61 protein-coding genes (2 of these 61 cut by a window edge) are annotated in these 57,671 nt (G+C 32.2%); 21 read left to right on the top strand and 40 right to left on the bottom strand.

The features are described from left to right. From alsE to LQ677_RS08745, 10 genes are all read right to left on the bottom strand, one after another. Positions 1-340 carry the 5' end (the start) of a D-allulose 6-phosphate 3-epimerase gene (alsE, locus tag LQ677_RS08700; RefSeq protein ID WP_159316148.1) on the bottom strand. It extends 344 nt beyond the left edge of the window, so only the first 340 of its 684 coding nucleotides appear in the window; the start codon lies at positions 338-340; its stop codon lies off the left edge, out of view. Between the two features lie 14 nt (positions 341-354). Next, the gene (locus LQ677_RS08705) at positions 355-1,455 is read right to left on the bottom strand and encodes a PTS fructose transporter subunit IIC (RefSeq protein WP_037590081.1); all 1,101 of its coding nucleotides are present in this window, start codon (positions 1,453-1,455) and stop codon (positions 355-357) included. Between the two features lie 16 nt (positions 1,456-1,471). Next, a complete protein-coding gene (locus LQ677_RS08710) occupies positions 1,472-1,924 on the bottom strand; it encodes a PTS sugar transporter subunit IIA (RefSeq protein ID WP_037590080.1) in 453 nt (150 codons plus the stop codon). Between the two features lie 12 nt (positions 1,925-1,936). Further along, positions 1,937-2,248: a PTS fructose transporter subunit IIB gene (locus LQ677_RS08715; protein ID WP_037590079.1), complete on the bottom strand. Its 312-nt coding sequence runs from the start codon at positions 2,246-2,248 to the stop codon at positions 1,937-1,939. 15 nt (positions 2,249-2,263) lie between these two features. After that, the gene (locus tag LQ677_RS08720) at positions 2,264-2,647 is read right to left on the bottom strand and encodes a PTS sugar transporter subunit IIA (RefSeq protein WP_191836130.1); all 384 of its coding nucleotides are present in this window, start codon (positions 2,645-2,647) and stop codon (positions 2,264-2,266) included. Then, positions 2,640-4,124 carry a BglG family transcription antiterminator gene (locus LQ677_RS08725; protein WP_204171097.1) on the bottom strand — a complete coding sequence of 495 codons (1,485 nt, stop codon included), beginning with the start codon at positions 4,122-4,124 and terminating at the stop codon, positions 2,640-2,642. Before LQ677_RS08725 ends, LQ677_RS08720 begins: the two co-directional genes overlap by 8 nt. A 242-nt stretch (positions 4,125-4,366) precedes the next feature. Beyond that, complete coding sequence (locus tag LQ677_RS08730; protein WP_037590076.1) at positions 4,367-5,200, bottom strand: SDR family oxidoreductase; 834 nt, start codon at positions 5,198-5,200, stop codon at positions 4,367-4,369. Next, a complete protein-coding gene (gene uxuA, locus LQ677_RS08735; RefSeq protein ID WP_107572855.1) occupies positions 5,193-6,275 on the bottom strand; it encodes a mannonate dehydratase in 1,083 nt (360 codons plus the stop codon). Before uxuA ends, LQ677_RS08730 begins: the two co-directional genes overlap by 8 nt. Positions 6,276-6,298: 23 nt before the next feature. Then, complete coding sequence (locus tag LQ677_RS08740; RefSeq protein WP_191836133.1) at positions 6,299-7,243, bottom strand: sugar kinase; 945 nt, start codon at positions 7,241-7,243, stop codon at positions 6,299-6,301. A 15-nt stretch (positions 7,244-7,258) separates the two neighbouring features. Then, positions 7,259-7,891 carry a bifunctional 2-keto-4-hydroxyglutarate aldolase/2-keto-3-deoxy-6-phosphogluconate aldolase gene (locus tag LQ677_RS08745; protein ID WP_107572852.1) on the bottom strand — a complete coding sequence of 211 codons (633 nt, stop codon included), beginning with the start codon at positions 7,889-7,891 and terminating at the stop codon, positions 7,259-7,261. A 157-nt stretch (positions 7,892-8,048) separates the two neighbouring features. Here LQ677_RS08745 and LQ677_RS08750 point away from each other — a divergent pair, with 157 nt between their 5' ends. Together LQ677_RS08750 and LQ677_RS08755 are read left to right on the top strand one after the other, a co-directional pair. Next, entirely contained in the window at positions 8,049-8,801 is a 753-nt protein-coding gene (locus tag LQ677_RS08750; protein WP_191836134.1) for an IclR family transcriptional regulator, read from the top strand. A 343-nt stretch (positions 8,802-9,144) separates the two neighbouring features. Next, positions 9,145-9,753: an FMN-binding negative transcriptional regulator gene (locus LQ677_RS08755; protein WP_191836135.1), complete on the top strand. Its 609-nt coding sequence runs from the start codon at positions 9,145-9,147 to the stop codon at positions 9,751-9,753. 55 nt (positions 9,754-9,808) lie between these two features. Here the strand turns inward: LQ677_RS08755 and LQ677_RS08760 are convergent, their stop codons facing one another. After that, the gene (locus tag LQ677_RS08760; protein WP_126476426.1) at positions 9,809-10,651 is read right to left on the bottom strand and encodes a LysR family transcriptional regulator; all 843 of its coding nucleotides are present in this window, start codon (positions 10,649-10,651) and stop codon (positions 9,809-9,811) included. 97 nt (positions 10,652-10,748) lie between these two features. Here LQ677_RS08760 and LQ677_RS08765 point away from each other — a divergent pair, with 97 nt between their 5' ends. The 3 genes from LQ677_RS08765 to LQ677_RS08775 all read left to right on the top strand — a co-directional run bounded on the left by LQ677_RS08765 (position 10,749) and on the right by LQ677_RS08775 (position 13,603). Further along, positions 10,749-11,735: a YeiH family protein gene (locus LQ677_RS08765; RefSeq protein WP_239748308.1), complete on the top strand. Its 987-nt coding sequence runs from the start codon at positions 10,749-10,751 to the stop codon at positions 11,733-11,735. A 99-nt stretch (positions 11,736-11,834) separates the two neighbouring features. Further along, positions 11,835-12,617, top strand: coding sequence for a trypsin-like serine peptidase (locus LQ677_RS08770; RefSeq protein ID WP_239748309.1), 783 nt, complete (start codon positions 11,835-11,837; stop codon positions 12,615-12,617). Between the two features lie 761 nt (positions 12,618-13,378). Beyond that, positions 13,379-13,603: a TetR-like C-terminal domain-containing protein gene (locus tag LQ677_RS08775; RefSeq protein WP_239748313.1), complete on the top strand. Its 225-nt coding sequence runs from the start codon at positions 13,379-13,381 to the stop codon at positions 13,601-13,603. A gap of 33 nt (positions 13,604-13,636) precedes the next feature. Here LQ677_RS08775 and LQ677_RS08780 read toward each other — a convergent pair whose 3' ends face one another. Continuing rightward, positions 13,637-14,416 (bottom strand): GH25 family lysozyme, encoded by a 780-nt coding sequence (locus tag LQ677_RS08780; protein ID WP_374199837.1) that lies wholly within the window; start codon positions 14,414-14,416, stop codon positions 13,637-13,639. Between the two features lie 33 nt (positions 14,417-14,449). Beyond that, on the bottom strand, positions 14,450-14,653 hold the full coding sequence (locus tag LQ677_RS08785; protein ID WP_048541500.1) for a DUF6440 family protein: 204 nt from the start codon (positions 14,651-14,653) through the stop codon (positions 14,450-14,452). 71 nt (positions 14,654-14,724) lie between these two features. On the opposite strand from LQ677_RS08785, the gene LQ677_RS08790 reads away from it, so the two are divergent. Continuing rightward, entirely contained in the window at positions 14,725-15,039 is a 315-nt protein-coding gene (locus LQ677_RS08790; protein WP_239748323.1) for a thioredoxin family protein, read from the top strand. A gap of 2 nt (positions 15,040-15,041) precedes the next feature. On the opposite strand, the gene isaB is transcribed toward LQ677_RS08790, so the two are convergent. Then, the gene (isaB, locus tag LQ677_RS08795; RefSeq protein ID WP_049319496.1) at positions 15,042-15,593 is read right to left on the bottom strand and encodes an immunodominant staphylococcal antigen IsaB family protein; all 552 of its coding nucleotides are present in this window, start codon (positions 15,591-15,593) and stop codon (positions 15,042-15,044) included. 227 nt (positions 15,594-15,820) lie between these two features. After that, positions 15,821-17,041 (bottom strand): MFS transporter, encoded by a 1,221-nt coding sequence (locus tag LQ677_RS08800; RefSeq protein ID WP_239748331.1) that lies wholly within the window; start codon positions 17,039-17,041, stop codon positions 15,821-15,823. A gap of 173 nt (positions 17,042-17,214) precedes the next feature. Between LQ677_RS08800 and LQ677_RS08805 the strand changes: the two genes are divergently transcribed. The 7 genes from LQ677_RS08805 to sarA all read left to right on the top strand — a co-directional run bounded on the left by LQ677_RS08805 (position 17,215) and on the right by sarA (position 25,272). Further along, a complete protein-coding gene (locus tag LQ677_RS08805; protein ID WP_239748342.1) occupies positions 17,215-18,204 on the top strand; it encodes a siderophore ABC transporter substrate-binding protein in 990 nt (329 codons plus the stop codon). Between the two features lie 75 nt (positions 18,205-18,279). Further along, the gene (locus LQ677_RS08810) at positions 18,280-18,855 is read left to right on the top strand and encodes a GNAT family N-acetyltransferase (RefSeq protein ID WP_239748358.1); all 576 of its coding nucleotides are present in this window, start codon (positions 18,280-18,282) and stop codon (positions 18,853-18,855) included. 528 nt (positions 18,856-19,383) lie between these two features. Beyond that, complete coding sequence (locus LQ677_RS08815) at positions 19,384-20,895, top strand: PTS mannitol transporter subunit IIBC (RefSeq protein WP_037590058.1); 1,512 nt, start codon at positions 19,384-19,386, stop codon at positions 20,893-20,895. Between the two features lie 25 nt (positions 20,896-20,920). Next, the gene (locus LQ677_RS08820; protein ID WP_239748368.1) at positions 20,921-22,963 is read left to right on the top strand and encodes a BglG family transcription antiterminator; all 2,043 of its coding nucleotides are present in this window, start codon (positions 20,921-20,923) and stop codon (positions 22,961-22,963) included. 6 nt (positions 22,964-22,969) lie between these two features. Continuing rightward, entirely contained in the window at positions 22,970-23,404 is a 435-nt protein-coding gene (locus LQ677_RS08825) for a PTS mannitol transporter subunit IIA (RefSeq protein WP_025905499.1), read from the top strand. Beyond that, positions 23,404-24,522, top strand: a complete 1,119-nt coding sequence (locus LQ677_RS08830; protein ID WP_239748382.1) for a mannitol-1-phosphate 5-dehydrogenase — start codon at positions 23,404-23,406, stop codon at positions 24,520-24,522. The genes LQ677_RS08825 and LQ677_RS08830 overlap by 1 nt, the downstream gene beginning before the upstream one ends. Positions 24,523-24,903: 381 nt before the next feature. Continuing rightward, positions 24,904-25,272, top strand: coding sequence for a global transcriptional regulator SarA (gene sarA / locus LQ677_RS08835; RefSeq protein WP_025905497.1), 369 nt, complete (start codon positions 24,904-24,906; stop codon positions 25,270-25,272). Between the two features lie 877 nt (positions 25,273-26,149). On the opposite strand, the gene LQ677_RS08840 is transcribed toward sarA, so the two are convergent. The 13 genes from LQ677_RS08840 to LQ677_RS08900 all read right to left on the bottom strand — a co-directional run bounded on the left by LQ677_RS08840 (position 26,150) and on the right by LQ677_RS08900 (position 37,545). Next, entirely contained in the window at positions 26,150-26,932 is a 783-nt protein-coding gene (locus LQ677_RS08840; RefSeq protein WP_191836145.1) for an alpha/beta fold hydrolase, read from the bottom strand. Positions 26,933-27,064: 132 nt separating this feature from the next. Next, positions 27,065-27,781 carry a hypothetical protein gene (locus LQ677_RS08845; RefSeq protein WP_025904922.1) on the bottom strand — a complete coding sequence of 239 codons (717 nt, stop codon included), beginning with the start codon at positions 27,779-27,781 and terminating at the stop codon, positions 27,065-27,067. Positions 27,782-27,875: 94 nt separating this feature from the next. Continuing rightward, positions 27,876-28,403, bottom strand: coding sequence for an SA0570 family protein (locus LQ677_RS08850; protein ID WP_037590564.1), 528 nt, complete (start codon positions 28,401-28,403; stop codon positions 27,876-27,878). Between the two features lie 124 nt (positions 28,404-28,527). Continuing rightward, positions 28,528-29,307: an alpha/beta fold hydrolase gene (locus LQ677_RS08855; protein ID WP_051575479.1), complete on the bottom strand. Its 780-nt coding sequence runs from the start codon at positions 29,305-29,307 to the stop codon at positions 28,528-28,530. Then, a complete protein-coding gene (locus tag LQ677_RS08860; protein WP_227531999.1) occupies positions 29,304-30,068 on the bottom strand; it encodes an HAD family hydrolase in 765 nt (254 codons plus the stop codon). Before LQ677_RS08860 ends, LQ677_RS08855 begins: the two co-directional genes overlap by 4 nt. Positions 30,069-30,154: 86 nt before the next feature. Then, the gene (locus LQ677_RS08865; RefSeq protein WP_239748392.1) at positions 30,155-31,135 is read right to left on the bottom strand and encodes a FecCD family ABC transporter permease; all 981 of its coding nucleotides are present in this window, start codon (positions 31,133-31,135) and stop codon (positions 30,155-30,157) included. After that, a complete protein-coding gene (locus LQ677_RS08870; protein ID WP_239748410.1) occupies positions 31,128-32,018 on the bottom strand; it encodes an ABC transporter substrate-binding protein in 891 nt (296 codons plus the stop codon). The genes LQ677_RS08865 and LQ677_RS08870 overlap by 8 nt, the downstream gene beginning before the upstream one ends. A gap of 95 nt (positions 32,019-32,113) precedes the next feature. Further along, positions 32,114-33,772, bottom strand: a complete 1,659-nt coding sequence (argS, locus tag LQ677_RS08875) for an arginine--tRNA ligase (RefSeq protein WP_049319477.1) — start codon at positions 33,770-33,772, stop codon at positions 32,114-32,116. Continuing rightward, positions 33,769-34,185, bottom strand: a complete 417-nt coding sequence (locus LQ677_RS08880) for a YwiB family protein (RefSeq protein WP_025904915.1) — start codon at positions 34,183-34,185, stop codon at positions 33,769-33,771. The genes argS and LQ677_RS08880 overlap by 4 nt, the downstream gene beginning before the upstream one ends. Before the next feature lie 205 nt (positions 34,186-34,390). After that, the gene (locus LQ677_RS08885) at positions 34,391-34,903 is read right to left on the bottom strand and encodes a YwhD family protein (RefSeq protein WP_037590570.1); all 513 of its coding nucleotides are present in this window, start codon (positions 34,901-34,903) and stop codon (positions 34,391-34,393) included. Between the two features lie 68 nt (positions 34,904-34,971). Next, a complete protein-coding gene (locus tag LQ677_RS08890) occupies positions 34,972-36,270 on the bottom strand; it encodes an HD domain-containing protein (RefSeq protein WP_048541443.1) in 1,299 nt (432 codons plus the stop codon). A gap of 23 nt (positions 36,271-36,293) precedes the next feature. After that, positions 36,294-37,055, bottom strand: a complete 762-nt coding sequence (locus tag LQ677_RS08895; protein ID WP_025904912.1) for a 2-keto-4-pentenoate hydratase — start codon at positions 37,053-37,055, stop codon at positions 36,294-36,296. A gap of 13 nt (positions 37,056-37,068) precedes the next feature. Beyond that, positions 37,069-37,545, bottom strand: a complete 477-nt coding sequence (locus LQ677_RS08900; protein ID WP_025904911.1) for a GNAT family N-acetyltransferase — start codon at positions 37,543-37,545, stop codon at positions 37,069-37,071. Positions 37,546-38,145: 600 nt separating this feature from the next. Here LQ677_RS08900 and LQ677_RS08905 point away from each other — a divergent pair. Next, complete coding sequence (locus LQ677_RS08905) at positions 38,146-39,351, top strand: MFS transporter (RefSeq protein WP_191836149.1); 1,206 nt, start codon at positions 38,146-38,148, stop codon at positions 39,349-39,351. 111 nt (positions 39,352-39,462) lie between these two features. Here LQ677_RS08905 and LQ677_RS08910 read toward each other — a convergent pair whose 3' ends face one another. After that, positions 39,463-40,314 (bottom strand): NAD-dependent epimerase/dehydratase family protein, encoded by an 852-nt coding sequence (locus LQ677_RS08910; protein ID WP_191836150.1) that lies wholly within the window; start codon positions 40,312-40,314, stop codon positions 39,463-39,465. 206 nt (positions 40,315-40,520) lie between these two features. Here LQ677_RS08910 and deoC point away from each other — a divergent pair, with 206 nt between their 5' ends. The 3 genes from deoC to LQ677_RS08925 all read left to right on the top strand — a co-directional run bounded on the left by deoC (position 40,521) and on the right by LQ677_RS08925 (position 42,412). Further along, positions 40,521-41,234 (top strand): deoxyribose-phosphate aldolase, encoded by a 714-nt coding sequence (deoC, locus tag LQ677_RS08915; protein ID WP_204171104.1) that lies wholly within the window; start codon positions 40,521-40,523, stop codon positions 41,232-41,234. A gap of 6 nt (positions 41,235-41,240) precedes the next feature. Further along, on the top strand, positions 41,241-41,954 hold the full coding sequence (locus tag LQ677_RS08920) for a GntR family transcriptional regulator (protein ID WP_191836151.1): 714 nt from the start codon (positions 41,241-41,243) through the stop codon (positions 41,952-41,954). 77 nt (positions 41,955-42,031) lie between these two features. Beyond that, a complete protein-coding gene (locus tag LQ677_RS08925) occupies positions 42,032-42,412 on the top strand; it encodes an SDR family NAD(P)-dependent oxidoreductase (RefSeq protein ID WP_191836152.1) in 381 nt (126 codons plus the stop codon). A gap of 754 nt (positions 42,413-43,166) precedes the next feature. Here the strand turns inward: LQ677_RS08925 and rihB are convergent. Beyond that, positions 43,167-44,096 carry a ribosylpyrimidine nucleosidase gene (rihB, locus tag LQ677_RS08930; protein WP_159316122.1) on the bottom strand — a complete coding sequence of 310 codons (930 nt, stop codon included), beginning with the start codon at positions 44,094-44,096 and terminating at the stop codon, positions 43,167-43,169. A 102-nt stretch (positions 44,097-44,198) separates the two neighbouring features. Between rihB and yeiL the strand changes: the two genes are divergently transcribed. Next, positions 44,199-44,861 carry a transcriptional regulator YeiL gene (gene yeiL / locus LQ677_RS08935; protein WP_191836153.1) on the top strand — a complete coding sequence of 221 codons (663 nt, stop codon included), beginning with the start codon at positions 44,199-44,201 and terminating at the stop codon, positions 44,859-44,861. Between the two features lie 928 nt (positions 44,862-45,789). Here the strand turns inward: yeiL and LQ677_RS08940 are convergent. The 5 genes from LQ677_RS08940 to LQ677_RS08960 form a co-directional block, all read right to left on the bottom strand. Beyond that, positions 45,790-46,125, bottom strand: a complete 336-nt coding sequence (locus LQ677_RS08940; protein ID WP_025904905.1) for a YuzB family protein — start codon at positions 46,123-46,125, stop codon at positions 45,790-45,792. A gap of 78 nt (positions 46,126-46,203) precedes the next feature. Continuing rightward, positions 46,204-47,043, bottom strand: a complete 840-nt coding sequence (locus LQ677_RS08945) for a lipoate--protein ligase family protein (RefSeq protein WP_107577436.1) — start codon at positions 47,041-47,043, stop codon at positions 46,204-46,206. Positions 47,044-47,045: 2 nt separating this feature from the next. Further along, positions 47,046-48,032, bottom strand: a complete 987-nt coding sequence (gene pta, locus LQ677_RS08950) for a phosphate acetyltransferase (protein ID WP_239748418.1) — start codon at positions 48,030-48,032, stop codon at positions 47,046-47,048. A gap of 113 nt (positions 48,033-48,145) precedes the next feature. Beyond that, positions 48,146-48,826: a hypothetical protein gene (locus LQ677_RS08955; RefSeq protein ID WP_239748420.1), complete on the bottom strand. Its 681-nt coding sequence runs from the start codon at positions 48,824-48,826 to the stop codon at positions 48,146-48,148. Positions 48,827-48,897: 71 nt separating this feature from the next. Then, positions 48,898-50,697, bottom strand: a complete 1,800-nt coding sequence (locus LQ677_RS08960; protein ID WP_239748428.1) for a purple acid phosphatase family protein — start codon at positions 50,695-50,697, stop codon at positions 48,898-48,900. A 269-nt stretch (positions 50,698-50,966) separates the two neighbouring features. On the opposite strand from LQ677_RS08960, the gene LQ677_RS08965 reads away from it, so the two are divergent. Both LQ677_RS08965 and LQ677_RS08970 read left to right on the top strand, forming a co-directional pair. Continuing rightward, entirely contained in the window at positions 50,967-51,758 is a 792-nt protein-coding gene (locus tag LQ677_RS08965) for a Cof-type HAD-IIB family hydrolase (protein ID WP_239748437.1), read from the top strand. A gap of 29 nt (positions 51,759-51,787) precedes the next feature. Next, complete coding sequence (locus LQ677_RS08970) at positions 51,788-52,168, top strand: VOC family protein (protein WP_107576876.1); 381 nt, start codon at positions 51,788-51,790, stop codon at positions 52,166-52,168. A gap of 61 nt (positions 52,169-52,229) precedes the next feature. Here the strand turns inward: LQ677_RS08970 and LQ677_RS08975 are convergent, their stop codons facing one another. The 4 genes from LQ677_RS08975 to LQ677_RS08990 are packed head-to-tail and all read right to left on the bottom strand — an operon-like array spanning position 52,230 to position 55,364. Next, positions 52,230-53,138, bottom strand: coding sequence for an ABC transporter substrate-binding protein (locus tag LQ677_RS08975; RefSeq protein WP_206166500.1), 909 nt, complete (start codon positions 53,136-53,138; stop codon positions 52,230-52,232). A gap of 21 nt (positions 53,139-53,159) precedes the next feature. Beyond that, on the bottom strand, positions 53,160-53,966 hold the full coding sequence (locus LQ677_RS08980) for a MetQ/NlpA family ABC transporter substrate-binding protein (protein ID WP_037589949.1): 807 nt from the start codon (positions 53,964-53,966) through the stop codon (positions 53,160-53,162). Positions 53,967-53,973: 7 nt separating this feature from the next. Then, a complete protein-coding gene (gene emtB / locus LQ677_RS08985) occupies positions 53,974-54,645 on the bottom strand; it encodes a metal ABC transporter permease EmtB (RefSeq protein WP_037589948.1) in 672 nt (223 codons plus the stop codon). Next, positions 54,642-55,364, bottom strand: coding sequence for an ATP-binding cassette domain-containing protein (locus tag LQ677_RS08990; protein WP_239748455.1), 723 nt, complete (start codon positions 55,362-55,364; stop codon positions 54,642-54,644). Before LQ677_RS08990 ends, emtB begins: the two co-directional genes overlap by 4 nt. 196 nt (positions 55,365-55,560) lie before the next feature. On the opposite strand from LQ677_RS08990, the gene hemQ reads away from it, so the two are divergent. Beyond that, positions 55,561-56,313 carry a hydrogen peroxide-dependent heme synthase gene (gene hemQ / locus LQ677_RS08995; protein WP_037589946.1) on the top strand — a complete coding sequence of 251 codons (753 nt, stop codon included), beginning with the start codon at positions 55,561-55,563 and terminating at the stop codon, positions 56,311-56,313. Between the two features lie 228 nt (positions 56,314-56,541). Here the strand turns inward: hemQ and LQ677_RS09000 are convergent, their stop codons facing one another. Then, positions 56,542-57,671, bottom strand: partial view of an IS256 family transposase gene (locus LQ677_RS09000; protein WP_239748464.1) — the 3' portion only. Its footprint extends 37 nt past the window's final position; the window shows 1,130 of its 1,167 coding nt (coding positions 38-1,167); its start codon lies beyond the right edge, outside the window; the stop codon is at positions 56,542-56,544.

The following is a 57,671-nucleotide window of genomic DNA, read 5'->3' on the forward strand; positions in this document are numbered from 1 at the left end:
TGCCTACTTTTTTACCATGATCATGGATTTTATGAATCAATCGGTAAGCAACACCATTGACGACTTCTGCATGTATGCATATATAATCTGTATCTACTTTTAATAATTCATCCACCCAAAATGATGGTTCAGTGACCATTAAATGTGCAGAAATGGGTACGTCAGAAATTTTCTTCACTTGTTCAATAAACCAAGGTGACAGTGTAATATTCGGGACATAATGACCGTCCATAATATCTATATGATAAGATTCTACGTGCTCATTCAAAAATGTAATCTGCTCGCTAAATTTATCTAAGTCCATCGTCATTAATGATGGTGAAAACTTTACATTCTCCATGTATTAAACCTCCATTAGTATACTTTAATATCGCCTAATTCTATGTCATCTTCTTCGATTTCATCGATCATTTCTTCTGATTCATTTACAGGTTTCTTAAGTAGTACAAGTACTAGAGCTGTAACAATAACATTTGCTACGATAGCGATGACGAAACCTAATGGCTGAGACATTGTTGGAATTGCTAACATGCCACCAAACGGCACTTTCGAGTCAGCGTTCATCACCATTGAAATCGCGCCACCTACTGCACCACCGATTCCTGTTGCAATAACACATCTAATAATGTCGTTTAAGACAATCGGTAAGACACCTTCAACAATTTCAATAATACCCATTGGGAATGCTGTTTTTAATGTTTCTACTTCTACTTTTTTATAAATATTTTTACGCATTAATCTTCCAATCCAATATGCAAATGCGAATCCAATTGGCGTAGCTGTGTTAACGACTATCAACGCTGTTATAGGTTCATGAATACCTTGTGCTTGTAGTGTTAATACAAATGCAAATACTGTCTTATTAATTGGACCACCATAATCGACACTTGCTAATACTCCGATGATAATGCCATAAATTAATTTAGAAGTACCACTTAGAGATTGTAAATACTCAGTTAAAATATGCGTAAATTGTGTAATTGGTGCTCCGATTACATAGACCATAATGAGTCCACCTACAAGCGAAGCAATAAATGGAATTACAAGCATCGGCATTAAGCCTTTAGCCCAATTTGGCATTTTGATATATTTAATAATTAATACAACAAGATAACCTGCCAAGAAGCCACCTATTAAACCTCCGATAAAACCTGATCCAACTGCATTAGCTGTTAAACCAATAACGAGGCCAGGTGCTATACCCGGTTTATCAGCAATTGAATAAGCGATACCTGTTGCAATGACAACTGGTAACATGCCCAGTCCAGCACCGCCAAGTGTTGCAAGTACATCCCAGAATGAATAGCCAGTCTTCGTTAAATCTGTTGATGAATCTCCACCTAACGCCATCCCAATTGCGATCATGAATCCCGCTCCACATACAACTGGAATTAAATAAGATATTGCCGTAAGTAAATGACCTTTTAAATTCAACTGATTAAAAAATGTTTTCACGTTATCTCCCCCTTTGTTAGTTAGATAAAATTGCTACAACTTCTGTTTTATTTTTAGAATTTAATAATTGTTCAATCACTTCATCATTACTCAACTTTCTTGCGATTAATGATAAGAGTTTCAAATGTTCTTTAGAATTGTCGCTATCTTCGCCAACTGCAAGTAATATAACGACTTTCGCACCTGTATCATCTAAAGATGGCCACTCTACTTCATCTTTTAAAACACCAATTGCAATACCAACTTTGTTAACGCTACTACTTTTCCCGTGTGGAATCGCCACAAAGTTACCAATACCTGTTACGCCTTCTGACTCTCTTTTATAAACAGCTTCTAAAAATGCTTCTGAATTGTCTATATATTGTTCTTTATCAAATAAATGAACGAGTGTTTCTAAAGTTTCTTCTCTATTATTTGTCTCAAGTTCTGTTAAGATTGTGTTCTCATCTAATACATCTATTAAATTCATATGGCATCTCCTTTATTGTTGTGAAATTTGTTCGATTTTTTCTATTAATTTATTTGGAGATTTTATTGCGACATCTGTCGGTATTTCGATGACTTTTTTACCTTCAAATCTTTCTTTAGCGCTTACCTTTACATCTACAGCAAGTAACACGATATCAGCTTGTTTAATATCTTCAGGTGACAATTCATTTTCTACACCTATTGTCCCTTGTGTTTCAATTTTGATATTATGACCTTTCTTTTCAGCTGCTTTTTCTAACTTTTCAGCTGCGATATATGTGTGTGCAATACCTACTGTACAAGCACAAATACTCACGATATTCATATTTCATTCCTCCAATTATAATAATGACTCTACAAAGTCTTCGTCTGCTAAATTTCTCATAAATGCTTGAATATCTTGCAATACTGCTTGATCTTCTTGTGGTTTAAGATTTAACAAAATAATCAATTTCAATGACTGGTCATGCCAGTTCATAAGATTTGTCTCATTTTTTATTAAAAATATTTTAGTCTTTAAAATATTCTCACTTTGAATATGTGGTAAAATCACTTCTGGAAAAATTTCAATATTCCCATGTTGTTCTCGCTCGTGTACTTCTTCAATAAAAACACTTTCAGACTGAATGTACTGATCTTTCTTTAACTGACTACCTATTTCTTCAATGACATCTTGATATATTATGTTAGCTGTTTTAATTTCATAAAATAACGATTCATTCATTGTTATCACCTAACATTTCTATCATCTTTCGCAATTTAATTTGATCATTCTTATTAAACATTGCGCTGATGACCACGATTGGAATTTGCTTTACTTCAGGTATATGAACAGTTGAAATAATCAAATCGATTTTATGCAAGTCATCTTCTTGTAAATCAAAAGAAGATTTAACATCTACAATCTCAATTTCTGGTACGTTTCTGTCTATTTTTGTTTTCAATAATTCAGAAGTACCTATGCCTGTAGTACAAGTAATCAGTGTTTGTATTTTCTTCGGGTTTCTCTCAAGTTCTTTCGCAAAATACAATGTTAAAAAGCCTATTTCATCGTCATTCATTTTTTTAATATGATATGTTTCAGAAATTAGATCTGAAATCTGTCGAATAACTGTAAAAACATGTGGATATTCAATTTTAATTTGTTCTATTAAAGCATTCCTGACATTTAACCCATGTTCAATTCGATTGAGCATCGGTTTAATATGTTTAAGAAGTTGCTGCTCTAAATCAATATTTTTAAATGAATGATTTAATTCTTGACTCGCACCATCTATCAATGCATTTGTTATATCGATGACTTCTTGTGAATATTGCATGTCTTCTTGATTATGCTGAACATTTTGCGTTTCAAATCTGGAAGAAATAAGATATTCAAACAAATAAATTCGTTCATTTTCAGGTAATTGAGTATGAAGATATTGTTCAACATTGCCAATTACCATGTCACTCATTCTATAAAATGATTGATACTCATTTTTTAACTTTATCAATTCAGGTGTCTTTCTATCTTTGTCTTGTTTGATCACACCTCTTTTTCTAAAGCGCATGATTAAAATATATAAATGAGAGAAAATGTTCACATTATAAGGATAAGGAATAATCATATCTTTATAACTCTCAATCTTATTGATTTGTTCTTGCACAAAATGTGCATCTTTATCCTCATTTTGATCGATAACATTATAAGCAGAGAAATTAGACAGTTGCCCATCTCCAATGAGTTCTAACAATGCATTTCGAATATCACTTTCATCACCATTTATAGATAAATGACGATTCTTTCTTTCTAAATTTAAACTAAAACGTTTTAACATCTCTTCAATTTTTTTCTCATCTGTGTTCAGAACACTCTCAGAAATATAATAACGTTCGATAATATTAAAGATAGATATCGACTTAGGGGAGATTAACAATAAATCTTTTGTCATCATATTTCGTCTTTCAATAGGAGAAAACAAATCATTTTGATGAAGATGCCCCGTTTCATGCTGTTCAATATATTCTTTATCATCAATACGATAGCCCTTACCTTTTTCAGATATAATAAGAGGCTCTTTATAATAATCATTTATACGTTTAACAAGTCGATAAATCGTTTTAGTAGAAACATCTAGATGTTTCGCCAATCGATTCGAATCGACAAACGAATGCGCATTTAATAAGTAATGAATTAACTTCTCTTGATTATCACCTTCCATGACTTTTACAACCTCCCTGTAGCTTCATCATAAAACAAATATATGTAAGCGTTTTACTTTTGTTTGTCCATTACAATAGACATTAAAATATCATTCATTATAAACTATCATGTTACTAAAGTAATGAATTAACCTCTTTTACACTTCTACATTTGTAAAAAGTCTGCATGCCAATTAAAATTGCGCACAAAAAAAACTCACTTTAGCAAAATTGCTAAAATGAGTTTGAATTTAAAGTTCTATTAAACGCCTGAATACGCCATAAACCCGCCATCGACTGGTACAGTAATGCCATTTACAAATGATGAATAATCTTTATCTAATAACCATAAAATCGTACCGATAAGTGCTTCTGGTTTCCCAAATTCTCCAAGAGGTGTTTGACTTAATATTTTTTCTGAACGTGCCGTCAGACTTCCGTCTTCATTTAATAATAAGTCTCTATTTTGTTCTGTTAAGAAAAATCCTGGTGCAATCGCATTAACTCTAATATCTTCCTCTGCAAAATAAACAGCCAACCACTGCGTAAAGTTATTAATAGCAGCTTTTGCAGCACTATATGCTGGCACTTTAGTCAATGGTGCATAACCACTCATGGAAGAGAAATTAATAATGCTTGCATGTTCTGACTTCAGTAATTCTTTGCCGAATACTTTAGCAGCGACAAATGAGCCAATAAAATTATTATTAAATACATGTTCAAATCCACTTTGTTCTAAATCAAAAAAGTTCTTTTTATCTTCAGCATTATATGACTCTGAATCTGTAATAGCGTCAGGATTATTACCACCTGCACCATTAATTAAATAGTCAATTTTTCCAAATGCTTCTAAAATTTCATCTTTAGCTTTCGTAAGCGATTCTTCATTCGTAACATCAACTGAATAGTTACGAGCAATACCACCTTCAGCTTCTATTTCTTTAACAACTTCTACACCTTTATCATAAGTACGATTTAAAATGGCAATTTGCATGCCTTGCTTGCCTAGTTCTTTCGCAATTGTTCTACAAAGCACACCGCTTCCACCTGTAATTACAACAACTTTATCTTTTAAACTTTCATGTTTACTAAACATTTTTACCAGACTCCTTTTCAAGTTGATATGCATCCCATAATCCATTTAAGTACATAATGCCTAATGCTCTATCATATAATCCGTATCCTGGACGACATTCTTCATTCCATAAATGTCTACCGTGATCTGGTCGAATGTATCCTTTATAATCTGCATCTGATAAATGTTTCATAATTTGTGCAATATCAATATTACCGTCTTCTGTAAAATGAGAAGTCTCTACAAAACTGCCATTTTCGGAGATGCGAACATTTCTAATATGCATAAATGGTGCATGCTCATGGTATTTCAAAGCAATTTCTGCCATATCATTATCTTTAGAAGCACCCATAGAGCCCGTACATAACGTAATCGCATTATTTGGACTATTATTAATCTCAAACATTCTTTCGTAGCTATCTGCACCAGTTATAATTCTTGGTAAATTGAAAATAGAATATGGTGGATCATCTGGATGAATTGCCATTTTAATCCCACAACGTTCTGCAGTTGGAATGATTGCGTTTATAAAGTATGCAAAGTTTTCCCATAATTTTTCTTCATCTATATCTTTATATGCTTCAAATAGTTCTGAAATTTGATCTAATTTTTCTGGTTCCCAACCTGGCATTGTTAGATTTTTACTCGCACTTGAAACAGTTTCTATTAATTCTTTCGGATCTAAATTTTTAACTTTTTCATAATCAAAGTATAGTGCTGTAGAACCATCTTCTAATGGATGGAACATATCTGTTCTAGTCCAATCAAATATTGGCATGAAGTTATAACAAATAACTTCCACACCATATTCAGCTAAATTCTCAATTGTTTGTTTGTAGTTTTCAATTAATTCATCACGTTCACTATTACCTAATTTAATAGATTCATGAACATTCACACTTTCAACAACTTTTGCATTAAATCCATGTGATTCAATATATTCAACTTCTTCTTTAATTTCTTCTTTTTCCCAAACAGCACCAACTGGCTTTTCATGAAGTGCCCATACAATCCCAGTTGTATTAGGTATTTGTTTAATATCTTCTAATGTAATTGTGTCATTGTTTCTTCCGTACCAACGAAATGTCATTTCCATTTTATCCATCTCCTAATTGCCGATTATCTTTCTATTATACCTTTACCACTCAAGAAACTTTCTACTTGTTCTAAATATGGCAATCCTTCGTTATCGCCTATTACTTCTGTAACCATTCCGCCTACTGCATTTGCGAATCTTACACGCTCTTTTGCTGTATATCCTTTACTTAAAGCAAACAAGTATCCGCTTGAAAAGCCATCTCCAGCGCCTACTGTATCGATTGGACTTACTGGAAAGACTTCTGTTTCAAATTGTTCTTCATTGCTTACAAATTGTGTAGGTAAATGTCCACCTTTGACAATGATTTCTTGTAAGTCTTGTTCTTTTAATAAATCTTCAATATTTTCAAATGGTGTTGCTATTTTAAGAATTTCTAGTTCTTCATCGCTTGTTAACAGAATATCAGTATAAGGTAATAATGCGCCTAGACTTTCACTTGCTGTTTCTTTAGACCAAGTTTTTAATCTAATATTTGGATCTAAAGTTACAGTTGTATTTGCTTTTTGCGCTTTTTTCATCATTGATTGAATCAGTTCGATTTTATGATGTAATAATGCGACAAACACACCACTGACGTGGAAATAATCAATATCATCAAAGTCAATATGTGCGACATCTTCTTCTGTTAAGTCTTTAATGGGTGCATTGTCTCGATAATAAAATGAAGCACCGCTTCCATCTGCATTGATTTGTTTAAAATAAACGGACGTGTTTTTACCTGGTACTTGTTCGATATGCTCTGTATCAATACCTTCTCCACGTAAATTATTGATAATGTGTTGACCAAATTCATCTTTACCAACTTTTGAATAAAAAGTTGTTTCTAACCCTAATCTACTCGCACCGATTGCTACATTTAATTCCGCGCCTCCAATTGTTCTTTGGAATGTATGATTAAATTTCAAAGGTCCTTTATTACTAGGATTCATGGCTATCATGGAATCACCTATTGTGAAAAGCCTCATTTCTACCACTCACTTTCATCGATTTCTAACAGCTTCTACATACTTTTGAGCTTTTTCTGAAATAACTTCATAATTATTTCCTGTAAATTCTTTCGTTAAGTCGCCACCAATACCTACAGCGAATGAACCTTTTTCAATCCAATCTGATACGTTATCTAAATTCACGCCACCAGAAGGCATTAGTTCTACATTAGGTACTGGACCTTTAATATCTTTAATAAATCCGGCACCTAATTGTCCTCCTGGGAACAGTTTAATTAAATCAGAGCCATAGCGTAACGCTTCTATAATTTCTGTTGCACTACTACAACCTGGTAAGTATGGAATAGAATATACATTACATAATTTAGATATATTGGTGTCTAAATGTGGACTTACAATATATTGTGCCCCTTTATTAATTGCAATTTGTGCAGTAGCAGCATCTAACACTGTTCCTGCACCAAGAACGATATCATCACCGTATTGTTTATGTACTTGATTAATCACTTCTTCAGCATTCGGTACAGTAAACGTAATTTCTATATTTTTAAATCCACCTTTAATGATTTCATCAACTATTTTCTTTGTTTCATCCTCGTCATTCCCTCTAACAACTGCAACGAGGTAATTTTCATGTAACTGGTTTAAAATTTTATACTTTTTCAAAATAGCCCTCCGTTCCACATTGTGATACAATGTATTGTATAGTAATATTTAGTATTATTATAACGTTTGTGAAAACGTTGTCAATTATTTATTTTCATCTATGTTACTTAATTCATAGAATAATTTATGCTATATTTTTATCAAAGAGGTGATGATTATGGCTTCTAACGTTCAATCGATTGACCGTGCATTAAACATTTTAGAAATCATATCTGAAAAAGAACAAATATCATTAAAAGACTTAGTAGATGAAACTCAATTATCTAAAGCAACTGTACATAGACTTGTTAATTCATTGATTAGCAATGGCTACGTTCAACAAAACGCATTGACCAATCAATATGAAATAACTTTTAAAATGTTCCAACTTGGAAACAAACGTGTACAAAATATTGATTTTTTAAATGTAGCTAAAAGTATGATTAGTCAGCTGATGACAACAGTTGGGGAAACATGTCATTTAGTAGTGGAAGACAATAACGAAGTGGTATATATAGATAAATTTATACCAAGTAATAACAATCGATCGATGGCATCAAAAATTGGGAAACGTGCACCTATGTATTGCACAGCAGTAGGTAAATCTATCCTTTCGACGTATGAGAATGAAAGAATCCAAGAAATATGGAATCAATCAAATATTGTTAAACTAACCGAGAATACAATCACAGACTATGATCAATTCATTGATGAAATAGCAGTCATCCGAGAACAAGGTTATTCAGTAGATAATGAAGAAAACGAAAAAGGCATATATTGCGTAAGTACTTATTTCGTAAACTATCGAAACGAAGTCCAAGGCGCTATCAGCCTTTCATTCCCTACAACAGAATTAGATAAGAAAGAGTTCTTTGTAGATGAATTAAAAACATGTGCTAACAAAATTTCTAGATTACTTGGGTATCATTAAGAAATTTAGTAATTTTAGAGCGGGGGTGGCGCACGATATCTCTCAGTCTTCGTGCGTTACACTCTGATTTTATACCCTAGCGCACGATATCTCTCAGTCTTCGTGCGTTACACCCTGTTTTTATACCTTAGCGCACGATATCTCTTAGTCTTCGTGCGTTACACCCTGATTTTGTACCTTATCGCACGATATCTTTCAGTCTTCGTGCGTTACACCCTGATTTTGTACCTTATCGCACGATATCTCTCAGTCTTCGTGCGTTACACCCTGTTTTTATACCCTAGCGCACGATATCTCTCAGTCTTCGTGCATTATGATGAATAATTTATAAGGGGGCGTTTACATGTATGTACCAAAATATTATCAGATGAGTGATTATGAAAAAATCAAAGATTTTATGATGCATAATAATTTTGCAACCATCATTACTTATGACGAATTAAAACCTCTTGCTACACATTTACCTGTTAATATTGAAGAAAAAGATAATACCTTATATGTATCAGGCCATTTTGCAAAGGCTAATAAACAATGGCAAACAATCGAATCAAACGAACATATCCTTATCATATTCCAAGGTCCTCATGCTTACATTTCTTCTACATGGTATGAAAAAGAAGATGTTCCAACTTGGGATTACCAAAGTATACATGCGTATGGTAAAGGGCATTTGTTAAGTGAGTCAGAGTTAGTAGATGATTTGACGATCCTTTTAAATAAATATGAAAACCATCGACAAAATGGTGCTACTTGGAACAATTTATCAGATCAAACGAAAAAACAAGTTAAAGGTATTGTAGGTTTTAAAATGGAAATTGAAGAAATTGATGCTGCTTATAAACTAAGCCAGAATCGTAGTGACATTGATAAAAAGAATATTGTTTCGGAGCTTAATAAAAGTGAAAATCCTGTAGATACAGTATTGGCCAAAGAAATTGAAAATAATAAATAAATGTTGTTACATATAAACCCCCTCACTTTTAATATTAGTGAGGGGATTTTTTTATTTATCTAAACTCATAGTTCTTAATTTCATTTACGATCGTATTATATTTATTTGTCTTGTATCTTGATTTGTTAGACACTACAAAGAAATTTCGATTTAAATCTAAGTCGTTTGTGACGATATAATCTTCATCAAATGATTTTATAGAGAAGTTGGATAATATCGTAAAGCCCATATTTTGTTTAACGAGTTCTAAAATTAATTGGTTATCGTTAATGACGACTTTACGAGATGTTAAATTCAATTGCTGTAATAACATATCTTGATAATATCTTATTCCCGATCCTGTTTCTCTAACGTAACATCTTAATTGATTTAAATTTTGGTTTGTTTGTTTATTTTTCACGAGTAATAATTTATCTCTTGTTAGGACTTCACTATTGATTTTGTCGTCCAGTACTGGCTTTTCGATAATGCCTAGGTCTAGTGAGTAATCTTTCAACTTACTTAATATATCAGCTGAGTTATAGACATAAATATGAATATTGAGTTTCGGATATTTTGTTTGTAGATAGATTGTTAAATCTAATAACATCGATTGGCCAAATGTGTGACTCGTTCCTATGACAAACTTCCCTTTCACATCTTCTTTATGCTGATTAATTTTCGTTTGCAACTGCTCATCTAATATTGCTAATTGGCATGCATAGTTATATAACTCTCTTCCCTCTTCTGTCAAAATTATATGTTTTCTTGTATTTTCAAAAATCTTAATTTGATATTTCTCTTCAAGTGTTTTGATATCTCTACTTATTGATGGCTGTGATTTATATAACTTTTCGGCAGCATTCGTAAAGCCCTCTTCTTCTACAATAACTTTTAAGATTTGTAATTTATCTTCCACTGCAACCACCTCATATCATTTTTGTTATATTATATATTTAAAAATAGCATTTCACAAATATTCATCTTGCGCTTAAACTTACGTTGAGGTGAACATTATGGGGGAGAAATTTAATAAACGTTTTTTACTCGGTATTGGCTTTACTTTTTTAGTTGCTATTGTCAGTATACTTTTATCTTATTTACCGGTATTTAATAAAGTCGGGGCACTCGCAATTGCGATTATTACAGCTATTTTATATAGACATTTCAGAGGATACCCGACGCAAATCGAATCGGGGATTGCATTTTCATCAAAAAAATTATTAAGATTTGCGATTATTCTATACGGACTTAAGTTAAATTTATGGACGATTATTCATCAAGGTAGCACATTATTATTACTAGATGTTGGTGTCGTCGCTTTTGCGATATTGTTTATTTTGTTTTTAAATAAAATCATTAAAGGAGATAACAATTTAGTCTTGTTATTAGGTGTTGGAACTGGCGTTTGTGGTGCAGCTGCAATTGCCGCGATATCACCTATCCTTAAATCTAAAGATAGTGATGTTGGGATTAGTGTAGGTTTAGTGGCCATAATGGGTACAATATTCTCTTTAACTTACACGTTATTATTCGCTATTTTTCCAATGAATGCTCAATTTTATGGTATTTGGTCAGGTTCAAGTTTACATGAAATTGCACACGTTATTTTAGCAGCAGATGCCGGTGGTCAGTCATCACTAGGTATTGGTTTGTTAACTAAGTTAGGTAGAGTATTTCTATTAATACCATTAAGTATTATTTTCTTAATTATCGTTAATAGAAAGAGATCACATAAAGTGTCACAAAAAATAGACTTTCCGTACTTTTTAATTGGATTTTTAATTATGAGTGCTGTGAATACGTTCATTCCTATTCCTGAAGCCATATTAAATGTAATCAGTACATTTACAACACTTATATTAATTATGGCAATGGTCGGTATCGGTTTAAATGTATCTTTCAGTGACTTAAAAACAAAAGCATTCAAACCAATGATAGCAATGCTTATAACGTCAATCGTGTTATCAGTATTATCATTTATTGTCGTTGGATTTTTATAATAGCAATATCAGGGTATAACATAGAGATGATTCAATTTTGAGAAAGATTGTGATTAGATGCTGTTATACCTCAAATTATATTTAATACTCATTATTTCCATGTTCAATTATTTATTTATACAGCCTGATGTCCCTGCAACTTATAAAGATACATTTACTAAAGCAACACATCATGATTATCAAGAAGCTTTTAAATTAGGTTCACAAATTCCAAATGAACAGCTTAAAATCAAACTTTTTTATTCAAACGACAAAACTATCAGTCAAGCAGTTGGTAAAGTTACATCTGATGAAACAGGCAAGTCAGGAAATGGCGCAACAGGGTTTGTCGTCGATGATCATACAGTTATCACAGCTTCACATGTCGCAAGTGATGATGACGGAAACAAGGAAAAGAAACAATTTTATTTCTTTCCTGCTAAATCTAACCAGTATACTCCACTGAAATTCAAGATCAAGCAATTTTATAAATCAAACGAAAGAGATGTCGCAGTACTCATTACTGAAAAATCATTAACACCTAAAATTAAACCTTTAACTATAGCATCCGAACGTGAAATTCAACATTTGAAACCTAAATCAGCATTATTTATAGCAGGTTATCCAAATGAAGAACCATATGACGGTCAATATATGTATCAATCAAAAGGATTCTATCTTAAACCAACTCAAGACTATATCGAATATATCGGACACATGCATCGAACAATAGGATTTTCAGGATCTCCAGTATTTAATCAAGACAATCTTGTCATCGGTATACATGCACATGGCATTCGTCCAACAGAAAAAGTCAAAAACCCATCAACTAGAGACATATACACAGGCGGACCACTCATCACCGGTAAGACAAAAGCATTTATAGAAGAACATAAAAAATAAAGCTGGGATATAAAATCCTAGCTTTATTTTATCTATTTATATAGATATTAAGACATACAAGCATCTAGGACAGAAATGTTCTAGACTTTTTTCATATTTTTAGAAATAAAGGCTGAATATTGCTAGTGGGGTGTGACTAGCAATGTTGGAGGGCCGAATATTGCTAGTGGAGGGTGACTAGCAATGTTGGAGGGCTGAATATTGCAAGTGAGACGCGACAAGCAATGTTGGAGGGCTGAATATTGCTAGTGAGGCACGACAAGCAATGTTGAGGACCCTGTATTTATCAAGACTGACCAAACAAGATAAATAGACGCTTCGTATTTATCAAGACTGGCCAAACAAGATAAATAGGCGCTCTGTATTTATCAAGACTGACCAAACAAGATAAATAGGCGCCTAGTATGTTGCAAGACATACCAAACAAGCAACATAGAACTCCTGTATATTGCAAGACTCCCCAAACAAGCAACATAGAACCTCTGTATATTGCAAGACATACCAAACAAGCAACATAGAGGCTCACGTTTAGATTGATTTTTCCATATAAAAAAGACTGGGACACAATGTAATGTCTCAGTCTCATTTATTATTTCTGTGCAGTATTAATTTTTATATCTGCGCCACAACGCCGATTATTTATTGACATTATTACACCAATTTATGTAAAATTAGACAATATTTATTTAATTATAAAATTCGTAATACTTAACATAATCGTCTGAAGAAAAAGCTCTTTCTTGATTTTTATCTATTATCCATTGATATTTGATCATTTAAGTTCATATAAGAATATCAACAACACTATTGGTGAAATTCCATTACTATATTTCACAAGCTATGTATCAGGTGCAGGTATTTCATTTATTAAACATTGGATACAAGACGAAAATAGAATCGATAAATCTCATTTAATCAATCATTTCACAACCATCGTCAATAATGGTCCCGTCCCATTAATGGAAAAAGAACAGTTCCCAAAATAATTTTAGGAACTGTTCTAAGTATTTTTATGCTCATCAATTTATAAACCAGCTTGTTTGCACATTTGGTCCTAGTACATTGGCATCGACATTTTGATCAAGTTCTGATGAATAGTAACTATCTGTGTATTGCCATAATACATGTTCTCTTTCGGGTTGTGTTTCTTGATATGAGGCTAACCAGTAACCATCATAAGAGCCGACAGCATTCGCTGTATGATTAACCATAAAGTCTTCATAAGAGTATAATAATACTTTCTTATCGCCTGAATACTTCCTCATTTCATTCAACCAAGCGAGTGTACTTGCATTCGTATCTCCTGAAGCAACTGATTCTTCCTCATAATCATTGATATAGAAACTTGCATTAGGTGCTCTATTATATAGCGATTTCGCTTCTGTTCTTGCTTCACTTGCATTTTCATACATACTATATGTATATACACCATACTTCATATTATTGGCAGAAAGTAATTTTGAATTTGTATCAAATGTTGCATCTTTATAGCCTGAACCATACTGTGCTCTTATAATAATAAAATCATAATTAGCTTTAAGCTTTTTAACTTGAGCTGACGTTAATTCACCTTGCCATTCTGATAAATCAAGTATCGAATCATCTTTAGCTACTGTCGAAGATTCCTCTATTTCTTGTTTGTTTCTAAAAGTATTTTGATTTTCATTTTCTATGTATTTCTTATAGCCATGCCCCATCGTACCTTCTTCTTGGGCCGCTTCTACTTCTTCAGATGATACATCGATGATAAACATCATCGTCACGACTGTTATCATCATTTTTAGAAATCTTCTAGACATTTAAATACTCCTTTGTCTTTGATGTATATTTTATTAAACTTTATCTATTACAGGTTTTCCATTCTCATCTAACAATGGTGTTAGACCACTGCCCGTACCTACCCAAGCATTAATATAGTTGACGCCTGTTTCACGATCAACAAGAATCGAAATGCGACCTAATCCTTTAACATTATCTACCGATTTAACAAAAAATCGATTATTATCTTTTGAATCATTATCTTTGTTACCAAACATATTTTTTCCTCCTTTTCTCATATAATGGTATAATACTTGCCATTATAATTAAATGATAGGAGCTAAATTTCATGAAAATCATCACAACTTTTGATGAATTAAATAAACAGATTGATGCACATACATTCACACTAATCTATGTATCTAGCGAGAATTGTTCGATATGTAAAGCGGATCATCCAATCGTTCAAAAAATGGTGGAAGACTATGACATTCCAGCATTCGAAATCGTTGCTAACCAAATGCCAGAAGCAGTCGGACAATTAAATTTATTCACTTCACCTGTCGTATTACTTTATTACAACCAAAAAGAAGTTCACCGACAAGCCCGTATAATAGACTTTGATGAACTTCAATATCGTATAGAACAATTTAACAATCTATAACACTATTCAACAATCGTATAGAAATCAATTCTCGTTACAGTACCTGTTTCGTCAGAAGTGAAGGCAATTTTATATCCATTTAAACTCCAAGAATATTGACCTTCAACACTTCTTGGACTGCCTGATTTACTGAAATCTGTACCGTAAGAATCAACAACATCATCTATCGATAAATTAAATTGATTTGCATTTGTCGGTTGTGCATTAGCATCTAAACCGTAGTTACTATATACATTTAAATTTTGATCATATAAATTTATATTTTTAGCCTCATCTTGATGTTCTTTAGCATAATCTTCATGTGCAGGTGTTTCATATCCATTTAACGTGAAATTACCTGATTCAAATCCCTTTTTGAATGTATCCGTTATGAAAAATCCAGGGTCATAACTCACATATCCATTGTAATAAGAAGTATAAGGTTGAGAAGCTTGGCTATCCATATTACTGTTGCTCGCCGCATCAACGGAATGACCGTTACCCGCCGCGCCTACTGTAAATACTGTCGCTACTGCTAAACCGGTTGAAACAAAAACTTTTGAAAATTTGTTCATTCGATTACTCTCCCTTTATATAGATTATGTATCATAAGATGATACACCTTCATCCTACACTTTTAAATTTCAATTACAAGGAATATTAAATAAAACATTTATTTGTTTTTATTACTTTTGTTTAATAGTAATCATTTTAATAAATTTAAAAACCCAACCCGATATTTTCGAGTTGGGGGTTAATATATACTTTATTCTAATACTTCTTTTGCTTTGTCAATAATGTCTCAAATTACACCGTCATGTTTTTTAATAAATGTGTAAAGATATGCCAAGATAAAGCATAATACTGCTGTAATGCTGAACGAAATAATATAGAATACTGAATTAATGTCAAAAAGTATACCTGCAACTAAAATTCCAAAAGGCATCATTACTTGTGACATTGTTTGTGACAATGCTAAATATTTACCTTTTATTTGTTCTGGCACATTTTTTTGTACATAAATGTTTATCGGTACATTACTCAGTACAACGCCGCTTCCGATAATAAATATACTTATAAAATATATTACAAGTATCGATAATTTATATAAATCTGTTATAAACGGAATACATAATATGAGTATTCCCACAGCTAAAGTAATCATGGCAACTTGCATATTTGCTACAAGTGTTCCTTTATTCTTCAACTTAGGATAAATCAAACCAAACACTATACCTGCTAGCGGAAATCCTGTTTCAATGATTCCTAATTGTTTAGAATTCATATTAAACATAGTGACAAAACTTCCTGGAATGCCTACCGTAACGAAACCAAACATAAAGTTAATGATAGATCCTGATAATAGTATTAAAAATATATCTTTATTTGATTTCAAAAATTTAAATACAACTTTATAACTGTTAAAGAATGTATCCTTAACTTCTTCATAGACTTTATTTGCTAGAACTTTATTAAACGCAATATTAAGCACTATTATTAATGAAATGAGCTCAGTTACAAACATAATAATCATAAAAGTCTTAATATCGAAATAAGCGTATACTATTCCACCTAAAATTGGAGCACCAATTTGTAATACATTCTGAATGACATTTCTATATGAAACTGTTTGATCTATAAAACGTTCACTAACTAAACTTAATAAACCACTGTTAAAAGTGAGTGATACAGCCATATCTGTGACTGTTAAAATGATTACAATTATGTATATGTATAGAAGTTGGTTTAAACTATTTGGTATTAAGTAAATACTTATAATTGATAAAATCGAAATGCACTGCATAGATATGATAAATGCTTTTTTATTAATCTTATCTATATAATATCCGATAGCAGTACTGCCCAATATAAATATGAGCGAATATATAATCATAATATTAGAAAAAGCTTGTACACTTCCTGTTATCTTTAAAACATGAAATGAAAGCGCAAAGGTAAATAATTTACTGCCAATAATGCTAAAAAAGGTAAATAAAATAATAAATATATAGTTTTTCTTCATATTGCATACCACCATATCATGACTTACTTTGATTATATACAAATTATTCTATATGTGGAATAAGTAATTATGCACCCTCTAAAACATTTCCAATTTTTAAGATTAGCACTTGTTATTCTCAAATAATTTTGTATAATTGAGAAATGTTATCAATTAGAAAATGGGAGGCAATCATGAAAAAGTATATTACCGTCATCGTTTGTGTACTTTTATTATTATATGCGTGTAGTAATAGTAAAGATGAAGTCAGTCATAAAGATACTGTCACAATTAAGAAGACTTTTGAATATAAAGAAAAGAATAAAGATCATAATAGAGGCAAGAAAAAAACTGAAACTGTAACAATACCTAAGAATCCTAAAAAAGTTATTGTCATGGATTATGGCGCTCTAGATATTATGAAAGATTTGAAATTACAAAATCATATAACGGCTATTCCTAAAGGTCCAAATGGTGATTTCTTACCAAGTTATTTATCAGAGTTTAAAGATGATAAATATACCAATTTAGGAAACCCTGGCAGACCAAATTTTGAAAAAATCGCTGAAGAAAATCCGGATTTAATTTTAATATCATTTAGGCAAGCTTACACTAAAAACTTAAAAGAATTTAAAAAAGCTGCGCCAAACGCAAAAGTACTTTATGTGAGTCCGGATGATGATCGTTACATAGAATCTATTAAGGAAAATGCACAAAATATCGGAAAAATATTCGACAAAGAAAGTGAAACTGAATCACTCATAAAGAAACTTGATCAAAAAGTTAAATCTGTAAAAAGTAAAGTGAATGATGATACCGTTATGTTTGCGAATATTGACCAAAAAGGCATTAAGACATACGGTAAAACTGGTAGATATGGTGGCTTTTTAAGTGGTGATTTAGGTATCAAACATATTGATCCAGACATGCCAGCAAACTCAAGCGGCCAGTTAGTATCATATGAATATATCGCAGAAAAGAATCCAGACAAAATCTTCTATATAAATAGAACAGATGATGATTCTAAAGGATTACCACAAGAACTTGAAAATCCAGTCATTAAAAATGTTAGTGCCATCAAAAATAAAGATATACTGAAATTTGATTCTAATACATGGTTCTTCGGTTCTGGTGGCATTAGTTCAACTATTAAACAATTAGATGATATAGAGAAAGCTTATTAATTCAATATTTTATACAACCCTTTTGTAATGATATAATGTAATAAATTACACATATTTTTACAAAGGGGATTTTTAATGTATACAGATAAAGAATTAACTTTCCGTACGAATAGGTTGACGATTCGACCTTTAAATTATGATGACCACAAAGGTTGGGTTGAAGGTTTTGAAAATCGCTACCCTTCGCAATATAAACATGACAAAGGGAAAATCAATATGGAAGAATGCGACGAAACTTGGTTTAAAGAACTCGTTGATAAACAACAAGCACTCATTAAACAAGATGATACGTTTATATTTGGTATATTTTTAGAAAATGGGCAACATGTAGGCATGCTGGATATTAAAGTATTAAGCAGATCAGACTTCCAATGGGGAGAATGTGGCTATTTCTTGCACAACCAATTTTGGAATCAAGGTTATGCATTTGAAGCTATGAAAGAAGTCATCAGCCAATGTTATAAAACATTAAAACTACATCGAATAGAAGCACATATTAATGTAGATAACGAACCTTCTAAAAAACTCATTAAAAAATTAGGATTTGAATTTGAAGTATTAAGAAAGAACTTTATTTATGAATTTGATGAATGGACAGATAACGAAGTATATTATATTAACTTACATAATGAAAAATTGATTGAATCTTAAAGATTGAGCGACCCGAAAACATAGTTTTCGGGTCTATATTTTTATTTATCGGCCTGCAAATCTCGTTTTCGGGTCGATAATTTATTTTATCGGCCTGATAATTCCGTTTTCGGGTCGGTAATTTATTTTATCGACCTGCAAATCCTTTTTTCGGGTCGATATTTATTTTTATCGGCCTGCAAATCCCATTTTCGGGTCGATAATTATTTTTATCGGTCCATATTTCCCATTTCTGGACCGATAATTCCCACGCATCGGTCCAGAAACCTCTTCTTTTTCCTCACTCTTCTTCTATTTCAACTTTATTTCCTATTTTATATTCCATAACAGTATGAAGCGTCCCTTCAAAAGTGTATAATTACATTACAAGTGTGTATAAGCTATTTGAATCCCCCAAAATAAATGTTTATGACACGCATGTCAAAATGGATGTGACAAAGTTGCATTTACTAATCATTGTATATGTACATACATCTCCGTATGATTAAGTTACAAAATACTTTTTATATAAGGGAAGGTGTGTTCAATATGGCAGAACAAGCTGAAAAGAAAAAAGGCATTGGTCCTAAGGTTCAAGCTTTTGGTTCATTTTTAAGTAGTATGATTATGCCAAACATTGGTGCTTTTATTGCTTGGGGGCTAATTACAGCACTGTTTATCAAAGATGGTTGGCTACCTAATGAAGAACTTTCTTCAATGGTTGATCCAATGATTAAATATTTAATTCCATTACTTATTGCATTTAGTGGTGGTCGTTTAGTTCACGGTTTACGTGGTGGTGTCGTTGGTGCGACAGCTACTATGGGTGTTATCGCGGCATTCCCAGATACGCCGATGTTAATCGGTGCAATGATTATGGGTCCATTACTTGGTTGGTTAATGAAAAAAGTTGACCAATTCTTAGTTCCTAGAACACCTCAAGGCTTTGAAATGTTATTCAATAACTTCTCAGCTGGTATTCTAGCTTTCATCATGGCGATTGTTGGTTTCAAAGGATTAGCGCCATTAGTTGAAGGACTTATGAAAGTCTTAGGTATGGGTGTTGACTTCTTAGTTTCTCATCACTTATTACCATTAGTAAGTATTATTATTGAACCAGCTAAAACAGTATTCTTGAACAATGCAATTAACCACGGTGTCTTAACACCTCTTGCATCTGAACAAGTAGCTCACGCTGGTAAATCTATTCTTTATACTTTAGAATCAAATCCTGGACCAGGTTTTGGTATTCTATTAGCTTATATGGTATTCGGTAAAGGTACTGCAAAAGCAACTTCATATGGTGCTGGTATCATCCACTTCTTAGGTGGTATTCATGAAATTTACTTCCCATATGTTTTAATGCGTCCTTTATTATTAGTTGCCGTTATTTTAGGTGGTATGACTGGTGTTGCAACATTTAGTATGTTCGACTTCGGTACTACTGGACCAGCATCTCCAGGTTCAATCTTAGCTTATATCGCTATTACACCTAAAGGAAGTTACTTAATTATGTTACTTGGTATCTTCTTAGCAACATTAGTTTCATTTGTAGTTGCATCTATCATCTTAAAATTCACTAAAGACCCTGAAGGCGACATTGAATCAGCTACTGCTGATATGGAAGCTCGTAAAGGTAAAAAATCTTCTGTTAGCGGTGCTTTAACTGGTTCTAAAGAACAAGAAAAAGGTGAAGCTTCTGAAGAAACAGAAGAAAAAGATGAATCTGAAGAACTATTAGATCAATATGACACAGAAAATATTGATGCACATGATTTCTCTAATGTTAAAAAAGTTATCTTTGCTTGTGATGCTGGTATGGGCTCAAGTGCTATGGGTGCTGGTATGTTAAGAAATAAATTTAAAAAAGCTGAGTTAACTGATATTGAAGTTACAAACACAGCTATTAACCAATTACCAGACGATGCTGATGTTGTCATTACGCAAAAAACATTAACAGATAGAGCAATTAAGAAAAATCCTAAAGCCATTCATATTTCAGTAGATAATTTCTTAAATTCACCAAGATATGAAGAATTAATTAACGAACTGAAAAAATAATTTTTATACAAAGGAGTGAAGAACGATGATGATCAGTAACCGGGAAAAGAGTATTCTCAAATTACTATCTGAGCGTCTTCACTCTTTTTTAACAATTCATGATATTGCACAAGCACTTGGTATTTCCTCTCGAACTGTTCATAGAGAGATGAAAAGCGTTGAAGATACACTGAATAAATATCACTTATCTCTGACAAGAGTTCCTAAATTAGGATTACGTATTGAAGGAGAACCAGAAGACATTGACAATTTTGTACAATCATTGACTGAACAAAATACTATTGATTTATCTGATGAAGAAAGAAAAGTTATTATTCTATACAACCTTATTCAATCTAAAGATCCAGTAAAATTATATAGTCTTGCGAATGAAATTGGTTCATCTACACATACACTTAACAAAATCATTGAGCAATTGGAACCTGAATTACACACATTTGAACTTTCATTAGAACGAAGACGAGGCGAAGGTTTGATTCTGAATGGTGAAGAAGTCAACAAAAGACAGTTACTTGCTAGAATCATGTTAGAAAAATTAGATGGTGACAGCGTGTACTCTGTAGTAGAAGATCATTTCGTATATCATACGTTAAACGAAACACATCTTCGAGGTATTGTTGATATAGATAGATTGTTTAATGTAGAACGCTTGTTAATGGATGAACTCGGTACATTACCTTATACATTAACTGAAGCAAGTTACCTCACATTAACAATTCATATCGTTTTAGCAATTGAACGTATTAAGCAAGATGGACATGTAGAAATTGAGGATGATATTTTAAATGAATTGATTTCGACGGATGAATTTAAAGTATCAGAAAGACTTACCAATGTATTAAGCGATATATATGATGTGACATTTAATCATTCTGAAATTGCTTTTATTACAATGCATTTAAGAGGCGCAAGACGTCGCCACGAAACAACTTATGAAAACAATGACATTCATAAGCAGCGCGTAACCGAACTTATAGAATTTGTAAAAGATCAAGGATTTTCATTCAAAGATGAAGATGCCCTATTCAAAGGATTAAATTTACATTTAGAACCTGCGATTAATAGACTTGAGGCAAACATTGAAACCTACAATCCGCTTACCGAAATGATAGAAACCTATGATCAAGAGTTATTTGAAGCTGTTTCATCAGGTTTAAAGATTGTATTCATGAATTATCATTTTCCAAAAAGCGAAGTTGCTTATATCGCACTTCACTTTGGTGGCATGTTACAAGCAAAACAAAGACGTTCATTACATGTTCTCGTTGTATGTAGCAGTGGAATTGGTACAAGCCGTATTCTATCCAATCGTTTGAAACAGCATTTTTCTGAAATCACGCAAACTACCGAAGTTTCTGTCAGTAGTTTGAAGTCGATTGATTTTTCAAAGTATGATGGCATGATTTCAACTGTAGCTGTAGACACAAAGTACCCACACATTACAGTGAATCCTTTATTACCAAAGCAAGATGCTGAAAATGTGAAATACTTTTTGAAATTACAGCAATCTGTTGTCCATGATCCTCAAAATACACAGAATCAAGAACAACCACTATCATATGAAGATTATAATCGCACTGTAACTTTTATAGAAGAAAGTTTGGCACTGATTCAAAATATGATCGTTGAAAAGAAAAAAGTAACACAGTTAGAACGATATCTCATTCAAACATTGTCAAAGCATCGTGTGATTGACAATACACATATGTTCAGTGAAAAGCTTAACAGCCGGATGAATTTACAAGGCTTTGCATTAACCGGTTATCCAGTTGCTATTCCTCATCTTTCTGATGAATCAATCAAAAAGCCACAATTGATTATTACGGAATTAACAAAACCATTAATGCTAAAAACGATTGAAAATGAACAACAAGAAGTAAATTGGCTTGTATGTATGTTTATTCCGAGAAATTCGGAACAAGGACAACTTATGAGCGAAGTGTCATCCTTAATTACAGAACATTTGGATGATATTGATCAGTTGTTAAATGATAGAGTAAAGATAGAGAACACACTCAAATCATTTTTCTTAAATAAATTAAAACAAAAACTAACGAAAACGGAGTGAATTAACATGACAAAATTATTTAATCCAGAAAACATTTTTATGAATCTTTCAGTAAATTCTCAAGAGGAAGCTATCGAAAAAGCTGGCCAAGCATTAGTTGAAGAAGGTGCTGTAACTGACAAATATATAACTGCAATGAAAGAACGTGAACAAATCGTTACAACATATATGGGTAACTTCTTAGCTATCCCACATGGTACAGATGAAGCTAAAACTGAAGTATTAAAATCAGGTCTAGTATTACTTCACATTCCAGATGGCGTAGATTGGGACGGCAATGAAGCTAAAGTAGTCGTTGGTATCGCTGGTAAAGATGGCGAGCATTTAGATATCCTTTCTCAAATCGCTATTGTATTTAGTGAAGAAGAAAATGTTGAACGTGTTATCAATGCACAATCTAAGGATGAAATTCTTGCAATCTTTGAGGAGGTTGAACTTTAATGAAAGCCATTCACTTTGGTGCTGGTAACATCGGACGTGGCTTCATAGGTAAAGTATTAAATGATAATGGCTATGAAGTGACATTCGTCGATGTTAACGAAACAATTATTAATCAAATTAATGAAGAAAAAGCTTATCAAGTTGTTATCGCAAATGAAGAAAATACTAAAGAACCTGTTTCAGGCGTTAAAGGTATCAATAGCATTACTGAAACAGACAAATTAAAGGAAGCGATTTTAGAAGCAGACGTCATTACGACAGCTGTAGGTGTAAACATCTTACCTATTATCGCTAAATCATTTGCATCATTCTTAAAAGAACGTGAAGCTGGTAAACCATTAAATATCGTTGCTTGTGAAAATGCTATTATGGCAACAGATCAACTGAAAAAAGCCATTTTAGATATTACAGGTCCTTTATCAGATGACATTAGCTTCCCTAACTCAGCAGTTGACCGTATCGTACCTCAAGGTCAAAAAGAAGGATCATTAGACGTATTAGTTGAACCTTTCTTTGAATGGGTTGTAGAAGCTTCAAAATGGCAAGGTACACAATTACAAGATGTACACTATGTTGATGATTTAACACCTTATATCGAAAGAAAATTATTAACAGTTAATACAGGTCATGCTTATTTAGCATACTTTGGTCAATACAAAGGTTACAACACAATTCTTGAAGCGATTCAAGATGAAGAAATTAATGCAGGTTTACGTGAAGTATTAAAAGAAACAAGTGAATATCTTGTTTCTAACTTCGCTGAGTTTACAAAAGAAGATCAATCTTACTATGTTGATAAAATAATTGGTCGTTTCCAAAACCCATATTTATCTGATGATGTAACAAGAGTTGGTCGTGGCGTATTACGTAAAGTTGGACCAAACGATCGTATCGTTAAACCGCTAGTAGCTTTATCTAAAACGAATAAAAAACATTCTGAACTCGTTAAAGCACTTTGCTATTTATTAGAATATCAAGATGAAAACGATAAAGAAACAGTAGAGAAAAACGACTATATCAAGGAACATAGCGTTGCGGAATTCTTAAGTAAATATGCAGAATTAGAATCTGACATTATCGAAGAAGTAATCATTCAATATACTTCAATCAATAAATAATTTTTAAGAAGTCGTATGTTAAATACGACTTCTTTATATGGTTAATTTTATAATATTCTCATTTAATATCGGCATATTTCGTAATTTTCAATTTATTTTATTGATAGAATTAATAATAACCATGCACTTTAATTTTTTGAGATTATATTATACCTACCTTTCGTTTGTGACAGTTATATTATTTATATTATTATTTAATTAAATCCTACTCTTATTAGTTTACATACAGTTATTTTTAGGCTAAAATAAGTAAATAATTGATAAACTGTATTTATGAATTAAAAATTTAAAACGCTTCCATGTTGATAATGCGAGGCTTTACCACCAAACTGTATTATTTCAATTACAGAAGCAAAATACTCACTTCTAGGGGGATTCAAAATGGCAATTTCTAAAATAGAAAATTGTTCCGATTTATTAGCACTTGTAACATATGTGGACAAATTAAAATCAATCATTAAAAAGGATTTTTCACTTAGCTTTGAAGAATTCGCAGTATTAACTTACATTAATGAAACAGACGATGAAGAATATCATCTTAAAAAAATCATTAGCAAGTTAAACTACAAACAACCACAAATTGTAAAAGCAGTTAAAAACTTATCACAACAAGACTACTTTACAAAAAGAAGAAATGAATATGACGAGCGTACAGTTTTAATTCTAGTTAATAAAAAACAACGTAAATCAATTTCTGAAGTGCTTGAAAAAATCGATAACGAAATCGCTAAAACTGAAATTAACGAATAATATGACGAAGCGGAGACATTCTATGATGTCTCCGCTTTTTTGTGTGGTGAGGGGTATGGGTGATCTTGGCTTTATTTAGGACTTAAGCCATGACTTAGACAATCTCTTGGCTTTATTCAACACTTAAGCCACGACTTGGATGATCTCTTGGCTTTATTCACTACTTAAGCCACGACTTAGTCAATCTCTTGGCTTTACTTTGGACTTAAGCCACGACTTAGTCAATCTCTTGGCTTTATTAGACACTTAAGCCATGACTTGCCTCATCTCTTGGCTTTACTCTGGACTTAAGCCATGACTTGCCTCATCTCTTGGCTTTACTCTGGACTTAAGCCACGACTTGCCTCATCTCTTGGCTTTATTCAGTACTTAAGCCATGACTTGGGCTATCTCTTGGCTTTATTCACTACTTAAGCCACGACTTAGTCAATCTCTTGGCTTTATTCACTACTTAAGCCACGACTTAGACAATCTCTTGGCTTTATTAGACACTTAAGCCATGACTTGCCTCATCTCTTGGCTTTACTCTGGACTTAAGCCATGACTTGGATGATCTCTCGGCTTTATTCAGTACTTAAGCCATGACTTGGACTATCTCTTGGCTTTACTTAGGACTTAAGCCACGACTTGGACTATCTCTTGGCTTTATTAGACACTTAAGCCAGGACTTGGATGATCTCTTGGCTTTACTTAGGACTTAAGCCACGACTTTGATGTGCACCCCAATATTTTGATTTGTTTAGGTCAAATATTTGGGTGCACATCACTTCTCAACCGCTCATCCTACTCAAAACCACTTCACACCCGCTTCACCCCACACCTTCCTCACCTTACCAATAAAAAGCTAAGACATCATCAAATGTCCTAGCTCTCTTTATTATATGACTTGTTTATCTCTTACTGGTTGATTTAAAAAAGATGATACGACTTGTTTGAATTTTTCACTTTCTTCAATAAATGGTGCGTGCCCTGAATGTTCAAATATTTCTGTTTGAGCGTTCTTAATATTTTCCGAATCATTATCAATATCAAAAGGATCATGTTTACCTTTCACGATAAGTGTTGGTATATCTATATGATCTATTTTGATATTTATACCATTTATAGATCTAACAGAAATTGCATCTTCTTCTGGTGTCATTCGATAATATTTTTTCACTTCTTGATACCATTTAAAAGTCGATTTAACATCATGAAATATTTCATTGAACAATATTAACATTGCTTCTTCTTTACTAAATCCTGCGACTTTATCTCTATGTTTAGCTATTAATTTAATAAGTGGTTGTTTACCTTGATTGGAAATTGAAGATACGAGTACTAACTTTTCTACTTTATCTGAATGTTGGTTTGTAAATTCTTGTGCAATGACGCCACCCATATCATGTCCTAATATATAAGCTGATTCTATGTTTTCAGCATCCATTAAATCTACAATATCATCTATATGATTTTGGATGGAAATTTCTTGTTGTTTATCTGATTTACCATGTCCCCTAGAATCCATTGTATATATTGTAAATTGATCTTTCAGAAGCTGTACTGTTGAATTAAATGTCGCTAAATTCATATTTAATGCATGTAACATAATTAATGGTTTCCCTTTACCGTGTTTTTCATACACTATATGAGTCCCATCCCTTGTTAATAATTCTCCCATAATGAGTACCTCCCTACTTTACAGTAATAATATACCCATTTAACAATTTTTCACACTTATAATATTAAGTTAATGCCATAAAAATAAATGCAAAAAATGATTGTAGCCAATACATCATTTTCTGCATTTATGTTATACATATTTTCTTGTTGAATACATCATTACAAAATAAAGGATAATCACGAGGATAATAGACCAACTCGCAAATGTAACAATCATAATTACTGTTTCATTCATCGTTATGGATGCGATTGTTTTTTGAATAACTGCTAATCCCATTGCACCAACTTCGAGCTTTTTCATAAATATTGCGAGTATAACGAGAAGAATCCCTATGCCAAATATGGCTTGAAATACTTGTAACGGTAATACATACATTCCTAACGTAACATTAAATATTTTAAGCATACATAGAACAATGCCTATACTAAATAAGAAAATATTGGTCATCATCAATTTCTGATTAGGATAGAGATAACTATGTTTTTTTATAATTAAATATATAACGAGTGAAATAGACAATATAATTACAAAATAAAATATATACAATCCCGTTACGGCATTAAACGGAATGAGCTTTTTATCAAATAAATATGCTAATAATAAGAAGTGTAGTGTATAAAAAATGATTGGATTATAATTTACAACCACAATATTTCTCTCTATGATTTGAAGTATTTCAGCGTGAGATTTGTGTCGATATTCTGCATAATCTATATCTTTCTCATCTGACTTTTTCATATCCTTCTTTAATGAATGTTGCACTTTATCAATTTGTTTAGGTAATACACCGACATGCTGTAAATAATCATTTACATTTTCCAGCAATACATTATTGTTCGGACGCAAATAAATACACCACCTTCATTATAATATTGTATAAATTAATCCCCTATTATGCAATATGTATATAACATAACAGGGGATTAAATTCGCTATTGATTTAGTATTTACCTATATCAACACGATATACTTTAAATTGTTTACTATCAGGTGTTGCTTTTGAAAGCTGGAAGTGTGCTTGTCCATTATTCACGTATGCATAACCGCCCGTATACTTATTATTTTGTACACGTTTAGTCGTATTGTCACCAAGAATTGAGACAAGCGAATCTAATTTCACATTTGTTAATTTGTCATAAATCATTGTAACGCGTTTAACTGTTTCTTTATTACCTTTAACTTTGGCAGTAATAATCATATGTCCATTTTTAGTATCAAATTCGTAATAATTTTCTCTATCATTACTATCATCAGAATATGAGAACATTAAATTAGGATACTTTGATTTAATTTTAGAAATCTTATCACCAATTTTAATACCTTCGATTGTTACTGTACCGTCTTTATAGGTCTGCACATTATTTTCGTTAATATTTAATTGATTTTTAGTTGCAGCATTTGCCTCAGCAAAAGTTGAAAATGGCAGAACCATAAGTACCATTGCAATTATTAAGAGACATTTTTTCATATGAGGTTCTCCTTCAGTCTGTGTCTTATATGCTATGCATTGAACTGCGTTAATTATAACATAAAGATTACAAATTGACCACTTTTATTACAATCATGTAACAAAACCGTGAAATATCGCTTGATTAACTTAAAAATTCTTCCAATACTTTAATGAATTTCTCTTTTTCTTCAATAAAAGGTAATTCGCCTGAACCTTCAAACAGTTTAAATTCAGCATTCGGCAACAGTTCACTTATTCTTTTACCTTCGCTATATAATATTTTGCCATCGTATTGTCCAGAAATGACGAGCGTACGAGTTTCAATATCTGGAAGTAACGATATAATATCAAAGTCTTTAAAAGAGCGCTTAACAGCAATTTCTTCTTCCATCGTTTGAAGGTCATTCGACGGAATATGTGATTTTACAAACTTTTTAGCTTGTTTAATATTTTTATATCTGAATCTTAATAAATATTTTTCTTTGTCCTCATCAGACATCGTTCTAATTTCATCAGCATGTCTATCATAAATACGGTTATCTGGGAACGTTGAATGATCGTCTGTAGGATTAATTAACACCATGCCATTGATCAAATCAGGATTCTTATATGTGAGACCTGTTGCAATTGTTGCGCCAAGTTCTAGGCCAATTACATATGCTGAGTTAATGAATAATGCATTTAATAGTTGCTGAATATCTGAAATATAGTCATCTACTCTACTATCATGTGGTGTATCACTTAAGCCATGACCTCTCAAATCAATAGATATAACTTGATAATTTTTACTTAATTTTTTAATCAGTGGTTCAAAGACATCCATGTCTTGAAAAACACCATGTAACAAGATAATTGGATAGCCGCTTCCTTTTGTATTATAGTGTATGGCAACATTTTCTTTCGTTAAAAATAAGTTCATCATGCTTCACCTCTTTCGATTTGTTTACAAACATCTATGAGATCACTTAAACTTTCGATTGTATAATCTAATTCGTGCTCCTCTGGTGTGCCAATGACTGAATTAGCCATCCATGCAGTCTTCATGCCCATAGCATGTGCTGCTGCGATGTCATTTAAAGGACAATCTCCAACATATAATGCATGATGTGCCGTTATGCCAAGATGTTTCAATATATCTTCAAATATGATTGGGTCTGGCTTCATAGCCCCCACCTCATCAGAAGTTGAAACATAATGAATGTATGGATAAATACCGATTGCATTCATAACGTGTGTAATTTCTTCACTCTTACCATTCGCTACAACACCTAATTTATAACCCATGCTGCGCAATTTATCCAATGCTACCAATGTATCATAGAAAGGAAAATGGTATCTGTAGTGATGCATCTTATAGTCGTTATAAAATGTCTTCCATGATATCCTTTCTATATTTAATCTCTTAACGAGTTCTTGATATACCCATTCAACATCTTCTATACCATAGGGATTTAACGTTAAATATACCTTTTCAAAATCACGTCTTTGGACTGTTACCATTAACTCATGAAATCTCTCAAACTGTTCTTCCAAAAACTTCATTCGCGATTTCTCACGATCTACAAGCGTATCTTCTAAGTCAAAAATAATCGCTTGAATATCACACGAACACATGTCATCATCCCTTTCATAGAAACATTTTAAACTATTCCATAAAGAAAGCAATACAATTTTTACATACAAAACTCCAACCCTCTATCATAATGTTTAAAGGATTGGTGTCCGTATGCTATTGATTGTGATTTAATACTGATAGATACCTTATATATTCAGTAAGTTCTTACTTTTTTTCGTTGTTCTGTAATCATTAAATACATCATAATCGGTATGGCAATAATTGAGAGTATAATGCCAACCGGAATTTGAATCGGACTTATGATAATTCTACCAACAGTATCTGCAATTAATAAAAGTGCGCCGCCGATTAATAAATTCAATATCATTTGAACGTTAATAGGTACCTTGTACACCCTTCTAACAACTTGAGGTACAATCATACCTATAAATCCAATAATACCCGTAAAACTTATAATAACGGCTGTCATTATAGCAGCTAATAGCAAACATGTCCATGATATCAATCGAACATTCACACCCAGTGTAGTTGCTTTATCTTCACCTAATTGAATCATTTTAATATAATGACTCATCATAAACAAGATTAATATACAGATCAAAGTAACAATCCCAGTGATTTCTACAGTTATTCTTTCGGCAGATGAAACACTGCCAAACATATATGACACCATGCTATTAACTTTATCCGGCTTAAGCAATAAAAGTATATAGAGTGCTGAACTAAAGAACGCACCAATAAATATACCTGAAAGTATCATTGTTGCTACATGAAATGTTTTGACCATCGTTTCTGTAATCAGTACAACAACGATAAGCGTTAACAAGCTGAAGAATATTGAAAATAGTGGCACAAACCAAATGGATACGCCGATAAATACGGCAAGCGCACTTCCGAATGTTGCCCCGCTTGCTAATCCTAATGTAAAACTATCCGCAAGTGGATTATTCAATATCGTTTGATAGATTTGACCACTCATGACTAGCCCCATACCAGCAATTAATGCTAACAGTGTCCGTGGTACTCTTAACTTGTAAAAAATCGTCCATTCTAGTTGATTATCAAATTTCCATGTTATACCCGTAGATCCTACGAATAAAGAAATGCCAATTGCAAACAATAGAACGAGAAACCATATCACAACATGACGATAAACATTATGATTATTAGTCATAAACTTTTTCAGAAAGTTCTTTTAGACCTTTCGCTAATCTTGGTCCTGGTCTAGAAATCATATCTGCATTGAGTGCATGAACGTGTTTCTCTTTAACAGCATTAACTTGGTCAAAACCGTCTCTATTGTTATTTAATTTTTGATATTCCGCTTCAGACTGTCCACTTGTTGTAATCATAACATCAGGATTTCTTTTAAGAATACTTTCTTTATCCGTTTTAATCCATCCTTCTTGGTCATGATAAAGATTCTTAGCTTTGATAGAAGTTAACATATCATCATAAAACGTATTTGATCCTGAAGTGTAAATGTCAGGTTGAGAAGAAATTTCCATAAATACTTTTTTACCTTGTTGGTCTTTTGGAACATCTTTTACAACATCTTCTATTTCTTTCTTCACTTTACTTACTAATTTATCCGCTTCTTTTTCTTTACCTGTTACTTTTCCAACTTGTTTGAATGTATCATACATTTCATTAATTGAATTTGCATCATCTATGTAGACGACTTTCACGCCTGCATCACTTAATTTTTTTAAATCTTTTTCTTGTGTAGATTTGTTCGATTCATGTGCCAAAATTAAATCAGGTTTTGCTTTTAATAACGCTTCTGTATCAAGTTTAAAGGCATCGAATTGTTTTTTATCTTTCACATCTTTAGGATAATCATCAACAGTTGATACCCCAACGACTTTATCTCCAAGTCCTAACGCGTATAATATTTCTGTATTACTTGGAATAAGCGACACAATACGCTTATATTCTTTCTTATCTGTTGTTTCTTGTTTCGTTTCTTTCTTGTTATCCGTATTATCTCCGCTTTGGCAACCTGTCACGATGATCATAGCAGCAAAGATTAAATAAAGTATTTTGTTTATTTTCATACTTAATCCCTCCATATATTTAATTAAAAAATGGTACACAAAAAGGCGCAACTCAAATAAGATTGAGCTGCACCTCAATTAAAATAATGATTCAATTACATAGATTCTGGAGCTGACACACCTACTAATGCTAACGCATTGCGAAGTGTAATACGCGCCGCTTCAATTAAAGCTAAATGCGCTTTTGTCTTCTCTGCATCATCTGTTAATACTTTCTCTGCATTATAGAACTTGTGGAACTGTGCAGCCAAATCTTGAATATAATTCGTAATACGATGTGGACTGCGTGATTCTGCAGCAGAAACAATTGTTGGTTCAAATTCAGCAATTTTCTTCAATAAATCAAATGCTTTTTCATGTGTAATTAATGATAAATCAACATTTTGATCAATCGTGATACCTTTTTCTTCTGCTTGGCGAATAATAGATGATATACGCGCATGTGCATATTGTGCATAATACACTGGGTTATCTTGTGATTCTTTCTTAGCTAATTCCATATCAAAGTCAAAGTGTGTATCAGGACTACGCATCGTTAAGAAGTAACGAGCAGCATCAATGCCTACTTCATCCATAATGTCACGTAACGTAATAGCATTACCTGTACGTTTACTCATTTTCACTTCAACGCCGTCTTGTAATAATCGTACCATTTGCATAATTTGTATTTCAAGACGTTTTGAATCTACGCCAAATGTTTCAAGAGATGCTTTTAACCGATTAATATAACCGTGGTGATCAGCACCAAATAAATTAATTAATTTGTCAAATCCACGTTCTACTTTATCGTAATGATAAGCGATATCTGGTAAGAAATACGTATACGTACCGTCTTGTTTAATTAACACACGGTCTTTATCGTCACCAAATTCTGTTGTTTTTAACCATGTTGCGCCATCTTGTTCATAAGTATAGCCTAATTCTGTCATTTTATCTAAAACAGCTGAAATTTTGTTTGTTTCATATAATGATGTTTCACTGAACCAATTATCAAAATGAATATTAAAATCTGCTAAGTCTTGTTTTAATTTTTTCATTTCATAATCTAAACCAAGTTTACGGAATGTCTTAATACGTTCTTCTTCAGCTTCATCTTTAATTTCAGGATGTTTTTCAGCTAAGTCTTTACCGATTGCGATAATATCTTTACCGTAATAACCATCTTCAGGTAATTCAGCATCTAAACCTAACGCTTGGTTATAACGCGCTTCAATAGAATGCGCTAAATTTTCAATTTGTTTACCTGCATCGTTAATATAATATTCACGTGTTACATCATAACCAGCTGCACTTAACACGTTTGATAACGTATCACCTACTGCTGCATTACGTGCATGTCCAATATGCAAATCTCCTGTTGGGTTTGCAGATACATACTCAACGATGATACTTTCGTTTTTACGTTCTTCTGTTTGACCAAATGTTTCGCCTTTTGTTAAAGCTGTCTTAATAATTTCAGTTAAATATTGTTGATCTAAGTAGAAATTAATAAATCCAGGACCTGCAATATCTACTTTTTTAACATTCGCTTTATTTGTATCTAAATTTTCAACGATTTGATTCGCTATTTCGCGTGGATTTTTGCGCGCTAATTTTGTTAATACCATCGCAATATTAGAAGAATAATCTCCATTTGCAGGGTCTTTAGGTGTTTCGATTTTAATTTCTGGAACTGTTTCTACAAGTTCAGATTTAATGATACTTGCTTTAATTTCTTCAATTAACGTTTCTTTAACTTGGTTAATAATGTTCATTCATTTATCTCCTTATAATTAATTTGAAATTGGTATGTTCCAAGTAACCCAGTTTGATCACTTAGCTGATAATGTATCCTGAGTTTACCTTGTTGATCGTCTATAAAATGTTTGATTGATAATGTATTAACGTGCATTGTCATGCGTCCTGCATCAGTATCATAATAACTAATCGTTTCTTGTCCTTCAACAAAATGAAAGACTGTTTTGACCGCGCCAGTACGGTGGATTTTCACGCCATCATCTTCTATTTTAAGCATATTTTTTACGATTTGTTCATCAATCGTTTCTTCATATCTAATTATATCGCTATTTCTTCTATGAAATGTACCTGATGTTTTTGTTTGAAATGTTTCTTTCTCGCCATTTTGTTTCACGACTTGTTTAATATTTATATTAATATTTTCTTTCATAATTGGCCACCTCACCGTTTAAGAACGTATATCATTATAGCATATTTGACTATTAAAATTAAAAAAAGCAGGGCGAAAAGCGCCTGCTTTTTTTAGTGTCCTAGCTATAGTAGCTATCAACTATTTTACTTATGATATTGTGAAAAGACAATAGCTATTTAATTGAATTGTGATAATTCACAATTAAGTCACAAAATAGACATATTTAATCTATCTCTAAAGATGATTTTAGTTCATCACTGCTGTTATGCCACATTTCAGAATTATGTTCTTGAAGGAATTTTTTAAGAATTGCTCTATTTTCGTCACCAATTTGGTCAATCTTCACTTGATGTTTCATAGATTTATCCATCATATTCACATGTTCTGGCATACTTTTATATCCACGCTTCTTAGGTTTATTAACCATTAAATAGCAACCTGTTAGCCCTGCATAATATGGACCTTGTTCGCCACGTTCAGTTGTAACCCAGCAAAGCCAATATTCTTTTGCTTCTTCACCTTTGACTTCTTCTATATCTTTAACCCATTTCACACGCTTTTCTACTTCAGCTCTAGCATGCATGGCACCAATATCGATAAATGCAGTTTGTTCTGATACATCGACAAATACAGGCGCAACGTTGTCTAAACTTATAGAGCCTATATTTGTACCTTTATGCCCATCTAATGGATCATTTTTAATGATATTAAATTGAAATCCTTTCTTTTCAGCCACTTGTTTCACCTCATTTAATTCATGATTACATCATACTAGAGTATCAGACTGACATTCAAGTTTATAATCTACACGAGTTCATTTAATATATTGATAATATCACCTTTAATCGTTTCATCTTCCATTTCTATAATTAATTCTTTAGGATAATATAATTTATAGTCTAAACGTTTAATCCCTGTAATACTATGGATGATAACTGATTGGCTACTAATTTCTTTAATACGACCTGTCTTCTGTAATAGATGTATCGGCTGTCTATTTGATCCTGGTCGATCATAATCATACGGTAAGTCTGAGAACGAGTCACAAACGAAATAATATTCTGGGTCAATGCCGCCTTTTTCAAATAGATCTGTCAGTTCACCAATCGTAATAATAGATCCATCAAATGGTAAGTATTTAAATAAATCACGATTAACAAATCTTTTACTTAAATCACTTAAGATTGGATCGTCTTCTTCAGTCCACTCTTCTAAATAATACATCACGACCGCTTCATCAAGACGAATATAATCAGCGATTGAAACGTCTTCTTCAAAAAATGGAATTAAATATTTAGGTTGTTCTTTAAATGAATACCCTTGATCATAAAGTACTTTCGCACGCTTAAAGCAGCGATTTAGCAACACTTCTCCACCTCGACTAACCGGGTGAAAATAAATTTGCCAATACATTTGATAACGACTCATTAAGAAGTTTTCAACTGCATGCATACCACTTTCTTTAATCAACACTTCATCTTTAGACGGACGCATCAATCTAAGCACACGTTCCATATCAAATTGACCGTAACTCACACCTGTAAAATAAGCATCTCGCTGTAAATAATCCATGCGATCAGCATCTATTTGAGATGAAATCATTGATATGACTAATTTATTTTCATGTGTCTTATTAATCACTTCTGCTACTTCAGCTGGAAAATCAGGCGACACTCTACTCAATACTTCATTAACTTCTGTATCACCTTTAATGATCAGCTGTGTAAATTTTTCATGATCCGTTAGAAAGATTTTTTCAAAACAATGTGAAAATGGACCGTGCCCTAAATCATGTAAAAGTGCTGCACATAATGCGAGTGGTCTATCCTTATTATCCCAATGTGCACGTCCTTCAAATACTTCATCTATCATACGTCGTACAATTTCATATACACCTAGAGAATGTCCAAAGCGACTATGCTCAGCTGTATGGAAAGATAAATAGAGTGTTCCAAGTTGTTTAATTCTTCTTAAGCGTTGAAATTCTTTCGTTTTGATAAGATCCCAAATTAATTGGTCTCTTACGTGTATATAACGATGAACAGGGTCTTTAAAAACTTTCTCTTCAGGTAATTTTTTTGTTCCATAAGCTTCCTGTGTCACTTTGTTCCCTCCATTTCATCCAATTATTCTACAATAAACTCTATTTCGCCGACATTTTCATATACGGCTTTATACTCTCCTTGTGTTAAAGGTTTAGGCAAAATAAATGTTCCACTTGAAATAAACATGCCTGGTGTTAATGAACGATTATATTCTTTAATTTCATTAATCAACCACTTAACAGCTTTAGCAGGATGCCCCTCAACTTCTGTACTAAACCCTGAAGCTAATTCTTTACCGTCTAAATATAGTGTCCCCTTAATGTTATCTATGTCTTCATAACTTAATTTCTTAGGTTCACCGTAAACAACGCCACCACTTACTGCGCTATCAGCAATAATTTCTGTTACAGATAAATTAGGGAACCAGTTACTAAAACGTGAATCTGGAATCTCTACCCCTGGTGCAATCAAGCATTTATTCATAATATCTTCAAGGCTATCTTCTTCTGTTAATTCTTCTTGAACAATAAAGACTAATTCTAACTCTGCTAAAGGTTCATTTAAGTCATTCAAATAAATATGTTTGTCCAGAATTGTTGTTTCTCCCATTGCACCATATAATGGCGTTGTTGAAGAAAAGATATCTCTCGTTTCTTGACTCGTTAAACTAATTTTATAACCTTTATGAATTTCAGTTTCTTCCTTACGCTGCAACACACCTTCTTGAATATCATATGCAGCATGTTCAGTTATATTCGATGGTAAAACACCATTTGGAATAATTGATTGATTCTCATAAGCTTCATAAAATTGCGAAATCCATTTATTTAGTGATTGTTCCATTACAATCAACCTCCTAAAAAGTTTTTTTCATTAACGTCGTGCGCATTGTGTCACCAAAAAGTAATTCTTCATATTCACGTATCACTTCAAAACCTTCCTTTTTATAAAAGGCTATACCGATATCATTCTTGCCATCCACTTCTAAATAAACTTCATGATATAAATCTTTGTATTGATCTAAACCTGCTTGTAATAAAGCTTTACCATACCCTTCACGTTGCGCTTCAGGTAGAACATAATGAGAAGATAAATACAATTCAGTACCTTTGATAAAATTAGCAAAACCAACAATCTTATCTTCATCTTCTGCAACAAAGAAATCAGAATCATTAATGCGCTTTTGAAGCATCTCTTTAGAATAAGACGCATTTAAAAATGCCGTCACAGTGCTCGCAGTATAAATATTGGTATACGTGTCATACCAAGCCTTAGACGCTACATTTTTAATACCTGAATAATCTTCAATTGTTGCTTTTCTTACATTTGCCATAAATATCTCTCCTCTATCTACCTTACACATCAATCGTCAATTCATGATGTCTATTAATCTAAGTTTGTAAATCCCCGTTTAATAACGTTCCAATGTACACATTTCAAATAACTTTATATCTCACGTTATAAATAATTATATCATTTATATATTAAAAACTATAATATTCAGAATACTTAATTATACCCGAAAACCCTACAGAAATGTAATATTTGTTAAGTATGTTAACACATATTTAAAATACAGAACTTCAAAATATAAAAAAATGGAAAACTAACAATCATTTTTACTAAATAATAATCCCCTTCCATTTATATATAGATTTTTAGGATGTTCATTTTAATTTGTCATTTATAAGTATAAATCATTAATTTTCAGAATTATCCGACTTGTTATTTTATTAACCGTATGCTATTTTTATTTTGTAATTTTATAAAAAGGAAATGATGATGCAATATTAAGTAGGAATTTCAAAGAAGATTTCTTACTGTACTTAACAGTTCAAATACCAAATTAAAAAGGATGGCGAAAAAATGTAATATTACTAACCCTTAATAAAAACAATTGAATAGTAAAATCTTTAAAGGGAGTAATATTTTTATGCATAAATCATCATTTCGCTTTTTATGGATTGGCCAATCTCTCGCAAATAGTGGAGATGTCTTTTATATGGTTGGTTTAATAGCAATCATATATGGAATATCAGGATCTGTAACTTATATGGCATTTGTGCCCTTTTTTATCACAACATCGCGTTTTTTAAGTGGTATGATTGCGCCATTGATTATTGAACGTGTCCAATTAAAATCATTGTTGGCATATTCACAATTTGGAAAGACAATTCTTATTCTCATTCTTGGATGTTATACAGAAATTTTTCCTTCTTCTAGCACCATTTTCCTGATTTTTTTATTAGTAATTGCTATTTCTTTTTTAGATGGATGGGCAAACCCAGCAAGAAATGCTTTAGTCCCTATATTTATTGAACAGGATTTTCTAGTGAAAGCTAATAGTTTTCTTGCCATTCTTGACCAAACGATTCGTCTTGGTGGATGGACAGTTGGGGGAATACTCGTTGCTATTATCGGTGGTGAAAATGTTATATGGTTAACATTTTTCTTATTTGTAGCATCTACTATCATGATGTTTCTAATTCAAAACGTCGATAAAAACGGATTTAGTCAAGAAAAACAAAAAAAGCCTACGAATTGGGACATATTAAAAGAAGGCTGGATAACCATATGGCATACGCCTACTTTACGTACCATAAGTATTGTTGAATTTTTTGAATCTATAGCAAACGTGGTATGGGTAGCTGCAATTATGTATATTTATGTTGAGCAAGTCTTACAAACGAGTGAACAATGGTGGGGATATATAAATGCCAGTTTCTTTGCTGGATTAATGATAGGTGGCTTTTGTAGTTTAAAATGGTCACATTTAGTAACTCGACTTTCTAGTTATGTTATTGTAGTGGGTTCATTTGGGGCTAGTTTGACGACTCTAATGTTTGGTTTAGTATCGACTCCATGGATCGCACTAGTAATATCTCTGATATTTGGAATAGTAAATCAAATTAAAGATGTAGCTCAACAGACAGCAGTACAAAAGAGTGTTGTTCATAGACTTCTTCCTAAAATATACTCTGCAAAAGACGCTCTAGTAACTGCGACTTTTGGAGTTTCTTCATTAGTTTTAGGTAACTTGACTGATATGTTTGGAGTGAGGTTCACATTTTTATTAGCAGCAACACTTCTCTTCATTTCTACAATTTTTCTGATGACAAACCGTAACAAGATTAGCTAATCGAATTAAAAAATATGTTAAATAAATATAAAGCGAAGTACAAATTCCATGTACTTCGCTTTTATTATTATAGTGTTTTAAAAGTGTGCTGTTCTTTAATGAAAACATGTTTTATTTAATCGGGTGCATACCGTCTTTCCAAGTTGTATAAATAAGTTTACCGCCTTGGTCTTTAAATTTCTTATTTGTTACGCCGCGCTCAAATGGTGCTGCTGGCTCGATGTTTAGCGTTGGTGAGACGTTTAATTCGTTGGCATACCATTTAGCCCAATCGTCTCCTTTTACAGGATCATCATCTGCTACGTTATAAATACCTGATTCAAAGTTTAATGCTTGAATGGCTGTTTCAACTGCATCATCTATATGAATAAATGATTGTACGCCGTCTGTCATCGTAACTTCACCATTTATAAATTGATTATAAATCATTCCATCTTTACCATACCAAGTACCTGGTCCGTATAATAAACCGTAACGTAAAATAACATGTTTGTTTAATCTAGCTGATTCTTTTTCTAATCCTTCTACACCATCAACTGTTATTTTACGATCACCGCTAGCGTCATAGTCTAAACTTGTTTCTTCTGTTGCTAATGTATCTCCAGCTTCATAAACAAATGCAATACTTTGTGATTGAATATGTGGTACATCATGTTTAATTGCCGCTTCTACAAGATTTCTTGTACCTTCTATTCTAACTTTCGTATTAGCTGACATATCAACTTGTTTTAAGTCTGTGATTTCGTTCATGATTATATCTGGTTTAAAATCACCGATACTTTTTTCTATTGTGTCATATTCTAATATGTTGCCTATATATGCTTTTACACCTGCATTATCAAGTTTTTCTTTACCTTTTTCAGAAGTCGTTAACCCAGCTACTTCATAACCTTCTTCAATTAAGCGTTTAGTTAATTTTGTACCTATTAAACCAGTAGCACCTGCAACAAAAATTTTAGTCATGATAATCCACCTTTTTTATTTATATTTTCATTGAGATATATACCCATTTTCAGAGTATAAAAACCATCCTAAAAAATATCAAACTTTTTATTATGTAATTACATAATAATTTATAATGTCACTATTATTAGGTTTCTAGGCTAATTGACTCCTGTAAGCGCGTTATTATATCATTATGTCAATACAAATAAGGAGTGTTTATTTTGATGAAATATTATACAATTGATGACCTTTGCCGAATGATTGATCACACTAACTTACATGCAGATGCAAGCCCAGAAGATATAAAACAACTTTGTGAAGAAGCAAAGAAATACCATTTTAAGATGGTTGCTGTTAACCAAGTACAATCTAAATTATGTTCAGAAATATTAGCTGGAACCGATATTGGAATAGGTGCTGCCATTGCTTTTCCATTAGGTCAGACTTCTATTGAATCTAAGAAGTTCGAGACGCAAGATGCAATTCATAACGGTGCGACAGAAATTGATTATGTTATTAATGTTACTGAATTGAAAAATGGCAATTTAGACTATATCAAAGAAGAAATGTCTTCAATAGTAGAAATTTGTAAAGCACACAATGTCACTTCAAAAGTTATCTTCGAAAATGCCTATTTAACTAAAGATGAAATCAGAACTTTATCACTTATCGCAAAAGACGTTAAACCTGATTTTATTAAAACATCTACTGGCTTTGCGACATCAGGTGCAACTGTAGAAGATGTTAAATTAATGTACGAGACTGTAGACGGCGAAGTTAAAGTTAAAGCAGCTGGTGGTATTCGTGATGCTGATACATTTATTAATATGATTAAAAATGGTGCAGAAAGAATTGGCGCTAGTTCAGGTATCAATATCATCAAAGCATTAGAAGAACGTCTTACAGAATCAGATCAGAAAACGATAGAAATTGGATGATAAATTATGATAAACAAACCTTTACATCAACAAATTAAAGAAGATTTACTGAATAAAATTGAATATGAAGACTATAAAGTTGGCGATAAAATTCCAAATGAAGTTGATTTGGCGACGCATTATAAAGTAAGTAGACCTACTGTTAGACAAGCGATCAATGCACTTGTTATTGATGGCTTTTTAGAACGTCGAAAAAAGCGAGGTACAATCGTTCGACAACGTAAAATCAATCAAGAATTTACACACGTCATCGAAAGCTATAATGATGAAATGACAAGAAAAGGATTAATCCCAAAGACAAAAGTTCTATCATTGAAATCAGAAGTTGCCAATGAAGAAGTCATGCAACAATTAGAACTAAAACCTGGAGAATCTGTATATAAATTAGTCCGTTTAAGATATGCAGAAGAAGACCCAATCGTACTTGTAACAACTTATATTCCATTATCCTTAGTACCTAATTTAAAAGAAATTGATTTTACTACGACACGATTTTACGAAGTGTTAGAAAAAAACCAAACACCTATCAAAGAAATTACGAGAAAGCTTGAATTAATCACAGCAGATGAAACCGTAAGTGATTTATTATCTGTAGAGATAGATGCCCCACTCTTCTACTTCCATAGTGTGGGTTATATAGAGAATCGTGTACCAATAGAATATTCCGTCTCTAAATACAGAGGCGATTTAAACTCATTTATCTTTAATATTTCATCATAATTTAGCCATGTTCAAACCATTATAAGCTCAACGATAGTAATAATGCAGTTCAATCATAAATAAAAAGGTGATATGCTATGACAAATATATTAGAGCACTTCAAATTACAAGGTAAAGTTGCAATCATTAGCGGTGGCACAATAGGAATAGGTCAATCAATGGCATTAGCATTAGCACAAGCAGGCGTTCAGATCATCATTGCAGATCATAACGCCTCATCAACAAACAAAACACTCTCTGGAATTAAACAGAGCGAAAACATTGAAACAGTTGCATTAAAAGTAGATATAACCGATCCAACATCGGTAAATCAAATGCTCAATAACGTCATAGAACAATTTGGCAAAATTGATATGTTAGTCAATAAAGTTGGGATGACATACAACGTAACAGAAGAAGAACTCACATTTGAAAATTGGAATAAAGTTATGAATCTAAACTTGAATGGAATATTTTGAGTGAGTTGATGTTTGAAGGCTGTGTTCTCACAAACACAGTCCTTTTTATATTAAATTCTTTTAAGTTCTATTTATTTCATACTTTAAATACGGTAAAATTATATATAACTTGAAATGAAAATGGAGTTTTTCATATGAAATATAAAGGTTTCGAACAAAATAAGATATTTATGATTTTAAACTGTATTATTTTCTTGATAGCTTGTTTACTACTCAAAAGATTCCCTATTTTTAATTACTCGGGCTTTTTAGGAACGATTCTTTTTATTGTTATGATACTCATATTAAGTGTTGTCATATATCAAGTTAACTTCTTTATCTATAGAAAAATCAAAAACTATACAAGTGAAAATAAATATGATTAGAAGTATATAAAATTAATGCATAAGCTCTGTAATGTTATGTAGCTTGATTCTGTGTAAATATATATATCGTAATAAAAAATCACTACAAGCATTGTTAAAAAAACAAATTGTAGTGATTTTTTTCTATTAAACTAACTTTTAAATAATGAACTATTTCAAAGGAGATACATCATGAAACTGTTATACACTTTTTTAATTTATTATTTTTCAATAATGATAGTATTTATCGTAGTCGAAAGTATACTTCAAGGAGAATTAGAGATATCAAGAATCCTCATAGTCCCTTTAATTTCAAGCATTATTATGATTGCATTTAAGAAACAAGAATGAAGACGTCTAGAAATTTTTAATTCCTTGATAAACAATTTTCAAATCAATGTTCTTATACTTTAATACATACGTATACATTCATATACTAGATCGAAGAATTCGTCGACTTTGACGTTTTTGGCTACTTTAACGTTATGTTCTTTTTTGAGTACATCGGATTCGTCACATACTGTTCGTCCGTAACTTGGTCCGCGGTTAATGTCGATTTCTACGTACATATCTTGAACTTCAAATAAGTCTTTATTTACGAGATAGCCTATTGTTGTTGCATCGTGTAATGGACCTGCTTCTAATCCAAATTCTTGGAATTGTGTTTTTAAAGTAAAGTTCATTAAATCACTAAACAATTGCCCAGCTTTATTATTTGTTGATTCCATACGTTTGATAATTTCAGGTGTACATAGTGTCTTGTTTGTTACATCTAGACCCATCATGACGATTGGTACACCTGATTTAAAAACAATATGTGCCGCTTCTGGATCAGCAAAAATATTAAATTCTGCTGATGGCGTAAAATTCCCATTACCGTATGCACCACCCATTAATACGATTTCTTTAATTTTAGATGTGATGGATGGTTCTAATTTCATCGCTAAAGCAATATTCGTTAATGGTCCAGTTGGTACTAGCGTAATATCTCCTTCGCTATCTAATAAAGTATCAATGATAAATTGTACTGCTCTTTTATCTTCGGGTTCTCTATTTAACGTATCAAATACAGGACCATCCATGCCTGTTTCTCCATGGACATTATCAGCAACTACACGTTCTCTCACTAAAGGTTCAGACGCCCCACTATATATTTTAACGTCCATATTCAAGTGTTGTGCGACACTCAAACCATTCTTAACAGTTTTCTCAAGCGTTTGATTCCCTGAAACAATTGTTATACCAAGTAAATCAATATTAGGATGAATGTATGCCATTAACATCGTTATTGCATCATCATGACCAGGGTCGCAATCCAAAATTATTTTTTGTTTTTCCATTATAATTCCTCTCCTTTTTGTAAGCCTTTTCTTTATTCTTGTATTATACTTCTGCAAAGATTAAAGTAAGTATGAGAAATATCATATAAGAGGTGTGAAATATTGAGAGAAATTTATAATGACAAACTTAAACAAGATTTAATAGACCAATTCAATTATCTCGATCTCTTTGGATTTGATGTGCAACAACACGTAAAACTCTTTTTCATTTCTCAAAAAGATCATATTATTCAAGACACTCAAAAACCCGAATATTTATTTTATCTTGTTAAAGGAAAGTCAAAATTATACGAATACATGGAAAATGGCCAAGTTTCTTTAATCGATTTTTTTGCGCCTTCTTCTTTCATAGGAGAAATGGAATTGATAGATGAACACGCTGCACCACTTAATGTCCAAGCAATAGAAGATTGCTGGTGTTTGGCAGTACCACTTAATGAACTTAAAGACACTTTATTAACGGATCCAGTATTATTAAAGAATTTATTATCTTATATCGCACATAAGAATATGAAAAACATTCGAACTTCGACACGTAACCAATCATATCCATTGTCTAAAAGACTCGCTTCTTTTATTTTAGTTACAGAACAAAATGGTAAATATGAAGAAAAACATACACAAGTCGCACAATATTTAGGCGTATCTTATCGACATTTACTGTTTGTTATCGCAGACTTTGTACAAAAAGGATATTTAGCAAAAGAGAACAATAGCTATAACATATTAAATATGGATGAACTAAAAAAGTTAGCAAATATATAATATGGTATAAAAAAGCATATTTTATTTAATTTGATGCATATCGTCTTTACAAGTTGTATAAATAATTTTACCTCCTTGGTCTTTAAATTTCTTGTTCATAACGTCGCGCTCAAATGGTGATGATTAGAGTTGGTGTGACGTTTAATTAATTGACATACCATTTTTAAACACAAAAAAGATTTAAAAATAGAGATAGAGAGTCCTTTTGAATATATATAGTATAGTGAAGATAGAGTAAAAGCACCCATATAATCAACAGGTGCTTTTTTAATATATTTTTTCATCATTATATTTTAATATCTTAGCACAAAGTCTTATTTGCATTAACATTGAGTAACCAAATGATAATGCTCCTACAGATGAAACTTGAAATGATAAAGCAAATATTTTTATTAAAGCAACATAACTAATAAAAAATGGTATTAAAAATATAAAAATAAAGTTAAAAATTATATTTCTTTTGGATATATTACCTCTCCTTTAATTTAAAATCCAAAAAACAAACCAAAGAATATAATTGGGTATAGTATCACTATATTAATTACATTTAATATAATACTTATCACTAAATATTTAATAATTTTTTTGTTTTTAAAATAATTATATAAGAATAATAAAATTGACATTACTAATAAAAGAGCTGAAGCGTCAGTAAATATCACAAGTGCATCTCCACCATAGAAATTCGGGAAAAGATTATTGCCGAAAAATAAAAGTATAATAAATAAAATATAATTTAATAGATTTATCACATTGATTAATTTCAAAATTATACGCCTCCTTTTTTACTCATATACCAATTATCCAAAAATATGTATATAATTAGCGATAAATAATATAAAATTCAAAAAGTTAGCAAACATCTAATATAGTATAAAAAAATCCCCCACTACATGTTGTAGTGAGGGGATTTTAGCTAATATTTATATTATGACTGTGTCTTTTTCAACTTCTTATTTAACTTCTCGTCTAATTCTTTTTGTCGACGTTTTCGTTCTTCATTTCTAAGTCGCAATCTTTCTTCTTCTTCTGGATCGCGTTTCTTTTGAAGTTGTTTTTGGATTTTTTCCATTAGTTCGTCTTCTGTTAAAGCGGCACATGGGCGGTTATTTACGAATGCGAATGTCTTTCTTCTACCTGGTCCACAATATGATTGGCATGCTACTTCTATTTCAGCTTCTGGGTCTAATTTTTTAATTTTTTTCAAAAGTGATGGCAAGTTAACGGCTTGGCAATCATCGCAGACTTGAAATTTATTTCGCATTTGTTTCCCCACCTTTCTTAATTGTTAATTTTGCAATAAATTATTATACCACCTTAACAGTTGTTTGAGAATGTCATTTTATCGTTTTTCCATATTTCGAATCATTTTATCATTGCGTTCAATCATTCTTTCGAAATATTTATCGTACAATGTCCATTCTTCTGTTGTGACAGGATCCATATTCAAAGTTGCACCTAAAGTTTTCAAACTTCCTAACAATTTAAAAAGTATGTCGTTAGTTGTATATTCAGTGCCTAATAATTCGTTCAATGAAGCCATGCTTTCAGGTATGATAGTCGGATAAATGAATTTTGTCTTTTCGTTTTTCAGTGCATGTTCATAGAATGCTTTCATCATTTCGGCACGTTCAGCGCCTGATCCTTCCACACATAAATAGATTTGTACTGCTATACCACCTCTAACTCTTCGTTGTGATATACCAGCAAATTTTTGATTATGAATACTTAAGTCATAACTACCAGGGCAGTATGATGCAGTAATTTCTTTATTCTCAATTTCATTAGTATCTTCTTTAAACATTTCACGAATAAGACGTAACATCACTTCATATCCTGTATCAATGGATACATCATGCTTACCTTTAAAGATTAAAGATATATTAAGCACACCTTTATCTAACACAACACCTAATCCGCCAGAATTTCTAACGATTGCACTATAACCTCTAACATCATTTAAATATGCAATGCCGTCTTTTAAATAAGGTAATCTAGAATCATGTATACCTAATATCACGACGTGATTGTGTATCCATGTCCTAACAACACTTGGACTTTTATCATTTCCTACTTGATCACAAAATGTATCATCGAAACTAAAGGACTGCATTGGCTGCAGTCCTGAAGTGTGGTCAATGTATCGCCATTCTTGTGTAAAATAATCTTGCAAATTTGCCATGATTATAATGTTTGAGCAGCTGTAATGATTGAAAGACTATATACGTCTTCAGCTGAACAGCCACGAGATAAATCGTTAACAGGTGCGTTTAAGCCTTGTAATACAGGACCAACTGCATCAAATCCACCTAAACGTTGTGCAATTTTGTATCCAATGTTACCCGCTTCTAAGCTAGGGAAGATAAATACATTTGCATCACCTTGAATTTCAGAATTTGGTGCTTTCTTAGCAGCAACTTCTGGTACGATTGCTGCATCAAATTGGAATTCACCATCTAATACAACATCTTTTAAATCTGTTTCTTTTAAGTTTTCTTGAGCAATAGAAACTGCTTCAGATACTTTTTCAGTATCAGGTGATTTAGCTGAACCTTTAGTTGAGAAGCTTAACATTGCTACTCTTGGAGACATACCAAATGCTTGAGCAGTCTTAGCACTTTCGATTGCAATCTCAGCTAAGTCTTGTGCATTAAGTTCTGGGTTAATTGCACAATCACCGAATACATATTGTTCTTCACCTTTAGTCATGAAGAATACGCCAGATGTTTTTGTAACGCCTTGTTTAGTTTTGATAATTTGTAATGCTGGACGTACAGTGTCTGCAGTTGAATGTGCTGCACCACTTACTAATCCGTCAGCTTGATTTGTGTAAACTAACATCGTACCGAAGTAGTTAACGTTATTTAACAATTCTTCAGCTTGTTCTTGAGTTGCTTTACCTTTACGACGTTCAACAAATTTTTCTACTAAATCTGCTTTTAGTTCACTAGTTTCTGGGTTGATGATTGTAAGACCATCGATTGATAAGTCTGCACCAGCTGCAGTTTCTTTAATTTTTTCTTCATTACCAAGTACGATTGGTGCAACCAAATCTGTAGCTTGTAATTTAACTGCTGCTGTTAATACACGCGCATCTTCACCTTCTGGTAATACGATACGTACATTTTTACCTGATAGTTTGTCGCTTAGAACATTAAGTAAATTAGACATAATTGCCTCCTATATATGATTGCTATTATTTTTCCATTCACAATTATAACATTTTTTCATAAATTTTCACGTATCTAAACTGTGAATTTATATTGGATATTTTTAAAATATTATCATTTATATTCTGAAAGCAACATTTTCCATTTTTTATTTAAAATTTTATCCTTTGAAACTGTAAATTTTTCGTTTGGTTTTAAGTTTGGATCTTTACCATTGTAATCTTTAGTTGCAAATCCAGTTGATAGTGATGGTTCACTATTCGGCTTGAATTGATATTCGTATACTTTACCGTTATCTGCAAACAAATATTTCGTAATCGGTTGATTCATTTTAGCGACACTACTGTATCCTTGAATATTAGTTAGATCTTGTGCACGTTCATCATAACCACCTTGAGTATGCTGTCCTTGATACATCGTTAATCCGACAACATTATGGATCTTAAAATGTTTCCACCCTGGTTTATCATGATCTGTTATTTGTATTTCACCATCATCAGTAATCGCATAGCCATCACCTTCCATTTGTTCGTTTCGACTAAAATAACGATTAGTTACTGCTTTATGCTGATCTTGGCCATATTCGTCAGCTATTTTTAGTAATTTTTGTTTCAATGCATCTTTGTCTTGCTCTGAAAGTTGAATCTGCTTAGTTGCTGCATGTTTCGTTTTACTATGCTGCTTTGTCCCTTCTTGCGAACCATTTTGACAACCGCTTAATATCATTATCATCACAATGGCCACACTTAAATAATTGAATACACGTCGCAAAGTAACCGCTCCTTCTATTAACAAATAGGCGCCTCCATATCATCATATTTGAAGGAGACGCCTTATGGATATTTATTTAACTTTGAAATCTATGATTAGTCTTTTTTAATACCGAATTCATCAACTAATTTAACTGTTCTTTGTTCACCTTTACTAATATCGCCATGTAATTGATAAATTTTAACGACTAATTTACCTTCAGATACATCATAAACTGAGAAGTTCTGATCAGATGAATCTCGATTATTTTCATGACTATCATTAAAAGCATCTGTCTTATGAGGTTGCTCGCCTATCGCAAACAAACTATTATAATGATCTAATTGTTCTTGAGTTAAATCTTCTAGCTCTGGTCTAACTTTCTTAATATGTTCTAAAGGACGGTCATATATACTGTCATACGCTTTTGTACCACCTGTATTTGGCAGCACGTAAACTGAACCTTCTGGGTTATCATAATAAGTGATGTTATCTTGACCTCTAATTTGTTTGGCATCTTCTTTCTTAGCATTTACAAAGCTATTTTTAGTCGATGTATGTTCTAATGGTTTCGTACGAGACAGCACATGGTCATGACCTTGTAACACTAAATCCACATCTAAATCATCAATTTGTTGAGTCAGTTCGTCACGTATTTTAGCAACATCTTCATCTGATAGTGCATGATACGATTTAGAATACATTGGTTTATGCAGGTTTAAGATAACCCATTTAGAGCCATTCTTTCTGGCATCTTTAATATCTTGTTTAATCCATTCCATTTGTTCTTTACCAATTGCTTTTTCTTCAGGATTATCTTTAGATTTCTTATTATCATTCGTATTAGCGACAACCATATGTGCACCATTATAATCAAACGAATAATAAGAACCACCATTTACCGCATTGTTTTCTTTAGGTACATTGACATGTTCATTATACTTTGTCAGTAATTTTTCATCATCTTCGCTTAGCGCATATTCGTCATGGTTACCTGGTGCAGAAGCTACAGGTAATGACATAAATGATGGACGTGATTGATCATATAAATCTAACCACTCATCTTCAATTTCTGCAGTTTCTACAAAGTCTCCTGTGTGTAATGCGAAGTTTGGATTACCTGCTGTTTGAATAGCATTGCTTAACGTATCTGCCCCAAATTGTGCTTCATTTCTTACGTGTTCATTCCAATAAGCATTTTGTGTATCTGTATACTGTACAAATTGGAAAGGATCGCCGTTGTTGCCAGAAGTCTTAAATTGTCCAACTTCACTTTGAGGACCACTTGCGCTACCTACGCGATAATAATATGTAGTATTCGGCTTTAATCCCGTTGCTTTCGCTTTATAATTATATTCAGGAACTGTCATAAGTTCAGACTTCCCATGTTTATCACCGCGCGTCCATTCAGCACCTTGAGCATGTTCATCTGTATAATATCCATTTATTTTTTCTTTACCTTGTGCATCTTTAACAGGTTCACCTTCGTCATCTTTTTCTACATCCGCAAAGATGAAATTGCCGTTCTTATCTCGTTCAACATATTTAGAATCTACTTGTTTAGAAGTTGCATCAAACGCTTGTGCATCATCAAATTGACCCGACTCTGACACCCAAACTTTAGCATCATTAAATTGATCTGTCGTATACCAATTAAAAGCCATTTCCGTTTTCGTATCACCATTAAAATTCGTAATAATACGATTCGGCTGATTTTTCTTAGGTACAGGCGCTACCTCCGGCTTCTGAGACATCACTTTAATATCCGAATGAGCTTGTTGATTCACAACAGACGAATCAGATTCCGAACCACCAGCACCACTCGCTTCAACCGTACCAGTAGTAGAAATCCCTAATAATAACATCATACATGCCGTACCACTAATGAATCTCTTTGCTATTGACTGATTATACATGTAAACTTCCTCCTAATTAACCCTATAGTGATTTAAAAAGCAATCTATTAAGAAGTGTATCAATCATATTTTAACCCTATGTAAAGATAGTATGAGTATTGTATGAATGTAATATGAAGAGATGAGTTAGGAGAAATTACACCGGGCAATATTAATGAATCTATAATGTAAAATTGGTAAAATTATTACATAAATAGAGGGCATATAATAATCATTTGGAGGTTGTATATTTCATAAAATCTTAGTTTTATTATAAGGAGGCTTTATTCTTGATTAAAGCAATAGCGGTTGATATGGATGGGACTTTTTTGAATTCAGAAGGTACTTATAATAAAGATTTATTTAAAGATGTATTCTCGTATTTAAAATCACAAAATATAAAATTTATCGTAGCGAGTGGTAATCAATATTATCAACTTAGAAGTTTTTTTCCAGGGGAAGATAAATATATTTCTTACATAGCAGAGAATGGTGCTATATACGCTGATTATAATCATATTACCAATGTCGCAGAATTTGACGAACAATTATTAATGAATATCTTGGATGAATTAAGTAAGCATAATATTGAGTTTGTCTTGTGTGGTGTAAACAGTGCTTATATTTTAAGTAACTCAAGTGATGCTTTTAAATCTGATATGTCAAAATATTATTATGAACTTAAAGAAGTGGATCATTTAAAAGACTTGCCTGAAGATAAGTTTGTTAAATTGGCTTTATCCGTTTATGATAATGGGCACGAATTTAGAGACTTATTAAATGAAAAGTATGGAGACCAAATTGTAGCCGTTTCTAGCGGGCATCATAATATTGATATTATTCTTAAAGGTGTTAATAAAGGTAGTACGCTTAATAGTTTATTGAAAGAATTAGGATTAACTCGAGAAGAACTGATGGCTTTTGGTGACGCTGGAAATGATAAAGAAATGTTGGAGTTGGCAAATTATAGTTATGCAATGAAGAATGCCAGTGAGGATATTAAATCAATCACAAAAGAAATTGCGCCATCTAATGATGAAAATGGTGTCTTGTTAACAATTAAAAAAGCACTAAACATATAATTCAAAAATTGATACAAAGGGAGATTATTATGAAAATAGAACATGTAGCATTGTGGGCAGACGATATTGATAAACTGAAAGATTTTTATATAAAGTATTTTAATGTAACGAGTAGTGAATTATATTTCAATGAAAAAACGAAATTCAAATCATACTTTTTGCATTTTGAAGAAGGCAGTCGCTTAGAAATAATGAACAAACCATTTTTGAAAGGTCATTTAGGTGATGGTAAAGGCTATGCTCATATCGCTATTTCAGTTGGTGATAGAGAAGCGGTTGATAGCTTTGCTCAGCAATTTAGCCAAGATGGATATCCATTGTTAAGTGGTCCAAGAGTTACAGGTGATGGTTATTATGAAGCGGTCATTCAAGATCCAGAAGGAAACTTACTTGAGTTGACAACTTATTAATTGCTTAGCCTATAAAACAACAAAAAAGAAGCTCAACTCGAGCTTCTTTTTTTATATTACTTTATTTTTTTAATAGTTCTTTTTTAAATGTTTCTGCTTGTTTCTCTACTGAGATTAAATCTCCGTATAATGCTTCATTACTTGTGTAGTAAATGACGTTATTGTTTTTAACTGCTTTATTATTTTTCCAGATAGTTGAATTTGTAAATTCATTATTTGGTTTTTTACCGTCTTTTGTTGGAATAAATAAGTAGTCTCCTGAATAATCGTTAAATTTTTCTTGAGGTACTTTCATGAATTTTTCTTTTGGCATTGCTTTTTTAGCTTCTGGATCTTCTTTTAATTTGAAACCATCGAATAGTGCGTCACTACCTCTACCGAATCTTGCGCCGAACTGATAAATATCTTTAGCTTGTACGTCCATAATTGAAGCTGTTTTATCTGCTCCGATATGTTTTTTAATTTCTTTACCATCTTTTAAAAGTTTATCTGATAGTTCGTCTGCTTGTTTTTTAGCTTTTTCTTCTTTGTTCACTAATTTACCGTATTCGATATGAGTTTGTTTATAATCTGTGTCTTGTACTTTTAGTGATACAGTTGGTGCTATTTTTGAAAGTTTATTATTATTTTTATTTTCTTTATACGTTACGATTAAATCTGGTTTAAGCTTCGCTGCCGCTTCAACATCTTCTGGATCTATTTTCTTAACATCTTTCATATCTAAATATTTAGAATCTGGGAATACACTTGTGATCGCTACTGGTTCTACACCTAGTTTTTTCAAGTTACCATAGTTAGCTGTCAGTAATAGAATACGCTTTGGATTTTTAGGAATTTTTACTTTTTCGCCGCCTTCAGTCGTAAATGTTCGTTCTTTACTGTCACTTTTACTACTTGATGCTTCGTTGTTATTACCACATGCTGCTAACAATAACGCTAAACATAATACAAAACTTAATAATTTTTTCATTTCTACACCTCATATTTTATTTTAAAACGATGGAATTAACGTATCTTCATGTTTTTCTTTTAGATATTTTTTAACTGCATCACTTTTCATAACTTTGTGCAATTCTTTAATTTTTTCTGAGTCTTTATTATCTTCTCTTGCAACGAGTTGAATTGAGAAACGTGAATCAATATTTTTCTCTAAGAACAATGCGTCAGCTGGTTTTAAGCCAATTTTAGAAATATAAGTTGGATAGTTATAGACAAGTGATACATCTTTTTCACTATAAGTTTCTGCTAAGTTCAGTAAGTCTACTTTCAACCATTTGAAATCTTTAGGATTTTCGACGATATCTTTCGTAGTGCCATTTACACCTACGCCGTCTTTCAATTTAATAAGACCTTGTTCTTCAAGAATCGCTAATGCTCTACCTTCATTTGAAATATCATTTGGTATTGCTACTTTTGTACCTTTTGGAATGTCATTGATGTCTTTATATTTTTTAGAATAAAAACCAACTTTTGCATCATAAATCGGTTGGATTGCGACTAAATTTGCTTTACGTTCTGAGTTGTATTTTTCCATAAATGGTTTATGCTGTGCGAAACTTGCATCCGCTTCTTTACTACTTACCATATCGTTATAAGCAACGTTGTCATTCACTTGGACAAGTTTAATTTCCCAGCCGTCCTTTTTAGCTTCTTTTGCTGCTTGTTTAACAACGTCTGTCATTGGTGGTGCTTGAGAAGCTACTTTAATGACTTTGTCTTCGTTATCTTTTTTATTCGCGCCACAGCCTGCGATGATAATGCTTAACATTAATAACATAACAAATAAACTTTTTTTCATTTCTACACTACTTTCTTTTATCTATTTTTTGAGCTATAAAGTTTCCTAACATTTGTATGATAAACACACTGATAATGATGATGATGATTGAGAAATACATGATTTCATTCTCATAACTTTGGTAACCGTATCTGATTGCGAAATCACCTATTCCTCCACCGCCGACAATACCCATGACTGTTGAATAAGACACCATGCTTACTGTCGTCGTTGTATATGCCAATATAATGCCGCTACGTGATTCAACTAATATGAAATTCCAAATATATTTATATGTTGTGGCACCTAGAGATTCTGCCAAGACTTTAATATCACCAGGAATATCTAATAATACTTGCTCAACCAATCTTGAAAATATCGCAATACCAACAATACTTAAAGGGATAATCGATGGGTATGGACCAAATGCACTCCCTAAAATCATGCGTGTAAGTGGGATTAAACTGATTACAAATAGTAAGTACGGGAATGAACGTATAAATGTAATCAAGAAATTAAATGACCAATAATAATTGATATTTAATGCTTTAATACTTGGGTTTGATAAAAATAATGCGATGCCTAGAGGTAGTCCAACTAGCAAAGTGATGAGCATGGAATAACCTAACATAATGCACGTTTCTTGTAAGGACTGAATCAATTCTGGTAAGTAGTAATTTATCTTCTCTAAAAATGTCATTCTTCTAAACTCTGCCTAACATTCTCTAAATAAGAATTCGTGTTTCTTTCTACACTTACTACTTTATTATCCATAACCTCTAACAATTGACCGTCCTCCATAACACATACTTTTTCACATAATTGTTTAACAACGCTCAATTCATGCGTCACAAAAATAATCGTAATGTTGTATGCTTTATTCACTTTCTTCAACATCTTAATGATGATTTCCGTGTTATGTTCATCTAAACTACTTGTCGCCTCATCACACAATAAAATATCCGGGTTTCTCACGAGCGCTCTTGCTAATGCAACACGTTGTTTCTCACCACCGGATAATTGTGCTGGATAATAATCCTTTTTATCATTTAACCCTACAAACCCTATTAATTCGTCTACTTTTGCTTTATCTTGCTGATTAATTATTTTTAAAGGCAACGCGATATTTTGCTGAACGTTAAGGTTATTCAACAAATTATAATTTTGAAATACCATGCCTATTTTTTCTTTATACTTCCTTACAACACGCTTTGATAATGCTTCTGTGTCTTTCCCGTCAAAAACAATGCGCCCTTCTGTTGGTTGTTCTATTAAATTCAATAATCTCAGTAATGTCGACTTTCCCGAACCACTTTTTCCGACAATACCTGTAACAGATCCTGGTTCTATCGTTAAAGAAAAATCTTTTATAGCAAAATTGTCATTATATTTTTTTGAAACATGTTCTAATTTATACAACTTTATACTCCTGTAAAATTATTTTAAAAAGGAAATCTATTTTCATTATCTAATAATTGAAATCGATAATCAATATCAATTAATACATTTAAGTATTCTTTCTTTCACAACAATGTAAAAAGTTGAGTCCTTTCAACCTTATCTAGTATGATAGACTTGTAATGAAGATATCTTTTCTAAAAGGAGCGAAAGTAAAATGAACGAAGCAGCAAAAACATTAGATGGTTGGTACAGCTTACATTTATTTTATGCAATTGATTGGGCAAGCTTAAAAACTGTACCTGAAGAAGATCGAAACACAATGATCAGCGAATTCAAGACTTTCCTTGAAGCGTTGGAAACAGTTCATAATAATAAAGAAGGTTCTCATGCTTTCTATAACATAACAGGCCAAAAAGCAGATTTAATGTTATGGTTCTTAAGACCAGACGTTAAACAATTAAATGCCTTAGAAAATGAATTTAACAAGTTAGATATCAGTGACTTCTTAATTCCAACATATTCATACGTATCAATCGTAGAACTTTCAAACTATCTTGCAGGTGACTCTAACGAAGATCCATACGAAAATCCACATGTTAAAGCAAGATTATATCCAGAAGTACCACGTTCAGAGTACGTATGTTTCTACCCAATGGATAAAAGACGTGACGGCGAAGACAACTGGTATATGTTAGATATGGATCATAGACGTAGCCTAATGCGCTCACACGGTTTAATCGGACGTAGTTATGCAGGCAAAGTAAAACAATTTATTACAGGTTCAGTAGGACTAGACGATTACGAATGGGGCGTAACATTATTCAGTGATGACATGTTACAATTCAAGAAATTAATCTATGAAATGCGTTTCGACGAAGTATCAGCTAGATATGGTGACTTCGGAGCATTCTACGTAGGTAATATATTAAACATTGATGAATTAGATACATTCTTTAAATTGAAATAATATAGAAAGAGCCTGGAACTGAGTGAAGTTCCAGGCTCTTCATATTTTAAGTGCTAAAGATGTTCATTTACAGGCCGATAATTTAGTCAAGTCCATATGTTTGTGTAATATCTTTAGAATGTAATCAACCTTTGGTTTTTTCATGAATCGAACAACTATGTCTGTTTTGAATTTTAAACAGATATAGTTGTTTGATCACTACTTATTTTTTAAAAATAAGTAGCTTAATTAAGCGATAAATGGTCTGTTAGACTTATCAAATCTTTCTTGAATATCCATAAGTACTGCGCCAATTAATCTAAAAGCTGAATCTAGATTAGGGAATGTTTTAACTATTTTTTCTCGTTTTCTGAGTTGCATATTAATATTTTCAACTGAATTAGTAGTTCTTAGATTTTTATGATGTTGAGCAGGAAATCTATAGAATTGTGAGGCATCTTCGAAGCCTTCATCCAATATTTTAATAGCTTCCACATACTTAGGATTACTTTCATATTGTGCAATGAATTCATCTTTGAGCTGAACAGCGTGACGATATGTTGGTGCTTGGAATATTGATTTAAGTAACATTCTAGCTTCTTTAGAGTTCTTTTTAGGGAATCTCTCTACAATATTTTTAAGAAAATGGAACGTACAACGTTGCCAAGATGAATCGATAAACTGTGACTTAATAGATTTAATAAGTCCAGAATGCGCATCAGAAATAATAAGTTCAGGAGTTGTTAAACCACGCATTCTTAAGTCTTCAAAAAACTCTGACCAAGCTAATTCAGACTCTTGATTCGAAATTTTAAAGCCAATAATATCGCGTTTTCTATTTTCATTGATACCCATAGCGATATAAACACCTTTAGAAACAATTTTATTATTCTCTCTTACCTTAATGTGCATAGCATCAACAAATACATACTTATACTGATGACTAACAATAGGTCTACCAGCCCATTCTTTGATTTCAGGATCTAGGTTTTTTATTACGCTTGAAACAGTGGATTTAGACACAGATTTTCCCGTTAGGGATTCCACAATTTTATTAACATTTCTAGTTGAAACACCATTAATATATGCTTCTGTCATCGCTAAAATAAGGGATTGGTCAGAACGTGAATATTGATTGAATACTTCAGTTGTAAATTCACCGTCACGTGTTCTTGGAACTTTTAATGTCAGATTGCCAATAGGCATCAGGAAATCACGCTCATAATAGCCATAACGTTGTGCGTTTCTACCTGAATTCTTTTGTTTATATCCAGCATTAACATACTTGTCTCTTTCCATTTCCATGTATGCATTTATGACAGTCATAGCTATTGTTTTCATAGACGCATTCATATCACTTCCAAAAATAGCACTTGCCA

This window comes from Mammaliicoccus sp. Q-M61 (genome assembly GCF_022386055.1).
In the GTDB taxonomy this organism is placed as follows: Bacteria; Bacillota; Bacilli; order Staphylococcales; family Staphylococcaceae; genus Mammaliicoccus; species Mammaliicoccus sciuri_A.

What these genes read in the sequence shown, in the direction of transcription:
- LQ677_RS08710 (WP_037590080.1), bottom strand. Translation starts at nt 1,924, where the DNA reads ATGAATTTAATAGATGTATTAGATGAGAACACAATCTTAACAGAACTT.
- LQ677_RS08715 (WP_037590079.1), bottom strand. Translation starts at nt 2,248, where the DNA reads ATGAATATCGTGAGTATTTGTGCTTGTACAGTAGGTATTGCACACACA.
- LQ677_RS08720 (WP_191836130.1), bottom strand. Translation starts at nt 2,647, where the DNA reads ATGAATGAATCGTTATTTTATGAAATTAAAACAGCTAACATAATATAT.
- LQ677_RS08725 (WP_204171097.1), bottom strand. Translation starts at nt 4,124, where the DNA reads ATGGAAGGTGATAATCAAGAGAAGTTAATTCATTACTTATTAAATGCG.
- LQ677_RS08730 (WP_037590076.1), bottom strand. Translation starts at nt 5,200, where the DNA reads ATGTTTAGTAAACATGAAAGTTTAAAAGATAAAGTTGTTGTAATTACA.
- uxuA (WP_107572855.1), bottom strand. Translation starts at nt 6,275, where the DNA reads ATGGAAATGACATTTCGTTGGTACGGAAGAAACAATGACACAATTACA.
- LQ677_RS08740 (WP_191836133.1), bottom strand. Translation starts at nt 7,243, where the DNA reads ATGAGGCTTTTCACAATAGGTGATTCCATGATAGCCATGAATCCTAGT.
- LQ677_RS08750 (WP_191836134.1), top strand. Translation starts at nt 8,049, where the DNA reads ATGGCTTCTAACGTTCAATCGATTGACCGTGCATTAAACATTTTAGAA.
- LQ677_RS08755 (WP_191836135.1), top strand. Translation starts at nt 9,145, where the DNA reads ATGTATGTACCAAAATATTATCAGATGAGTGATTATGAAAAAATCAAA.
- LQ677_RS08765 (WP_239748308.1), top strand. Translation starts at nt 10,749, where the DNA reads ATGGGGGAGAAATTTAATAAACGTTTTTTACTCGGTATTGGCTTTACT.
- LQ677_RS08770 (WP_239748309.1), top strand. Translation starts at nt 11,835, where the DNA reads ATGTTCAATTATTTATTTATACAGCCTGATGTCCCTGCAACTTATAAA.
- LQ677_RS08780 (WP_374199837.1), bottom strand. Translation starts at nt 14,416, where the DNA reads ATGTCTAGAAGATTTCTAAAAATGATGATAACAGTCGTGACGATGATG.
- LQ677_RS08785 (WP_048541500.1), bottom strand. Translation starts at nt 14,653, where the DNA reads ATGTTTGGTAACAAAGATAATGATTCAAAAGATAATAATCGATTTTTT.
- LQ677_RS08790 (WP_239748323.1), top strand. Translation starts at nt 14,725, where the DNA reads ATGAAAATCATCACAACTTTTGATGAATTAAATAAACAGATTGATGCA.
- isaB (WP_049319496.1), bottom strand. Translation starts at nt 15,593, where the DNA reads ATGAACAAATTTTCAAAAGTTTTTGTTTCAACCGGTTTAGCAGTAGCG.
- LQ677_RS08800 (WP_239748331.1), bottom strand. Translation starts at nt 17,041, where the DNA reads ATGAAGAAAAACTATATATTTATTATTTTATTTACCTTTTTTAGCATT.
- LQ677_RS08805 (WP_239748342.1), top strand. Translation starts at nt 17,215, where the DNA reads ATGAAAAAGTATATTACCGTCATCGTTTGTGTACTTTTATTATTATAT.
- LQ677_RS08810 (WP_239748358.1), top strand. Translation starts at nt 18,280, where the DNA reads ATGTATACAGATAAAGAATTAACTTTCCGTACGAATAGGTTGACGATT.
- LQ677_RS08815 (WP_037590058.1), top strand. Translation starts at nt 19,384, where the DNA reads ATGGCAGAACAAGCTGAAAAGAAAAAAGGCATTGGTCCTAAGGTTCAA.
- LQ677_RS08820 (WP_239748368.1), top strand. Translation starts at nt 20,921, where the DNA reads ATGATGATCAGTAACCGGGAAAAGAGTATTCTCAAATTACTATCTGAG.
- LQ677_RS08825 (WP_025905499.1), top strand. Translation starts at nt 22,970, where the DNA reads ATGACAAAATTATTTAATCCAGAAAACATTTTTATGAATCTTTCAGTA.
- LQ677_RS08830 (WP_239748382.1), top strand. Translation starts at nt 23,404, where the DNA reads ATGAAAGCCATTCACTTTGGTGCTGGTAACATCGGACGTGGCTTCATA.
- sarA (WP_025905497.1), top strand. Translation starts at nt 24,904, where the DNA reads ATGGCAATTTCTAAAATAGAAAATTGTTCCGATTTATTAGCACTTGTA.
- LQ677_RS08840 (WP_191836145.1), bottom strand. Translation starts at nt 26,932, where the DNA reads ATGGGAGAATTATTAACAAGGGATGGGACTCATATAGTGTATGAAAAA.
- LQ677_RS08850 (WP_037590564.1), bottom strand. Translation starts at nt 28,403, where the DNA reads ATGAAAAAATGTCTCTTAATAATTGCAATGGTACTTATGGTTCTGCCA.
- LQ677_RS08855 (WP_051575479.1), bottom strand. Translation starts at nt 29,307, where the DNA reads ATGATGAACTTATTTTTAACGAAAGAAAATGTTGCCATACACTATAAT.
- LQ677_RS08865 (WP_239748392.1), bottom strand. Translation starts at nt 31,135, where the DNA reads ATGACTAATAATCATAATGTTTATCGTCATGTTGTGATATGGTTTCTC.
- LQ677_RS08870 (WP_239748410.1), bottom strand. Translation starts at nt 32,018, where the DNA reads ATGAAAATAAACAAAATACTTTATTTAATCTTTGCTGCTATGATCATC.
- argS (WP_049319477.1), bottom strand. Translation starts at nt 33,772, where the DNA reads ATGAACATTATTAACCAAGTTAAAGAAACGTTAATTGAAGAAATTAAA.
- LQ677_RS08880 (WP_025904915.1), bottom strand. Translation starts at nt 34,185, where the DNA reads ATGAAAGAAAATATTAATATAAATATTAAACAAGTCGTGAAACAAAAT.
- LQ677_RS08895 (WP_025904912.1), bottom strand. Translation starts at nt 37,055, where the DNA reads ATGGAACAATCACTAAATAAATGGATTTCGCAATTTTATGAAGCTTAT.
- LQ677_RS08900 (WP_025904911.1), bottom strand. Translation starts at nt 37,545, where the DNA reads ATGGCAAATGTAAGAAAAGCAACAATTGAAGATTATTCAGGTATTAAA.
- LQ677_RS08905 (WP_191836149.1), top strand. Translation starts at nt 38,146, where the DNA reads ATGCATAAATCATCATTTCGCTTTTTATGGATTGGCCAATCTCTCGCA.
- LQ677_RS08910 (WP_191836150.1), bottom strand. Translation starts at nt 40,314, where the DNA reads ATGACTAAAATTTTTGTTGCAGGTGCTACTGGTTTAATAGGTACAAAA.
- deoC (WP_204171104.1), top strand. Translation starts at nt 40,521, where the DNA reads ATGAAATATTATACAATTGATGACCTTTGCCGAATGATTGATCACACT.
- LQ677_RS08920 (WP_191836151.1), top strand. Translation starts at nt 41,241, where the DNA reads ATGATAAACAAACCTTTACATCAACAAATTAAAGAAGATTTACTGAAT.
- LQ677_RS08925 (WP_191836152.1), top strand. Translation starts at nt 42,032, where the DNA reads ATGACAAATATATTAGAGCACTTCAAATTACAAGGTAAAGTTGCAATC.
- rihB (WP_159316122.1), bottom strand. Translation starts at nt 44,096, where the DNA reads ATGGAAAAACAAAAAATAATTTTGGATTGCGACCCTGGTCATGATGAT.
- LQ677_RS08940 (WP_025904905.1), bottom strand. Translation starts at nt 46,125, where the DNA reads ATGCGAAATAAATTTCAAGTCTGCGATGATTGCCAAGCCGTTAACTTG.
- LQ677_RS08945 (WP_107577436.1), bottom strand. Translation starts at nt 47,043, where the DNA reads ATGGCAAATTTGCAAGATTATTTTACACAAGAATGGCGATACATTGAC.
- pta (WP_239748418.1), bottom strand. Translation starts at nt 48,032, where the DNA reads ATGTCTAATTTACTTAATGTTCTAAGCGACAAACTATCAGGTAAAAAT.
- LQ677_RS08960 (WP_239748428.1), bottom strand. Translation starts at nt 50,697, where the DNA reads ATGTATAATCAGTCAATAGCAAAGAGATTCATTAGTGGTACGGCATGT.
- LQ677_RS08970 (WP_107576876.1), top strand. Translation starts at nt 51,788, where the DNA reads ATGAAAATAGAACATGTAGCATTGTGGGCAGACGATATTGATAAACTG.
- LQ677_RS08975 (WP_206166500.1), bottom strand. Translation starts at nt 53,138, where the DNA reads ATGAAAAAATTATTAAGTTTTGTATTATGTTTAGCGTTATTGTTAGCA.
- LQ677_RS08980 (WP_037589949.1), bottom strand. Translation starts at nt 53,966, where the DNA reads ATGAAAAAAAGTTTATTTGTTATGTTATTAATGTTAAGCATTATCATC.
- emtB (WP_037589948.1), bottom strand. Translation starts at nt 54,645, where the DNA reads ATGACATTTTTAGAGAAGATAAATTACTACTTACCAGAATTGATTCAG.
- hemQ (WP_037589946.1), top strand. Translation starts at nt 55,561, where the DNA reads ATGAACGAAGCAGCAAAAACATTAGATGGTTGGTACAGCTTACATTTA.